This is a genomic window from Vibrio sp. Vb0304 (assembly GCF_033338995.1).
Classification (GTDB): Bacteria; Pseudomonadota; Gammaproteobacteria; order Enterobacterales; family Vibrionaceae; genus Vibrio; species Vibrio alginolyticus.
Genome location: NZ_JAWOTT010000001.1, coordinates 588,007 through 645,677 on the forward strand (window position 1 = coordinate 588,007; position 57,671 = coordinate 645,677).

Annotated in this window: 51 protein-coding genes, 1 tRNA gene and 2 pseudogenes (2 of these 54 only partly in view); 26 read left to right on the forward strand and 28 right to left on the reverse strand. The window is 43.9% G+C overall.

What is annotated here, in order from left to right; genetic code table 11:
• Positions 1-1,921, forward strand: the 3' portion of a protein-coding gene (locus tag R7P35_RS02555; RefSeq protein WP_149191581.1) for a methyl-accepting chemotaxis protein. Its footprint begins 80 nt before the window's first position; 1,921 of the gene's 2,001 nt are visible here — the last part of the coding sequence; the start codon falls outside the window, past its left edge; the stop codon is at positions 1,919-1,921.
• Between the two features lie 300 nt (positions 1,922-2,221).
• Complete coding sequence (locus tag R7P35_RS02560; RefSeq protein ID WP_005388254.1) at positions 2,222-2,701, forward strand: Dps family protein; 480 nt, start codon at positions 2,222-2,224, stop codon at positions 2,699-2,701.
• A gap of 91 nt (positions 2,702-2,792) precedes the next feature.
• Here the strand turns inward: R7P35_RS02560 and R7P35_RS02565 are convergent, their stop codons facing one another.
• The gene (locus R7P35_RS02565) at positions 2,793-3,407 is read right to left on the reverse strand and encodes an HAD family hydrolase (protein WP_054866642.1); all 615 of its coding nucleotides are present in this window, start codon (positions 3,405-3,407) and stop codon (positions 2,793-2,795) included.
• Positions 3,408-3,531: 124 nt separating this feature from the next.
• Between R7P35_RS02565 and R7P35_RS02570 the strand changes: the two genes are divergently transcribed.
• A complete protein-coding gene (locus tag R7P35_RS02570; RefSeq protein WP_205461359.1) occupies positions 3,532-4,527 on the forward strand; it encodes a S66 peptidase family protein in 996 nt (331 codons plus the stop codon).
• Positions 4,528-4,554: 27 nt separating this feature from the next.
• Here R7P35_RS02570 and R7P35_RS02575 read toward each other — a convergent pair whose 3' ends face one another.
• The 4 genes from R7P35_RS02575 to R7P35_RS02590 all read right to left on the reverse strand — a co-directional run bounded on the left by R7P35_RS02575 (position 4,555) and on the right by R7P35_RS02590 (position 8,075).
• Entirely contained in the window at positions 4,555-5,631 is a 1,077-nt protein-coding gene (locus tag R7P35_RS02575; RefSeq protein WP_205461361.1) for a PQQ-dependent sugar dehydrogenase, read from the reverse strand.
• A 149-nt stretch (positions 5,632-5,780) separates the two neighbouring features.
• Positions 5,781-6,929, reverse strand: a complete 1,149-nt coding sequence (gene yiaY, locus R7P35_RS02580; protein WP_042521463.1) for an L-threonine dehydrogenase — start codon at positions 6,927-6,929, stop codon at positions 5,781-5,783.
• 333 nt (positions 6,930-7,262) lie between these two features.
• The gene (elbB, locus tag R7P35_RS02585; protein ID WP_205461363.1) at positions 7,263-7,913 is read right to left on the reverse strand and encodes an isoprenoid biosynthesis glyoxalase ElbB; all 651 of its coding nucleotides are present in this window, start codon (positions 7,911-7,913) and stop codon (positions 7,263-7,265) included.
• 12 nt (positions 7,914-7,925) lie between these two features.
• On the reverse strand, positions 7,926-8,075 hold the full coding sequence (locus R7P35_RS02590; RefSeq protein ID WP_165439042.1) for a hypothetical protein: 150 nt from the start codon (positions 8,073-8,075) through the stop codon (positions 7,926-7,928).
• 120 nt (positions 8,076-8,195) lie between these two features.
• Here R7P35_RS02590 and yddG point away from each other — a divergent pair, with 120 nt between their 5' ends.
• Entirely contained in the window at positions 8,196-9,098 is a 903-nt protein-coding gene (gene yddG, locus R7P35_RS02595) for an aromatic amino acid DMT transporter YddG (protein ID WP_065275390.1), read from the forward strand.
• Between the two features lie 151 nt (positions 9,099-9,249).
• Here yddG and R7P35_RS02600 read toward each other — a convergent pair whose 3' ends face one another.
• A complete protein-coding gene (locus R7P35_RS02600) occupies positions 9,250-10,143 on the reverse strand; it encodes a cation diffusion facilitator family transporter (protein WP_205461365.1) in 894 nt (297 codons plus the stop codon).
• A gap of 175 nt (positions 10,144-10,318) precedes the next feature.
• A complete protein-coding gene (locus tag R7P35_RS02605) occupies positions 10,319-11,197 on the reverse strand; it encodes a LysR family transcriptional regulator (RefSeq protein WP_053307827.1) in 879 nt (292 codons plus the stop codon).
• A gap of 171 nt (positions 11,198-11,368) precedes the next feature.
• On the opposite strand from R7P35_RS02605, the gene R7P35_RS02610 reads away from it, so the two are divergent.
• A complete protein-coding gene (locus R7P35_RS02610) occupies positions 11,369-11,944 on the forward strand; it encodes a class I SAM-dependent DNA methyltransferase (RefSeq protein ID WP_017821100.1) in 576 nt (191 codons plus the stop codon).
• A 148-nt stretch (positions 11,945-12,092) separates the two neighbouring features.
• Here R7P35_RS02610 and R7P35_RS02615 read toward each other — a convergent pair whose 3' ends face one another.
• On the reverse strand, positions 12,093-14,066 hold the full coding sequence (locus R7P35_RS02615) for an acetoacetate--CoA ligase (RefSeq protein WP_025768449.1): 1,974 nt from the start codon (positions 14,064-14,066) through the stop codon (positions 12,093-12,095).
• 222 nt (positions 14,067-14,288) lie between these two features.
• Here R7P35_RS02615 and phhA point away from each other — a divergent pair, with 222 nt between their 5' ends.
• Entirely contained in the window at positions 14,289-15,083 is a 795-nt protein-coding gene (gene phhA, locus R7P35_RS02620; protein WP_005375564.1) for a phenylalanine 4-monooxygenase, read from the forward strand.
• Entirely contained in the window at positions 15,073-15,411 is a 339-nt protein-coding gene (locus R7P35_RS02625) for a 4a-hydroxytetrahydrobiopterin dehydratase (RefSeq protein WP_005375563.1), read from the forward strand. The genes phhA and R7P35_RS02625 overlap by 11 nt, the downstream gene beginning before the upstream one ends.
• Positions 15,412-15,482: 71 nt before the next feature.
• Here the strand turns inward: R7P35_RS02625 and R7P35_RS02630 are convergent, their stop codons facing one another.
• Positions 15,483-17,252: a choice-of-anchor I family protein gene (locus R7P35_RS02630; RefSeq protein WP_025768448.1), complete on the reverse strand. Its 1,770-nt coding sequence runs from the start codon at positions 17,250-17,252 to the stop codon at positions 15,483-15,485.
• Positions 17,253-17,451: 199 nt separating this feature from the next.
• Between R7P35_RS02630 and R7P35_RS02635 the strand changes: the two genes are divergently transcribed.
• Positions 17,452-17,796, forward strand: coding sequence for a HopJ type III effector protein (locus R7P35_RS02635; RefSeq protein ID WP_005375560.1), 345 nt, complete (start codon positions 17,452-17,454; stop codon positions 17,794-17,796).
• A gap of 38 nt (positions 17,797-17,834) precedes the next feature.
• On the opposite strand, the gene R7P35_RS02640 is transcribed toward R7P35_RS02635, so the two are convergent.
• A complete protein-coding gene (locus R7P35_RS02640; RefSeq protein ID WP_080276966.1) occupies positions 17,835-18,143 on the reverse strand; it encodes a cysteine-rich CWC family protein in 309 nt (102 codons plus the stop codon).
• Positions 18,144-18,287: 144 nt separating this feature from the next.
• Between R7P35_RS02640 and R7P35_RS02645 the strand changes: the two genes are divergently transcribed.
• Together R7P35_RS02645 and R7P35_RS02650 are read left to right on the forward strand one after the other, a co-directional pair.
• On the forward strand, positions 18,288-18,503 hold the full coding sequence (locus R7P35_RS02645) for a DUF3820 family protein (RefSeq protein WP_005375557.1): 216 nt from the start codon (positions 18,288-18,290) through the stop codon (positions 18,501-18,503).
• 40 nt (positions 18,504-18,543) lie between these two features.
• A complete protein-coding gene (locus R7P35_RS02650; RefSeq protein WP_033906842.1) occupies positions 18,544-18,789 on the forward strand; it encodes a hypothetical protein in 246 nt (81 codons plus the stop codon).
• A gap of 251 nt (positions 18,790-19,040) precedes the next feature.
• On the opposite strand, the gene yidZ is transcribed toward R7P35_RS02650, so the two are convergent.
• Positions 19,041-19,997: an HTH-type transcriptional regulator YidZ gene (gene yidZ / locus R7P35_RS02655; RefSeq protein WP_033907131.1), complete on the reverse strand. Its 957-nt coding sequence runs from the start codon at positions 19,995-19,997 to the stop codon at positions 19,041-19,043.
• Positions 19,972-21,177, reverse strand: a complete 1,206-nt coding sequence (locus tag R7P35_RS02660) for an MFS transporter (protein WP_318091655.1) — start codon at positions 21,175-21,177, stop codon at positions 19,972-19,974. The genes yidZ and R7P35_RS02660 overlap by 26 nt, the downstream gene beginning before the upstream one ends.
• Before the next feature lie 576 nt (positions 21,178-21,753).
• Between R7P35_RS02660 and R7P35_RS02665 the strand changes: the two genes are divergently transcribed.
• Positions 21,754-23,004, forward strand: coding sequence for a DEAD/DEAH box helicase (locus R7P35_RS02665; RefSeq protein WP_053307822.1), 1,251 nt, complete (start codon positions 21,754-21,756; stop codon positions 23,002-23,004).
• A 151-nt stretch (positions 23,005-23,155) separates the two neighbouring features.
• On the opposite strand, the gene R7P35_RS02670 is transcribed toward R7P35_RS02665, so the two are convergent.
• Positions 23,156-23,572, reverse strand: coding sequence for a VF530 family DNA-binding protein (locus tag R7P35_RS02670; protein WP_005375544.1), 417 nt, complete (start codon positions 23,570-23,572; stop codon positions 23,156-23,158).
• A 418-nt stretch (positions 23,573-23,990) separates the two neighbouring features.
• On the opposite strand from R7P35_RS02670, the gene R7P35_RS02675 reads away from it, so the two are divergent.
• Positions 23,991-25,448, forward strand: a complete 1,458-nt coding sequence (locus R7P35_RS02675) for a DUF3360 domain-containing protein (protein WP_085569280.1) — start codon at positions 23,991-23,993, stop codon at positions 25,446-25,448.
• A 131-nt stretch (positions 25,449-25,579) separates the two neighbouring features.
• Here R7P35_RS02675 and trpB read toward each other — a convergent pair whose 3' ends face one another.
• The 4 genes and pseudogenes from trpB to R7P35_RS02695 form a co-directional block, all read right to left on the reverse strand.
• Positions 25,580-26,803, reverse strand: a complete 1,224-nt coding sequence (gene trpB / locus R7P35_RS02680) for a tryptophan synthase subunit beta (protein WP_258457153.1) — start codon at positions 26,801-26,803, stop codon at positions 25,580-25,582.
• 400 nt (positions 26,804-27,203) lie between these two features.
• Positions 27,204-27,510: pseudogene (locus R7P35_RS02685) on the reverse strand (S1 RNA-binding domain-containing protein); the annotation flags it as partial.
• 359 nt (positions 27,511-27,869) lie between these two features.
• Entirely contained in the window at positions 27,870-28,082 is a 213-nt protein-coding gene (locus tag R7P35_RS02690) for a cold-shock protein (RefSeq protein ID WP_005375644.1), read from the reverse strand.
• A gap of 306 nt (positions 28,083-28,388) precedes the next feature.
• The gene (locus R7P35_RS02695; RefSeq protein ID WP_005375646.1) at positions 28,389-28,637 is read right to left on the reverse strand and encodes a hypothetical protein; all 249 of its coding nucleotides are present in this window, start codon (positions 28,635-28,637) and stop codon (positions 28,389-28,391) included.
• Between the two features lie 287 nt (positions 28,638-28,924).
• On the opposite strand from R7P35_RS02695, the gene pcp reads away from it, so the two are divergent.
• From pcp to R7P35_RS02715, 4 genes are all read left to right on the forward strand, one after another.
• Complete coding sequence (gene pcp / locus R7P35_RS02700) at positions 28,925-29,563, forward strand: pyroglutamyl-peptidase I (RefSeq protein WP_206952773.1); 639 nt, start codon at positions 28,925-28,927, stop codon at positions 29,561-29,563.
• Positions 29,564-29,760: 197 nt separating this feature from the next.
• On the forward strand, positions 29,761-30,024 hold the full coding sequence (locus R7P35_RS02705) for a hypothetical protein (protein WP_005375648.1): 264 nt from the start codon (positions 29,761-29,763) through the stop codon (positions 30,022-30,024).
• 63 nt (positions 30,025-30,087) lie between these two features.
• Entirely contained in the window at positions 30,088-31,074 is a 987-nt protein-coding gene (locus R7P35_RS02710) for a CobW family GTP-binding protein (RefSeq protein ID WP_017821090.1), read from the forward strand.
• A gap of 170 nt (positions 31,075-31,244) precedes the next feature.
• Positions 31,245-32,537, forward strand: coding sequence for a DEAD/DEAH box helicase (locus R7P35_RS02715; RefSeq protein WP_025768979.1), 1,293 nt, complete (start codon positions 31,245-31,247; stop codon positions 32,535-32,537).
• Positions 32,538-32,601: 64 nt separating this feature from the next.
• Here the strand turns inward: R7P35_RS02715 and R7P35_RS02720 are convergent, their stop codons facing one another.
• The 3 genes from R7P35_RS02720 to R7P35_RS02730 all read right to left on the reverse strand — a co-directional run bounded on the left by R7P35_RS02720 (position 32,602) and on the right by R7P35_RS02730 (position 37,516).
• Positions 32,602-35,628 carry a polymer-forming cytoskeletal protein gene (locus R7P35_RS02720; RefSeq protein WP_318091658.1) on the reverse strand — a complete coding sequence of 1,009 codons (3,027 nt, stop codon included), beginning with the start codon at positions 35,626-35,628 and terminating at the stop codon, positions 32,602-32,604.
• 307 nt (positions 35,629-35,935) lie between these two features.
• A complete protein-coding gene (locus R7P35_RS02725) occupies positions 35,936-36,775 on the reverse strand; it encodes an arginase (RefSeq protein ID WP_033907142.1) in 840 nt (279 codons plus the stop codon).
• A 6-nt stretch (positions 36,776-36,781) separates the two neighbouring features.
• Positions 36,782-37,516, reverse strand: coding sequence for an IclR family transcriptional regulator (locus R7P35_RS02730; protein ID WP_005386192.1), 735 nt, complete (start codon positions 37,514-37,516; stop codon positions 36,782-36,784).
• 348 nt (positions 37,517-37,864) lie between these two features.
• Between R7P35_RS02730 and R7P35_RS02735 the strand changes: the two genes are divergently transcribed.
• Positions 37,865-39,337, forward strand: a complete 1,473-nt coding sequence (locus tag R7P35_RS02735; RefSeq protein ID WP_005375659.1) for an EAL domain-containing protein — start codon at positions 37,865-37,867, stop codon at positions 39,335-39,337.
• Here R7P35_RS02735 and modF read toward each other — a convergent pair.
• Entirely contained in the window at positions 39,325-40,779 is a 1,455-nt protein-coding gene (gene modF / locus R7P35_RS02740) for a molybdate ABC transporter ATP-binding protein ModF (RefSeq protein WP_053350645.1), read from the reverse strand. The two genes, R7P35_RS02735 and modF, sit on opposite strands and share 13 nt — an antisense overlap.
• Before the next feature lie 285 nt (positions 40,780-41,064).
• Between modF and R7P35_RS02745 the strand changes: the two genes are divergently transcribed.
• A complete protein-coding gene (locus tag R7P35_RS02745) occupies positions 41,065-42,615 on the forward strand; it encodes a PAS domain-containing methyl-accepting chemotaxis protein (RefSeq protein WP_198556859.1) in 1,551 nt (516 codons plus the stop codon).
• Positions 42,616-42,775: 160 nt separating this feature from the next.
• Here R7P35_RS02745 and R7P35_RS02750 read toward each other — a convergent pair.
• A tRNA-Ser gene (locus tag R7P35_RS02750) sits at positions 42,776-42,866 on the reverse strand.
• 329 nt (positions 42,867-43,195) lie between these two features.
• Between R7P35_RS02750 and R7P35_RS02755 the strand changes: the two genes are divergently transcribed.
• Complete coding sequence (locus R7P35_RS02755) at positions 43,196-43,876, forward strand: MaoC family dehydratase (protein ID WP_005375670.1); 681 nt, start codon at positions 43,196-43,198, stop codon at positions 43,874-43,876.
• A gap of 63 nt (positions 43,877-43,939) precedes the next feature.
• Here the strand turns inward: R7P35_RS02755 and R7P35_RS02760 are convergent, their stop codons facing one another.
• Positions 43,940-44,764, reverse strand: coding sequence for a phosphate ABC transporter substrate-binding protein (locus R7P35_RS02760; protein WP_017635752.1), 825 nt, complete (start codon positions 44,762-44,764; stop codon positions 43,940-43,942).
• 266 nt (positions 44,765-45,030) lie between these two features.
• Here R7P35_RS02760 and R7P35_RS02765 point away from each other — a divergent pair, with 266 nt between their 5' ends.
• Positions 45,031-45,384, forward strand: a complete 354-nt coding sequence (locus R7P35_RS02765; protein WP_017821084.1) for a DUF3024 domain-containing protein — start codon at positions 45,031-45,033, stop codon at positions 45,382-45,384.
• Positions 45,385-45,417: 33 nt separating this feature from the next.
• Here R7P35_RS02765 and R7P35_RS02770 read toward each other — a convergent pair whose 3' ends face one another.
• Both R7P35_RS02770 and rnb read right to left on the reverse strand, forming a co-directional pair.
• The gene (locus tag R7P35_RS02770) at positions 45,418-46,227 is read right to left on the reverse strand and encodes a helix-turn-helix transcriptional regulator (RefSeq protein ID WP_017635750.1); all 810 of its coding nucleotides are present in this window, start codon (positions 46,225-46,227) and stop codon (positions 45,418-45,420) included.
• A 71-nt stretch (positions 46,228-46,298) separates the two neighbouring features.
• Positions 46,299-48,302, reverse strand: a complete 2,004-nt coding sequence (gene rnb / locus R7P35_RS02775; protein WP_171344110.1) for an exoribonuclease II — start codon at positions 48,300-48,302, stop codon at positions 46,299-46,301.
• Positions 48,303-48,715: 413 nt separating this feature from the next.
• On the opposite strand from rnb, the gene R7P35_RS02780 reads away from it, so the two are divergent.
• Positions 48,716-50,647: a DEAD/DEAH box helicase gene (locus R7P35_RS02780; RefSeq protein ID WP_005375680.1), complete on the forward strand. Its 1,932-nt coding sequence runs from the start codon at positions 48,716-48,718 to the stop codon at positions 50,645-50,647.
• A gap of 72 nt (positions 50,648-50,719) precedes the next feature.
• Here the strand turns inward: R7P35_RS02780 and R7P35_RS26565 are convergent.
• Both R7P35_RS26565 and R7P35_RS26570 read right to left on the reverse strand, forming a co-directional pair.
• Positions 50,720-50,963 (reverse strand): annotated as a pseudogene (locus R7P35_RS26565) (EAL domain-containing protein); the annotation flags it as partial.
• Positions 50,964-51,034: 71 nt separating this feature from the next.
• A complete protein-coding gene (locus R7P35_RS26570; RefSeq protein ID WP_224721257.1) occupies positions 51,035-51,265 on the reverse strand; it encodes a hypothetical protein in 231 nt (76 codons plus the stop codon).
• 468 nt (positions 51,266-51,733) lie between these two features.
• Between R7P35_RS26570 and R7P35_RS02790 the strand changes: the two genes are divergently transcribed.
• A complete protein-coding gene (locus tag R7P35_RS02790; RefSeq protein WP_005375697.1) occupies positions 51,734-52,927 on the forward strand; it encodes an acetate/propionate family kinase in 1,194 nt (397 codons plus the stop codon).
• Between the two features lie 68 nt (positions 52,928-52,995).
• Here the strand turns inward: R7P35_RS02790 and R7P35_RS02795 are convergent, their stop codons facing one another.
• Positions 52,996-53,925 carry a LysR family transcriptional regulator gene (locus R7P35_RS02795; protein WP_047104466.1) on the reverse strand — a complete coding sequence of 310 codons (930 nt, stop codon included), beginning with the start codon at positions 53,923-53,925 and terminating at the stop codon, positions 52,996-52,998.
• Positions 53,926-54,053: 128 nt separating this feature from the next.
• On the opposite strand from R7P35_RS02795, the gene R7P35_RS02800 reads away from it, so the two are divergent.
• From R7P35_RS02800 to R7P35_RS02815, 4 genes are all read left to right on the forward strand, one after another.
• The gene (locus tag R7P35_RS02800) at positions 54,054-54,968 is read left to right on the forward strand and encodes an alpha/beta hydrolase (protein ID WP_017821078.1); all 915 of its coding nucleotides are present in this window, start codon (positions 54,054-54,056) and stop codon (positions 54,966-54,968) included.
• A 72-nt stretch (positions 54,969-55,040) separates the two neighbouring features.
• The gene (locus R7P35_RS02805; RefSeq protein ID WP_005375705.1) at positions 55,041-55,979 is read left to right on the forward strand and encodes an alpha/beta hydrolase; all 939 of its coding nucleotides are present in this window, start codon (positions 55,041-55,043) and stop codon (positions 55,977-55,979) included.
• 205 nt (positions 55,980-56,184) lie between these two features.
• A complete protein-coding gene (locus R7P35_RS02810; protein ID WP_005375707.1) occupies positions 56,185-56,487 on the forward strand; it encodes a hypothetical protein in 303 nt (100 codons plus the stop codon).
• 401 nt (positions 56,488-56,888) lie between these two features.
• Positions 56,889-57,671: the 5' portion of an alpha/beta hydrolase family protein gene (locus R7P35_RS02815; protein WP_062730946.1), read on the forward strand. It continues 237 nt past the right edge of the window; the window shows 783 of its 1,020 coding nt (coding positions 1-783); the start codon lies at positions 56,889-56,891; the stop codon falls past the right edge of the window.

A 57,671-nucleotide genomic window follows, 5' to 3' on the forward strand; every position in this document is an offset into this window, starting at 1 on the left:
GTATCGCAACGTCACCACCGTAGAGCAATACGCATCTTCGTTACTTAAATCCGATTTACCGACCGTCGACACCAGTCGCGGTATCCAACAGTCCGTTCAAGCGTCGCTGTCTTCTATTCGAGCCTACATGTTGCTAGGTGGCGATGAAGAGGCGAGCGCACGTTTGAGTGAGGACGTTCGCAATATCATGGCATCTACAGACGAGTCGCTTCCAACGTTGCAGGCTTTGATCTCTGAACAGGATTTTCAAGCGATTCAAAGTCAGTGGGATGCGGTAAAAGTCTCTTTGAACAAGCTGATTGAACTTAGCCACAGTGATGAGAACTTACCCGCGCACAACCTCTTTATTAACGAAGCGGCACCCATTGCAGAAGTGGCACTTGATCAGCTTCAAAGCTTAATCAACGAAGAGTCAGGAAACCCATTTGGTGGAGACAGAAAACGTCTGTTTAAAGTCTACGCCGACAGCTATACCTCGCTCGCCAATGCTCTGTCCGCCTTGCGAGATTTCCTGTTGTACGGGCAGCAAGATCACCTAGACAAATACCACGACTTGATTAAGTACCACAATCAGTCCGTGGCGGAAATCGACAGTAAACTCGACAGACTGACTGATAACGACCAATCATTGTGGTCACTGTTTAAGGAAATGCAGCAACTGTACTTTCCTTTAGCAGAGCAGGTAATTGCATTGCGTCAATCGCCAGAGTGGAATGAATCAAACTTGTTAATGGCGAATGAACTGTTGCCAACAGCGGATGCACTAGACCAAAGCTTAGAGACGATCGTATTGTCTCAGCAAAGTCGTGCTGATCAAAGCGGACAGGGTATTAATCAGTCGATCAAGAACGTACTGACCACTATGTTGATTGCAGCGGCATTAGTTTTGTTTGCCGCAGTAGCGATTTCAAAATACATGGGCAATACCATTGGTCGCCGAGTGAAAAACTTATCGGAGCGAGCCAAGACGATCGCTTCAGGAGATGTTTCTCAGCCTCCATTAACTGTTGTTGGGAAAGATGAATTGGCAGACCTTACCGATTCGATTAACCGCATGAACCAATCGTTAGCGAGCATCGTGGCAGGGGTGAGTGAAAAAGCGCACCAAGTGGATACCAGCATGGGAGCTTTGTTGGAATCGGCGCAAGTCACTTCATCGAATGTTGAACAGCAACAGACCAGCATTGTTGAAATGGGAAGCCAATTGGATGAAATCGCTTTAGCCGCGCGTAACACCCTAGATCAAGCCAACCAATCAGTGCAGAAGCTTTCTGATTCAAAAGGCGAGATTGAACAAGGTCGTGATGCTTTAGAGCAAAACAAAGTCACTATGGAAAGTTTGCACGGCAGCATTGAAACCGCGAGTACGCAGGTGACGCAGTTAAGCAAAGAGAGCGAAGCCATTGGCCGAGTTACAGAGGTGATTGAAGGCTTAGCAGAACAAACTAACTTACTGGCATTGAATGCCGCGATAGAAGCAGCGCGTGCGGGTGACCAAGGACGAGGCTTTGCGGTTGTGGCGGATGAAGTACGTATGTTAGCGACTCGCACTACTCAATCGACGACAGAAATCAACGGTATCATCAATGCGATTCAACGCTCGACCAATTCGGTGGTAGAGGAGATTGAACACAGTCAATCACTTGCGGAGCAGGGCGCTGAGCACATTGAAAAAGCGGTAACTCGTTTGCTCGTCACGACCGAGCAAATAGGTTCCTTGAATGAACAAATGGCAGAGCTTGCGGCAGCGGCAGAGCAGCAATCTCATGCGACCAATTCGATCACTGGATTGATGTCCGGTATTACTCAATCAGTGGATGAGGTTTCGAATAACAGCCAACGCGCATCAGAGACATCATTGCAAGTAAAAGAGCAAGTTACCGAACTGAATCAACAGATGGCAACTTTCAAAACGGCGTAGATAAGGTTTAGGTCTGTTCATCTACTTTTGAACGTTAACCAAATAGTAAAAAAGCCCCAATTCTTTTGACACAAAAAGGGTTGGGGCTTTTTGTTGGATGATACGCCGATATTCGTCTGCTTGCTCATTGGATTTGGCTATTTAAATCATAGTTAAAACCAAATTCTCTTCACCGAGCCGGAGTCGTAATATGACTCCATCGGCAGCAAATACTGCAAAAGAATTTTTAAACTTTATACCAATCCCGGTAAGAGAATCGTTCGTTACTACGATTGGTATCATCCTTCTAGGAGCAAGATTATGAACAAACAAGTAAGCCTAATTGGTCTAGACAGCGAACAATCAGCACAACTAGCTCAACAGCTAAATCAACTGCTAGCGCATTACCAAGTGTTGTACATGAACTCTCGCGGTTACCACTGGAACATTAAAGGTGCGCAATTCTTCGAACTGCACGTAAAATTTGAAGAGATCTACACTGATCTACAAACAAAAATCGATGAGCTTGCAGAGCGTATTCTAACTTTGGGGCATACGCCAGCGCACGCATTCAGCAACTACTTGGAAGCAAGTGAAATTAAAGAACATCAAAACGCGACTTCTGGTGAGGAGTGTGTACAAGGTCTGGTTCAAGGCTTTAGCGTTCTACTTCTAAAACAGCGTGAGATTCTACAAAACGCGGGTGAAGCAGATGACGAAGGTACAGCGGCATTGATGGGTGACTACATCCGTGAGCAAGAAAAATTAATGTGGATGCTTAACGCTTATCTACAAGGCTAAGCAGCGCATCACCCAAGCAATCCTTGGGAACGCATGAAACAATCGGGAATAAGTCATAAGGGGCACGTTGGTGCCCCTTTTTTTGTGTGCTTTATTTGCGTGGTAAGGATTGGAAATGGCTCAGTAAATCGCTGAGTTCATTAAGCGCCAACGAGGCTGAGTCATTGAAGGTTTCTTGATTCCCATGGCGCACAAGGCAAGAGGGCATCTGTGCGTTATACGCTGCCTGTAAGTCGTAAAGGTAATCGCCGACATAAAGCACTTCATCCGGCATCAGACGCCACTCTTTTGCCAACACCTGTAGAGACAAAGGGTCTGGCTTGGGCGGGAAGCATTCACGAGTGATGACTCGTTCCACTGAGATTTGGTTGTGTTCTAGTTTGCGCTGCGTGGCGATTTGACAGTTGCGCGTCACGATAGCGGTTTTGATTTCATTTTGATGTAAGTGGGCGAGCAATTCATGGCAGCCAATCATTGGAGCAGACTGCTCAGCATCAGAAATCTCGTAATCAAATATCACGTTATGAGCGTGCTCTCGATGATGAGGGTGCTCAAGTGCGTCGACAAAATCCAATAGATCTTCACTCTGCGGACAACCTAGCTGTTGTCGCAATTCGCCGAAGTTCATATCAGAACTCACCAAGGTGTTGTCTAAATCAAACACCACGGCTTTAATTTTATCGAGCTGTAAAGGGAATGGAATCATAATGACCTCGTACAACTTAACCGAACTATCGTTTTAAAAAACAAAAGGTTATTGTTAAGTTTAGATTCTCCTGCTTAGATTGTACGAAAATAAATCAACCATGTATCACAAAACAAGGACGCGCATGATCATTCCTAAACCATTACAAAAAGGCGACACCATCGGCTTTTTCTCGCCATCCTCTCCAGCCACGGTGTTCGCACCTGCGCGTTTTGAACGTGCCAAAGCGTATGTGGAATCCCATGGTTACCAGCTAAAAGCAGGTAGCTTAACGGGCAAAACTGACCAATATCGCTCGGGTTCGATTCAAGAGCGAGTAGAAGAATTGAATGCGCTGATTCGTGACCCTGAAGTGCGCTGTATTATGTCGACCATAGGTGGTTCCAACAGTAACTCATTGCTGCCTTACATTGATTTCGAGGCATTGAAGAAAGATCCCAAGATCATTGTTGGCTATTCGGATGTGACAGCTTTGCTTATGGGCATTTACGCACAAACCGGCATCGTCACTTTCTATGGTCCTGCTTTGGTGGCGTCACTGGGTGAATTCCCGCCATTGGTGGACGAGACCTTCGCTTCGTTCGAATCGATAGTGAATACATTAGTCGGCTTGGATCATCAATACACAATGCCACTAGGGTGGACAGATGAATGGATAGAGTGGGGCGGGCAAGACCGCGCGAAACAGACCTTGCAAAACCAGTGGCACTTCAAAGGTGAAGGCAAGATCACAGGGCGTTTGATTGGTGGCAACCTCAATACCATGGCGGGTATTTGGGCAAGTAAGTTTATGCCGAGTATCGAACAAGGCGATATTTTGCTAGTGGAAGATTGTTTGCAGGGCATTGAAACGGTCGAACGTTCTTTTGCGCTGCTCAAGCTCTCTGGTGTGTTTGATAAAGTTGGTGCGGTTGTGCTCGGCAAGCATGAAAAGTTCAATGATAAAGGCACAGGACGAGCACCTATAGACGTGTTACTAGAAGTACTTAACGGTCAACCACTGCCAATTTTGTATGACTTTGACAGCTGTCATACCCACCCAATGCTTACCGTTCCATTGGGCTCGACCATGACGCTCGATTTTGACAATGAAACGGTAGCAGTGAGTTTAAAGAGCTAGCTTTTTTGACTAGCTCTTAAGAGAAAACTATTTCTCCTCAAGACGAAAGATTTTGCCGCTGTCGGTAGAAAAATAGATATAGCCATCGGGGCTGATGGTTATATCTCTTACTCGTTCACCAAGATTCTCCATCAATCTTTTTGATTCGGTGAGCTTGCCATTCTCAATAGAGACCACGTTGATGTGTGCCAGTTTCAATGCACCAGCGAGGATCTTTCCGTCCAACTCTGGGTATTTATCGCCACGGTACAAAATCATGTTACTTGGTGCGATAGAAGGGATGTATACCAGTCTTGGATCTTCCATTCCCGGTAACGACTTAGCTTCACCGACGTCCAACGGTCCCCAATATTCTTTACCATGAGAGACTTTAGCCCAGCCGTAGTTCGCGCCTTTCTTGATTAGATTAATTTCATCGCCGCCGCGTGGTCCATGTTCAATAGACCACAGCTGTTTTGTTGCTTCGTCGTAAAACATACCTTGCGGGTTGCGGTGCCCGTAACTCCATATCTCAGGAAGAGCTTGGGAAGGTTTGAATGGGTTGTCTTGCGGAACCGAACCATCAAGGTTAAGGCGCAGAATACTGCCAGCATGGGTTTGAGTGTCTTGCCCATTATCACGTTCGCCACGGTCACCGATTGAGAAATAAACTTTGTCGTCAACAAATGAAAGTCGACTGCCGTAGTGACGCCCTGTGTCGGTGATGGCATCAGCAACAAAGAGATCGTTCCAACCCACAAGTTGATTGTTTTGCAATTGCGCCGTCGCTAACGCCACCGTATTGCCTTTACTCGTGCGCTTGCTGTAGGTAAAGAAGAGTTGCGGGTTTTGCTTATCGGCATTCGGTGCGAGCGCAACATCCAATAAGCCGGCTTGTCCACTGGTGTTCACATTGGGGACGTTAAACAGCTTTTGAGGTTTGCCTGTGGTGATATCCAGCAACGAAACCGTACCGTTTTTTTCATTGACGATAACGCGTTGGTTATCTAAGAACTCGATCCCCCAAGGGATCTGAAATCCATTCGCCACTTCGTTGGCGCGGTATTCGGCAGTGTTGGCAGAAAAGGATAAACAAGCGAGTAGGGTAGCAGCAATCGTTCTCATGGTTCCTTCCAATATGAATCGTGTTAATACTTAAAAGCTAACACTAAAAGACTATGTTTGGCAGAGATTCACTTGTATATGAATGTAAAAAATCCCCGATACGAAATCGGGGATTGAATTAAGGCTAGAGAATTGTTTAGTTAGCGAGATTACATCGCTTCTTCGAAGATCTTAGAGATTTCTTCGTGAGTTGCTTGTTTAGGGTTAGTGAAACCACAAGCGTCTTTCAGTGCGTTGTCTGCTAGTGTTGGGATGTCTTCTAGTTTCGCACCAAGCTCTTTAATACCTGCTGGGATACCCACATCTTTCGCTAGAGTAACGATAGCGTCGATTGCTGCCGCTGCACCTGCTTCAGCAGACATGCCTTCTACGTTTACGCCCATTGCTTTTGCTACGTCACGTAGACGCTCAGGACATACTTGCGCGTTGTAGCGCTGTACGTGAGGTAGAAGAATCGCGTTACAAACACCGTGTGGAAGGTCGTAGAAACCACCTAGCTGGTGTGCCATTGCGTGTACGTAACCTAGAGACGCGTTGTTGAATGCCATACCCGCCATGAACTGCGCGTATGCCATTTGTTCACGAGCTTCTAGATCTTCACCGTTTTTCACTGCTGTGCGTAGATAAGCCTGGATAAGCTCAATCGCTTTGATTGCTACCGCATCAGTGATTGGTGTTGCTGCGATAGATACGTAAGCTTCAATCGCGTGAGTTAGGGCATCCATACCTGTTGCCGCAGTTAGCGAAGCAGGTTTAGCTAGCATTAGCTCTGGATCGTTTACCGAGATAAGCGGTGTTGTGTGCTTATCAACGATAGCCATCTTGATGTGACGCTCTTCGTCAGTGATGATGCAGAAACGCGTCATTTCAGATGCAGTACCTGCCGTCGTGTTGATTGCGATAAGTGGCATCATTGGTTTTGCAGACTGGTCTACGCCTTCGTAATCTGCGATTTTGCCGCCGTTAGAAGCAACAAGCGCGATACCTTTCGCACAGTCGTGTGGTGAACCACCACCTAGAGAGACAACGAAGTCACATTCGTTATCAGTAAGAAGTGCTAAGCCGTCGTTAACGTTGCTGATAGTTGGATTTGGTTGAGTACCATCAAACACAACGGTTGCTACATCGCGCTCAGTGAGAAGGTCTTGAACTTGTTTGACTACACCGATTTGGTTAAGGATCTTATCCGTAACGATCAAACCTTTTTTAAAGCCTTGAGATTGGATGCTGTCTGCTGCGTCTTTCAAACAACCAGCGCCCATTAGGTTTACCGTAGGGATAAAAAATGCACTTGTCATATTGGATAGCTCCGTCGTTATTTTTAATAATCTTTCTTAATTTGCCATTTACTGTCGCACATTCGTTTCCAGATTGAAGTTGATCTGAAGCAAGTTTACCTACTTAGAGGTACTTGCAATAGAAAAACTGTGACAGTGATCTTGTTGCACTGCGTATAAGTGCAACACTGATATAAAGTAGAACAAATATGAAACTATGGACGTAAACGATTGGCAGAAATTGACTTCTGACGCGGATATATCTCTAAATTCGACTAAAGTATAAAAAATCCCCATTAATAACTTAATTATCAATGGGGATAGGGAAGTGTTTTATAAGCTAACTACTAATAATTAAGCTATTTTAATCAGTTTTGATACTAACTTTTCGATACCTGAAGCCGCTTGAGAGATATTCTCTGCCAACATGTAAGCAGGGGTTGAAAGTACGAGGTGTTTTTCATCAAAAACGATGTCTTCGACAGGGCACGTGGTGTGTTCACCGCTCATTTGATTAAATGCTATTGAGACTGCCTCATCGTTGCCTACCGTTCCTTTCACGCCTTGCTCATAAATCATCGGAATAATGACAGGAGAAATACACAGATAGCCAGCTGGTTTTTTCGCATTAGCAAACGCGCGACAAGCTTGAGCTACGTGTGTGTTAATGGAGCACTCCGCACCTGAAACGGCGAAGTCGGTTAAGTTTTTCGCAGCACCAAATCCACCTGGAAGCAGTAGGGCATCGTATTCATCAACGTTAAGTTTGGCAACATCGTCAATGTTTCCGCGTGCGATACGAGCTGATTCGATCAGTACGTTACGGGCTTCATCCATTTCGTCACCAGTTAGGTGATTGATGACGTGGAGTTGGTCAATGTTAGGTGCAAAGCAGTGCCAAGTTGCCCCTGCTTTCTCGATGGCGTAGAGCGCCAACACTGCTTCGTGGATCTCAGAACCGTCGTAAACGCCTGAACCACTTAAAATGACTGCGACTTTTTTCATGTTTGGATTCCTTTACTCTGAACGTTCCTTAGATTGCTCTTCGCTATCTAGACCATGCGTTTCCGAGTGTGTTTTAACGTTTTCACTCTCGTCGTCATCTTCATCATAGTAGCGCACAACAAAGGGTGTAAGCATAACACTAGAGGGCAGAAAATGTTTCATATCAACTCCAACGGCTTAATAGAATGATTTTTATACTGATTTTTATAAAACAGTACGTTGAACCTGATCATTTTTGAGTTAAGCTGACGTTTCCTTTGGCATTCGTGAGTGGTAGGTCACATGAAATCAGTGCAATTTCGTTTCACACTTTATGGTTGTATCGCGATTCTCTCTTGGAGTTGTCTGCTTGGCATCGCGAGGTTGGTTACGGAGAGTTTAGGTCCTGTAGGCGGGGCAGCCATGTTGTACTCTCTTAGCTCTGTTTTCCTTCTTATCGTGGTCGGTATTCCAAAGTTGTCTTACTTTTCTCCCAAGTATCTTGTGCTTGGTGGTGCGATGTTCGTTTGTTATGAAATATTTCTCGCTTTATCTTTGGGATATTCCAACTCGCGCGCGCAGGCAATTGAGGTGTCGATTGTCAACTACCTTTGGCCCGCACTGACGGTTTTATTTGCGGTCCTTGGCAGCAATAAAAAAACAAACTGGTTGCTTTATCCAGCAGTTACGCTGGCGTTTGTTGGGGTTGCTTGGACTGTGAGCGGTGAGAATGGCTTATCCATAACTCAGATCATGTCCAATGTTAGTAGTAACCCTCTGGTATATTTTATGGCTTTTGCTGGGGCGGTTATATGGGCTTTTTATTGCAACTTAACCCAAAAGCAGCAATCTAAACATAATGCGATTACCCTGTTTTTCATTGCAACAGCTGTTTCGCTTTGGATCAAATATGCGTTTACCGATGAGCCACCAATGACATTCAGTTGGGAAGCGATGGGGTACTTAGTGGCTTCTGCGGCTTTAATGGCTGGTGGTTATGGTTTATGGAACATCGCGATCGTTGGCGGCAATATGGTTTTTCTCGCCACCTTGTCTTACTTCACGCCCATTTTTTCCGCTTTATTTTCTTCTATTATTCTTGGCGTAACTCTGAGCCATAGCTTTTGGCAGGGCGTTGTGATGGTAACGGTGGGCTCGCTGATGTGTTGGTTAGTCACCAAAGAGAAGCGCGAAGCGGCTGGGTAAGTTACCAACGAGATCAGAGAATTTAAGTGAGCAACGAACAGATCTCCCTTGCGAGCTGTATTCGAATACGAAGCAACTAAATCGAAAAAATTAAAAAAGCTCCCGAGATTGGGAGCTTTTTATTGAGTTTTAACGGCTCTTTGGTGGCGCTCTAATAAGCGACGTTCAAGTGTAGTTGAAGCTTGAATCTGTGCTTCGACAGTCGCTTGATAAGCTGCTTACGAGTGTGCTCTAGTGTATCAAGCTCCAATGTGTCGTCATCAATATGTACGTCCACATTTACTCGTAGCTCTTGGCCCACCTTCGTTACGCCAGCCAGTTTCAATTGATGCTCAGTCACTTTTTCAATCTCAAGAACATCTTTGCCAACGCTCTGACACAGCTCTTTGCTTGGTGTCATCATTAGTAGTTCACGTAAGGCACCTACTAGCATACCGAACGGTACTTTGAGGAAGTAAAAGCCCATTAAAACCATCATCATGGGATCGGCATATACCGCATACTCAGAGAATGGCGTTAGTGAAACAGCCCAAGCCGAGATAAATCCTACGGTCACCGCCACACTTAGCAGAGTATCCATTTGCCACTGTTTTTTCTCCGCTTCAATTAAGCCTGATGAGAAGCGGCGGCTGCGTTTCGCCATAAACCACCAAGCGTAACCACAGCCGATAACATTCACGATGCCGAATAAGGTCGCAATAGAAGCATCGACCTCACGACCTCCAGACATCAATGCTGATATCGCAGAGTAGAGAGAGAAGCTTACAACCACTAAAATGACGGCTGCTTTTATAGCAATAACGATTGGTTCTAAGACCGCTTTTCCAAATGGGAATACAGATTTTGAAGGCTTGTTAATATAATAAGAAGCGGCCAGTGACAATAAAGTTAACAGTAAACTGACCAAAGAGTAAACACCGTCAAACATGATGACAATTGAGCCTACAAGCAAGCCAAGTACCATACCACCAGCAGCGAACCCAGATGCCAAAAGGGCTGAAATGGTTAGAATACGGTTTTCGTTTTTGCTTGTCCTGTCACACATAAAAGATGCCTTTGAATTTTAATACCTTACTATTCTTCGCTCATAAGGTAATTTAGGCAACCACAAAGTGACCAGTAACTAATCTAAAAAAATGCGTTTTTATTTATGTTTTTATAAAACAATGACTTACTGTGATTTTAGGTGTCAGTAAAATTGACGCTCACTGATAAAATGTTTAGAAGTCAAATAAATACTCGCTCAATTTATCAGCTAACCACGTCATTGCAGGATGCTCAGCATGGCCGTTAGGTGAAAACATACAGTAGTCTTCTTGCGTCAATCCGTATGTGTGTTTGATAACGGCGAGCTTCTGCTGACGAAGGTAATGGCGGATTAATGGTTCAGGAAGCACTCCCCAAGCGTCTTCTTCTAAGATGGTGTTCAGCATGTAGTCAAAACTCGAAAAACCAATATATCGAGTCGAGAAAGGTTGCAGTTCAGGGTTGTCTTTCTCATTTAGGTACACCATTAGTGCTTGCATTTGACTACGTAGATCTTCGTCTGAGACACGGCGCATCTTACTTAGGCGGTGTTCTACACTGCATACTGACATCATACGTATCTTGCCTAACGGGTTATATACGATACGAGGATCGTCTACTCGCTCATAATCAACGCCGAAAGCAAAATCTACTTGGTGGGTACTGACCAAGTTGGCTAAGTCGCCACTGGATGCCAAGATTAAGTTGAAGGTTGTTGAAGGAAAGCGGTTATTCAATGTATGAGATAATTCTTGCCAGAGATCATCAGGTAAGGAGTCGTCACGTGCTACCCAAACTTCCGCGTTAAACCCTTCCGAGATTTGAGCGCAGGTCTTTCTGACCCGTTGTGCGATGATAAGTAGGTGTTCGCAATCTTTGTAAATGGCTTTCCCAGCTTCAGAGAGGGTGAGCTGGTTGCCAGTTCGGTTAAACAATTCAACGTCGAGATCTTTCTCTAATGCCTTAATCGACATACTGAGTTTGGTGCGATTGCAGTCGAGTTGCCTTGCCGCTTCAGAAACAGAACCACACTCAGCGATGGTGCAGAAGGCTTCTACTTGAGTTAAGTTCATGATTTGACACAACCAATAAATGAATTCAAATAATTTGGGTATTATGCAGATGCGCTCCCAAAGCCATGAAAGATTATCGAAAAAAACGCGAATCCGCTAGATAAGTCTATGGTCTTTTAACGGTTTTGCGGTAATCTATGTGGGTTACAAAAAGTGAACATGGAGGCCACGATGGCACAAGATTGGGACGGCTTAGCAAAAAACTGGGAATCAAATCCAGCAACAGAGCAATTTGCGCAGTCGGTGTTTGAGCAGTTACAACAGCTAACTCAGCTTGATGGCATTAAAGTACTAGATTTTGGATGCGGAACAGGGCAGTTAAGTCAACGATTGTCACCGATGGTTAAAGACATCGTAGCATTAGACGCATCGGAAGCCATGATTGAGGAACTCGATAAAAAAGAGCTCGTCAACGTAGAACCTGTGGTAGATGCATTATCTCGCGGCTTGGTCGCTCAGCATCCGGCCTTTCGTGGACAGTTCGACTTGGTGGTTGCATCATCAGTTTTAGCGTTTGTGGAAGACTTAGACGCGTCATTAACGATCTCGCATTCTCTACTTAACCACGGCGGCTATTTTGTTCATTTTGATTGGATTGCAGAATGTGAACAAGACGGTTTTACCCTTGCGAAGTCTGAGCGTGCACTGAAAGAAGCGGGTTTTACTGAAGTTGAATCGCAACACGTTTTTGACATTACATCTGATGGTAAAACAATGTCGGTATTAATGGGGCTTGGTCGTCGCTAATACCGCTGAATAAAGAACAAAAAATGACAAAAGCGAGCTAACAAGCTCGCTTTTTTCTTATCTGCTGAGGATATATGTAACTTCACTTGCTCTAAACAAGCGTCGTGGTGCAGGCAAGGACATACTCGAACAACTTAGTCTTCGGAGGTTATTTTGAGACGACTATCCTGCGTATCTCCTCCAGCACTTCAGGGTTGGCTATTGCGCCTAAATTTTCGACGCTTCGGTTGTTAACGACTTGCTTAACGGCTAACTCGACCAGCTTTCCTGAGCGTGTCTTAGGTATATCGCTTATTGCGTAAATTGCACTAGGTACATGCCTTGGAGAACATGCAGACTTTAGCTGTGCTTTGATGGAAGCGATCATCTCGTCATTGAGCTCTACCCCTTTGACTAATTGGACAAACAGCCATATTTGTTCGTTGCGATCGACTTCTTTTCCTACTGCGATCGAATCTAGAATACCGTCTATACAGTTCACTTGCTGATAGATTTCGGCCGTGCCGATTCTTACGCCACCAGGATTCAACGTGGTATCACTTCGACCATAAAATACGTATCCCCCAACGCGGGTCTGTTCAACATCATCGCCGTGGTGCCAAATATTGTCGAATTTATCCCAATAAGCACGATGATATCTCTCACCGGTGTCGTTCCAAAAGCCAGCAGGGAAGTTGGGTAATGAATTGGCGCAAACCAACTCACCGCGCTCTCCCATTACGCTATTACCTTGTGGGTTAAAGACTCGGACATCGACCCCTAACCCTGCTGATTGGCACTCTCCCCGATAAACGGGAGAAATAGGGTTGCCTAATACAAAGCAGCCACAAATGTCTGTTCCGCCAGAAATCGAGGCGAGGTGTACATCTTCTTTAATGTGCTGATAGACATAATCAAACTGTTCTGGATACAGAACAGAGCCAGTCGAACAAATGGTTTTCAGACTTGAAAATGCATCACTTTTCTGCGGAGAAAAAGATGCTTTTTCCAGCGCCTCTAGGTATTTTGCTGAGGTTCCAAATAGCGTCACTTCGGCTTGTTCTGCGAGGTCCCAGAGCACATTATGAGTGGGGTAAACAGGGCTACCATCAAAAATCACCAAACATGCACCGCTCGCGAGTGAAGAAACGTGCCAGTTCCACATCATCCAGCCGCAGGTTGTGTAGTAAAACACTCGGTCGTTCGGTTGAATATCGCAATGCAGTTGATGCTCTTTCAAGTGATTAAGCACCGTTCCGCCGACGGAATGGACGATGCATTTCGGTTTGCCTGTTGTGCCTGAAGAATAGAGCACAAATAGCGGATCGTTAAAATTCACACGAGTAAAAGTCAGCGCTTCGGGTGTGTATTGATTCAGGACGTTTTGCCAATCTTGGGTGCAGACATCGCATTCAAAAATGTGTGGTTTAAGGTAGCTAATTTGGCAAACTTGTTTAAGACCATCAAGATGATCCGCAATATGCTGGTTTTTCTCAGACATATCGAAAGTTTTGCCATTGAATGTATAGCCATCACAAGTAAACAGGATTTTGGGTTTCACTTGACCAAAGCGTTCCAAAACGCTTTCGACGCCAAAATCAGGTGAGGTGGAAGTCCAGGTCGCCCCCAAACTACTGGTTGCTAGCATGACTACCACCGTTTGAGGTAGGTGAGGTAAATACCCAGCGACGACATCACCTTGCTTAATTCCACATTCTTTCAACCATTGCTGCACACTCGAAACTTCTTCGCACAATTGTTTCCAGGTGTAGGTCTGTTTTTCTTCACGTTCATTTTCAAACCAAATCGCGAGATCATCGGGTTGGTGACACGCGTAGGTTAACAAATTTTCGGCGTAGTTAATTTGCGCGTTTGGGAACCATTTTATATCCCTATTTTCAACAGGTTGCTGCCAGCGACTTTCTGCTCGCTCTTTTATGGTCTCTCCCTGAGTGCCAATGACGTCGCAGAATAGCCAAACTTCCTGCCAAAATTTTTCTACATGATCGAGTGACCATTGATGCAGATCAGCGAAGCTTTCAAGGGTATTTCCTTGTCGATTAATGTGTTCAATAAACTGTGTAATGTTGGCTTCTTCGATACGACTTTCGCTCGGTTGCCATACTTTGCTGCTCTCGCGCATAGGTCCCTCTATAACAAAGTGATAACAGGTTTTAGTTTGAGAGGAATACACGATAAAGTCAAACAAGCCAGATATTATATCGTGTCATAAAAATCATGCAGTTACGATGCATTGTAAACAATATGTTACATCGGGATGATGCTGAGAAAGTCGCGTAGGGATTGGAAGCTCTTAAGACTACAGATAGGCTTAATGTAAAGGATTTGTTAATGGAGGTGAGCCATGACCCAGTATCGTTCTAAACCCGTAAACCAGGAAGGCAGGGTTGAATGGAGCCGTGAAGAAGACGCCATTTGGCGAGATTTGGTAACACGACAAATGGGTGTGATCCAAAACAGAGCTTGTGAGGCTTATTTACACGGTTTGACGCTGCTTGATTTACCTCAAGACCGCGTTCCTCAGTTACCAGAAATTAATCGTGTCTTGATGGAGACAACAGGTTGGCAAGTGGAGCCCGTTCCCGCGCTTATTGATTTCGACCGATTTTTTAATCTACTCGGTAATAAGCGCTTTCCAGTCGCCACATTCTTGCGTACAAGAGATGAGTTCGATTACTTACAGGAGCCAGATTTCTTCCACGAAATATTTGGTCATTGCGCGATGTTAACCAACCCAGACTTTGCTGCATTTACCGAGCATTATGGTCAACTAGGGCAAGCCGCTACCCCAAAACAAAGAGCCTATCTCGCTCGCCTCTACTGGTTTACCGTAGAGTTTGGCTTGGTGAAAGAAGGGGACAAAACCAAAATTTACGGTGGTGGTATTCTTTCATCTCCTGGCGAAACCCTCTACGCATTAGAGAGTGATGCAGCAATTCGCGACCCATTTGAATTACAAACAGTGCTGAGAACGCCTTATCGTATCGACATCATGCAACCGAAGTACTACGTGATTGACGACTTTTCTCAACTTTTTAAAATCAGTCAGTTAAATTTATTGAAACAAGCCGATCTAGCGATTGAAGCTGGACTGCTTCCTCCACTTTTTGAACCAAAGGAACCTGCTCATGTTGAATGAACAAAAATGCGAAGCTTGTAGTATCGATGCCATTGCACTAAGCAAAGAAGAGCAACAGTCTCTGCTTCTGCAATTGTCTGATTGGCAGATCATTGAAAGAGAAGATATACCTCAACTAGAAAAGGTGTATAAATTTAAGAACTTCAAACAAGCATGGGCTTTCAGTAACAAAATCGCGGAACTGGCAGAAGATGAGTTCCACCATCCTTCTATTTTGTTGGAATGGGGTAAGGTTACCGTAACGTGGTGGAGTCACTCTATCAAAGGTCTGCATAAAAACGATTTTATCTGCGCATCAAAGTGTGACGCGCTAGCATCGGCAGAGTAGGACATTACCTCATACAAAAAAACGCCCGGCTTACGTCGGGCGTTTTGGTTCTAAATGACTTTTACATTACTTTATAGATTGATTCGGAAGACGGATGTCGTGCCCGATACCTCATTGCCAACGGCGATAAAATGACCACCATTACGGGTAAAGTAATTAATGGATTCTGGACCTAAATCGCCTGCTTTTGGATTGTATGTGTCGTTCATGCATTCGCCATCTTCGACTTCTGTACATACTGGCTGATTGTAATCACGGCGGTTTACGTAATGCATAAACTGCGCTTGTTTCGGGTCTGTGATGTCATAAATCATGATACCGCCTTGACGCTCCAAGCCGATAAACGCGTAATGACGACCGTTAATTTGTGCTACTTCAATCGCCTCTGGCTCAATACCTTTATCATCACTTCGGTCATCGCCACTATTATTGTTATCGTTGGTGCTGTTGAAGTTCTTGCCTTCATTCAGCAGCGCGATAGTCGCGAAATCGTCACCACTATCGAAGACCAACTTGCCGTTTTCATCCCAAATCGAGAATGAACGCGCGCCAAATGATTGAACATTCTCTTGTGCAGAAAGCGTTTGTTCCGGCTTAATCACTTTTAAACGCGCGAGTTGTTTGTTGTCTTTTAGTGCCTCTGCCAATGGGTGTTCTGCTGCTACTTTCAGCTTCTTACCGCGCACTTCATCAATATGGCTTAAACAGCTCCCTTGCTCAGATGTGTATTCATCTGTACCAAGGTAATCGTCTTCATCCCACATAAAGCCAGCTTTGTCGCACAGTTCTTGAGTGGTTTTGAATCCGTACTCACGCCCGTCGCCTTCATTTGCAGATACGATGTAAGTACTCCCATTCACTGAGTAGCTGTCGATAGTGTCAGGCATAAATAAGCCAACCAGTTGTGGGTAGCTTTTCAAGTTCCCAATGATTTTGTCTTTGTTGGATGCATCGAGTTTAGCGCCCGACCAAGACTTCTCACCTAAGCCAACAATTTTTTCTACCGATTTGCTCTCTGGATTGACGATTGCCATGGCGTTATTTTCTTGTAGCGCGACATAGATTTTACCGTTATCTGCAAAAGTGAGGTATTCAGGCTCTAGATCTTGTGCGATGGTGGCGTTTGGCCCCGAAATACGCACATTCATTGGGAGCTCTGCTTTTCGTGAACCATCAAATTCGTTAAAGCCAATTTGTGTTACTTCTGCTTGAGTAACACCAAGGCTCAGATCGATCAAAGTGATACTACCTTCAGGGTCAATGCTGTAATCGCTGTTTGGTTCTCCTTCATTAGCGGTTGCGATGTATCGGCCATCTTTTGAGAAGCCAACCATGTCTGGCAATGCGCCTGTTGGGAAAGTCGTGACTAATGACAAATCGCCGGAGCGGTACAAGCCAACAATACCATTCGCTTGTTTATTACTGTTTTCAATCGCAACAGCTACCAAACCATTGAATACAGCGACACTGTTTGCTGCGCCAATTTCAATGCCCGCTGCTTCGCCAGCGCTGTTGAGATCAATGAATGCGCTTTGCGTTGGTACGCCGTTGTCATCCATAGAAAGTACATCGATACGTTTTGCTTGAGCATTCACCACATAGAGCTTATCTGTACAGGCGTCATAACTCACGATTTCAGCTGCCGATGTATCGAATGGAGCATCAGCAACGGATGTCCCGATAAACGTTAACCCTTGAATTGAAGTTTCCCCAGTAACGGGCGCAGTGGTAGGTTTGCATTGTGTAGCGAATGAAGCCACGGTATCTTCGGGTTGTGATGAACACGCGATGGCAAGTGATGACAATGCGAGTGCACCGATTGCCTTTAAAGGGGTGATCATGATATCTCCTTATCAATCCGATAGGTTGTCAATCAGCATGGGTTTTATGCTGCTGTCCATTTCCGCAACTGGAATGATAGAGCGCTGAATGACGTGTGATTTGGTAAGGCTCTGAATATATGTATGATTGATGACTCTTATATTGGCTTTTTATGAAACTAATGTGTCATCAATATGATGAGGTAGGGATAGAGGAATAATGGAATTAAAATCGTTTTTAGATTTATTGGCAGCGTCACCAGAGCAGGTCGAATTTGAAGCAACGATGGCGGTGATCGAAGATAACTATACGTTTGAGCCAACCGCTTTTGTAAATGGTGAGACACAAAACAATGCAGGCGAGAACAACGGTTCGTGTAAGATCTTCGCTTTCGGTTTGCTAAACAACCTAGACAAAGAAGCGACGCTAGCCTGCTTTGGCCGTTTTTATCGTGAAGATGTATTGCAGCATCCAGAGAACAGCGATCACCAGAATATTCGTAATTTTATGGTGACAGGGTGGGAAGGCATTAAGTTTGAAGCGTCCGCTTTAACCGCTAAATAAACACCAGTCAGAAAACGATGATCAGTAAGCCAGTCGTATTACGCGACTGGCTTTTTTTCTAGACATTTTCGGCACAAACACAGCTGGTTGGCGCTTGGCTTGGGTAAATCACGGGTTTCAATAGTAAAGCACCAGCATGTCTCTTTGCCTGCGGCGATATCACAATGGGCTTGAGTCCCGCATTCAGGACAACTGTGTGTTGAATCTTCTCCTGCGATTTGTTCGATAATCGCATCTCGTTGGAGATCGGTTTTGTCTTTCCATTGGATGATTTCATCCATCGTTCGGTGACAACCAGAGCATATTCCGGCGTTATTTTTACATGCTGCTCGACAAGGTGACTTCATTGCTTTCTCGTTCTCATTTTTTATGCCGCGTACTCTAGCATAAAGCGAGTCAAGGCCGCCAAAAATAAACGTGACTGCGATTTGCTGGTGAGGAGGGAGAACCAGTGTTACCCTTGGGCGAGTTACCTTAACTCTCTGTCACTTATGTTAGAAAAAGAAAACCTCATTAAACTCGCTAGAATGCAAATGCCATTTGGGAAATATGCAGGGCGAGTGTTAATCGACCTGCCTGAAGAATACTTACTGTGGTTTGATAAAAAGGGCTGGCCAAGCGGCGAGCTAGGGGATTTGCTCAAGCTATGTTTAGCGCTCAAAATTGAAGGCTTAGATAGTGTCGTGAAGCCTTTGAAGCGTATGTAACTAGCCACAGAAACTCCCACTCTTAATGAAAAGACTTATTATGAATTTTGATATCGATGCACTGAAACATCACCAATTGGTCGAAGATGGTAAACTAGAGGGATGCTACATTCATCAGCCAGCTCAAGGTAGCCAACACAATGACAAAGCTGTTTTGGCAGAGCGCCAAGCGTTGGAAAAGTTGGGATATAAGGTAATACAGCTTAAAGCTAAAGGCGGGACAACAACGTTTGCCGAGGCGATGCAAAAGCTTGCGAAGGAAACTGGTCACCTGCCTAAGGAGTAAGTGAGTGTAACCTGCCACAGCCTTACAAGTTCTCCCACCAGACTATTTTTTCATTCAAAAGAGCCAGACCGTTAGGCTGACTCTTTTTTGTCCCCAAATGAGCTGAAATCAATTTCGAAGTGGATAATAGAGTCCAAGATTTTCAAGTATTTAATCTAATAGAAGGCAAGATCACACTCCTACGCTTATTGACAACATAAAGGGGGAGAATGTCTATTCCTTTACTTTAAATGTACTTAAACATTAACTGTTCAACTTGTGCCATACAGGCTCTTTATCGTCTCCCTCAACCACACGATTTTAGGGTTCTGGTTATTGCGCTTGTGCCAAATCATAGTAAATGGAATCAGTAGCTTGTGCTGATAATCTTCAGCAACGGGGATAGGCAACGCTATTAAGTTGGGGTGAAGCTGTTCGCAGTATCGCTGACAATATTTTGGTGCTGTGGTTAACATTTGATGGTCGGGCTTTTCTGCAACAAATAAAGCTTGCTCGAAACTCGCCATCGTTAGGCTAACGTTTCGAGTGTGTCCCTGCTCAGCCAAGATCTCATCTAACACCCAACTGTCATTTTTCTCCCATGCTACATTGATATGGGCATAGCTTAAGAAAGTATCCAAATTCCACTCTTGCTTGAGCGCAGGATGATCTTTGCGGACATACACCATAGGTAAATCTGAGAACAACACTTCGAAGTTAATGAAATACGGTAGCAGTTCTAACGACTCTTTGGAGCGAGGATGGCTTTCGCGGCCAGTAAAACCAATATCCACTTCACCGCTAGTGATGGCATCTAATGAGTCCTCATCCCAGTTATGGTACTTTACCGTTGAGTCTGGGTAAAAGTCATGGATTCGTTTGGTCAGTTCGTCGACCATGATGAGTGACAATGGCGACTCTACTCCAAGATGAAATTTAACTCCGCTTGGAACATCATCACCTCTGAGTGAAACAATCTGGTTACCGATCTGCATCCAGTCTGACAAAAGCACTTGCACGTTTGTCGCGAGATTTGTTGGTTTTAGGCCTTGCGGCGTATTCACAAAAAGCGGGTCATCAAACCAAGCGCGTAGTTTGCCTAGAGACTTACTCACGGTTGAGGGAGTTACATTAAGTTTTTTCGCCGTTTTAGTAACACTCTGCTCTTGCAGTAGCAATTGCAGAGTGAGCAGTAAATTAAGATCAAGTCGGGCAAGAGATTTCTTCATGAGGCTCACTAACGTTATGATTTGGAAATAATAATATTACGGAGAGTCCAATAACGCCACTAGCAACCAACGCTATCATTAACATCATCACGGCCGACACACCTAGCGTCGCCATCAACCAAATGTAAAGTGCAGACCAAGAAACCTGACCTATGCCAAGCATAGAGCTTGCAAGTCCAGCTTTGCGTGAGAACTGGCTTAACGCTTGGCTCATCGCCACACCAAACCCCATTGGAAAACTCATGCTGAGCAGAGTGAATCCTACCATATAAAGTGTCGGACTATCGCTATTCAAGTGAGCCGCGAGAATAACGATAGCCGACAGAAAATTGGTCATTTGTGCAGCGAACATCAATGTGGTTTGTTTGAAGCAAGAAAGAGCAAATGGAACTGAAAACGATGTCGTCATACCTACCATCGCGAGTAGTGCCATCGTTGTTGAATATTCGCCTCGAGTAAAACCAATTGAATCCATTATTATCATTGGTGACGTATTTACATAAGAGAGAATAGCTGTGACGCCTAAAGATGTATAAATAACGCGCGATATGAAAAAGCGGTTAGATAGTGATTCGTTCGAAGCTTCACTCACCTTTAAAGTTGTGCGCTTGGTTTTAGGCAAGGTTTCTTTCAAGACAAAGCAAGCAATTAAACCTATCACAACACCCATTATCGCCATGGCAGTGAATAACACGGGCCACGGAAACTTGATCATAATCAGATTGCCGATCACGGGGGCAAGTACTGGAATAGAGCAGATAATTCCATTAAGCATCGATAGAACCTTAGCTCGCTCTGGGTCCCCTAGAGTGTCACGCAAAATGGCAAAGGCCACTACATAGCAACATGCGGCACCTACGCCTTGGAAAAAGCGCATTATTAGGAAGCTATTACTGGTCTCAGCAGAGCCCGCGAACATTGATGCAAGGGTAAAAATCACTGCACCGCAAATGGCAACAGGTTTGCGTCCTAAACAATCAGCAGTTCGCCCAACAAAAACCATAGTCGATGCTAGACCAGCGAGGTAAATAGAAAAAGCAATATGAAGTTGTGATTCGCTGGCAGACAGGTCATGGGCGATTTGTAGTAAAGCAACCAAGTAGAAATCTATTGCCGTAGGATAAAGCAACACAAAGGCGAAGCTACATATCAGATATCGGGATAAATTAATTTTTTCCATTACTACCTCGTGAAGGAATTGGGCTTACGAGGATGATATGCAACATTACTCATCTTGGCGCGTTACCTTTCTGACAACAGGTATTTCCATATACGACATCAGTAACGATTGTGGCTATAGCAGTCAAATTTGCCCTAAGAAGAACCGTGGTATTGGGAGAAAGTAATCTATACAACCGAGTCCACTACATTAGTTAAATAGACAACGATGGACATTAGTGACCTGGAGTTTTCTCAAGCTATATTAAGCTCTCAAAACCACAGGGCTTAAATAGTGTGGTTAAGCCTTTGATTCGGATGTGGCCTGCCTTTGTAATCTCTTTCCCCAAAATACAATGTGTTTTGTTTTACAGGAGTCAGAATGCCTGGCTCCTTTTCCCTTTGCTTATCGCGAACGCTACCATCTTGGTCGTAGAGTATTGGTTACCGAAACCATTAACTCATGTTAGTGAAAGGAAATTCCTGAACCCTATAGTGCTTCTTTCACCAATCTTCTGTTTGGGCCATTATCTCTAACATCCAGACGCGAAATAGCATAAGATACACGGCCTTTACTAGCACTGAGCCACTCATCGTAATGACAGATAAAACACAGCAAGCGACATTTGCCGATCTTGGCCTGATTCCAACCTTAGTCGAGCGACTAGAAGCGTTAGAATACAGCCAACCGACACCCATTCAATCCCGTGCTATTCCTGATATCCTTGAAGGGAAAGATATTATTGGTGGTGCCAATACGGGTTCTGGTAAAACCGCTGCTTTTTCGCTGCCAATCCTGCAAAAAATTGTTCAGCAAGACGGATCAAACAATCGCCGTGGTAACTTCGTTTCTCACCTGATTTTAGTTCCAACTCGTGAGTTGGCATCACAGGTGGCATACAACGTCAAATCTTACTCGTACCATCTCAGAGATAAGATCAAAACGGTTGCCGTATTTGGTGGTGTATCGGTGAACCCACAAATGCTAGCGCTTCGCGGTGGCTGTGACATTATCGTAGCTACGCCGGGTCGATTACTTGATCTGGTATCCAGTAACGCGATTAAGTTGAGCCAAGTAGAAACGCTCGTCCTTGACGAAGCCGACCGAATGTTGAGCCTCGGATTTACCGAAGAACTGAATAAGATTCTTGCGTTACTACCAGAGAAGAAACAGACGCTGTTATTTTCTGCTACTTTCCCTGATAAAGTCACGACGCTGGCTCAGCAGTTGCTCCGCGACCCTGTTGAAGTTCAGTTGCAGAGCGCAGAAGCCAGCACTTTGGTGCAGCGCGTGTTTAGTGTAAATAAAGGTGAGAAGACGGCGGTACTCGCGCACTTAATCAAACAGCATCAGTGGCGACAGACTTTGATTTTTGTGAACGCTAAGAATGCCTGTAACCATTTAGCTCAAAAGTTGTCAAAACGCGGTATTACCGCTGAAGTTTTCCATGGTGATAAAGGGCAGGGCGCTCGTACTCGTGTCCTTGACGGTTTTAAGTCTGGCGAGATTCAAGTTCTTATTGCCACTGATATCGCAGCACGCGGCCTTGATATTGAAAAACTTCCAGTGGTGATTAACTTCGATCTTCCGCGTAGCCCTGCTGATTATATGCATCGAATCGGTCGTAGTGGTCGTGCTGGTGAAGTAGGTTTAGGATTATCTCTTATCGATTACGACGACTACCACCATTTCAAAGTGATAGAAAAGAAAAATAAGTTCCAACTTGAACGCGAGCAGGTAGTCGGTTTTGAAGTGGAAGACGATCAGAGTGAAGCCTACTTTTTACCAATGAAGCCGCGAGCGAAGCCGGCAGGTACGGGTAAAAAGAAGAAAAAGCGTAATCAATAGAAAACGTAAACTACATGTGAGTTTACTTACGGGAGTTGTTAGAGAAAAGGAATGCTCACTAGCTTGAGTCTTCGCTTCTAGCCATTCCTTTAAAGAACAATAGAGCCCTGCTGGAGCTACCAGTAGGGCTCTATTGCTTTTCAAGATAGTGTTATTGGCGACGAGCAGGGCGTCCGCGAGGTGAACGCTTTTTAAATGCAGACGCTGCTTTGGCTTGTGACTTAAGAATAGAGTCAACGGTTAGCGGCATTGGCTCTTTAGGTTCAAGGCCATGAGGGAAGGTACGAGCTCTTGGTGGTAAGTTGTATTCTTCTTCGCTCGCGCGTGGCATGCGCTTAAAGCGATAAAGGTAAAAGTTTTCTAATTTTTCTCTCGCCCATTCGGTTTTCTTTAAATACTTCACGCTACTTGCAATCGAAGGCTTAGTGTTAAAGCAATTAAAACGCATTGCTGTATCTAGAATGTCCCAGCCGTAAAAATCCACTAACTCTTGCAACATAGTCTCTAGCTTTAATCCGTGCAGTGGATTGTTCTGTTGCAGCTCGATTCTCTCTTCGTCAGTCATCATTTTTAAGGGCCTTACTCATTAAAGGGCGGAGTTTAACAAAGTATACAATGTAGAGATATCTATAGTTACTTTGCGATGGATGCGAGCACAGTGCTCTCTACCTTGAAAGTATAAATCGGAATTGGCCGCTCTACTTGGCTCTCTGCTCAAAAATGACTCTTAAAAGTTCAAGCGTCCCAGCTCGATGTTAAATTATTGTGTAATAAGTGAGATTTTTGTTGTTCTTTTACTAATGTCTAATATTCCTACCCATAGCAACACATGCTTAATAAGCTCAAAATCAAAATTGGTTCATGCCGCTTTCTTAGTATGGCCTAGAAGTTTGATGTGGGTGTTGTCTCGTATTGGTCGAAGGCCTGTCTACCAAGCGAAACTCTAGTTGACGTAGTTCAACGTTGAAACATAAAAGGATGACTCAATGTCTGACAAAAGTAAGACTTTTTACAGGGATGTGCGCAAAAAACCGCATGAATTTGAAAGCCGAGAAGACTTTCTAAATCATGATTTAACCGTCATGAGTTTCCGTCGCTGGGGAATTCATTTGCCCTCACGTGATTACAGTATTGAAATCGAAGACTGGGTACCTGCATTAGCAGCAACCATTGGTAAAGTGGTTATGGTCACTGCCATGGTTTCCGCTTTTGCTGCTCAGTTTGGTTTATCTCCGGAATTCATTGCAGAAAACGTGCGTTACGAATTACTTATCGCTGGAGCCCTGTTCGTCATCCTGTTTTCTGCCATCCTAAACCCGAATGCAAACTTAGCGGGAACCCATGGCCCAATGATACCGCTGATTCCTATGATCGCAGCTGCAGGAGGGCACCCTCTCGCGCTAGGTTTGATGGTATGTGTTTTTGGTTTAATTCTCGCTTTAACCAAAGGTGGCTCTAAACTCATGACTCTGACTGGTATCGGGGTTCGAGGAGGGTTGTTGATCTACCTTGGTGCTGTTGGGTTGCTCGGGCAAATTAATAAGACGGAAGCGTGGGCTGCAAGTACGGACCAAGGTTACATTTCGTTTGTGGTCATAGGCCTAACCGTTATGGTTTACGCTTACTTAGCCAAGATCAATAAACGTTGGCTCGCTATCCCATTGTGCTCTGCACTCGCGGGTATTGTTGCTTATTTGATGGGCGCTGAGTTTGCCTTTACCACAGAACCGGGCCTGCCTAATTTCAGTCCATTCTACTGGTGGGGTGAAGATACAGGCTGGCAGCTAGGCTGGCCAACCCTAGAGCACTTTATTGCCGTGACTCCATTTGCTCTACTGGCAGTCGCTATGTGGTCCCCTGATTATCTCGGCCATCGTGTGTTTCAAGAACTTAACTACCCAAAAGAAGCGAAAGGTGTACTCATGGATGTCGACGACACGATGGTCGGAGCATCTGTTCGTCAGGGGGTTGGTTCACTCTTAGGGGGCGGAAACCTAGCTTCTTCTTGGGGAACGTACATGATTCCTGCCGCAATTGCCAAGCGTCCTATTCCAGGTGGCGCTCTGTTGACGGGTTTCATGTGTATTGCGGCGGCGGTAATTGGCTACCCAATGGATCTAGCAATGTGGGAACCTGTTCTGCGCGTTGCTTTGATTGTGGGTGTATTCTTACCACTCCTTGAAGCGGGTATGCAGATGATCCATAAGCATAAAGATTCACTCAGTGCAGGTATCTGTATTTTTGCCTGTGCATTCGTTAATCCAGTCTTCGGTTGGGCAATCACTATGCTGCTGGATAATCTCGGGCTTATCGGCGACCATGAGCGTGCTAACGAACTATCGCGCAAAGATAAATATCTGATTCCTGGCACTGCGTTTATCGTTTGTGCAGGCTCCCTTGCTGTTGTTGGTCAGCTTCCAGGCATTCCAGCTCTTATCGGTTAATCGAATTATGCTCTAAAGGTATAGTGAGAGCAGTGAGTAAAGGGACTTGCTTCTTAAAATAGTAGACAAAAACAAAAAGCTACCTAGTACCAGGTAGCTTTTTGCATGTAGGGTTAGGCTACGGAGTTAGGCTATATGAGTGATTCAATGCCGTATTTTGCGCCGTAGTGTTCAACGACAAAATCAATGTCTTTGTCACCACGGCCTGATAAGTTGATCAAAATCGAGCCGGTTTCTCCTTGCTGCGCGAGTTTAATTGCGTAAGCGACAGCGTGTGAGGATTCAATAGCAGGGATTATTCCCTCTTCACGAGACAGCTCAAAGAAGGCATCAATCGCTTCGTCATCACTGATTGAGCCGTAATTGACACGGCCAATGTCTTTTAAGTAACTATGCTGAGGCCCAACCGATGGGTAATCCAAGCCACTTGCTACAGAGTACACTTCCTGAGGTTCGCCTTGCGCATCTTTAAGCATGTAAGACTTAAATCCGTGCATGATACCTGGCTCACCGAGTGTGAGTGTTGCAGCATGCTCGCCAACCTTTTGCAAAGAGCGGCCCGCAGGTTCAACGCCGTGAATGGCGACTTGTTCATCCTCTAAGAAAGCAGTAAATAGCCCCATCGCGTTAGAACCACCTCCAACGCATGCGACGAGATTATTGGGTAACTTGCCGGTCATTTCTTTGAATTGAACTCGTGCTTCGTTACCGATAATTGATTGGAAATCTCTCACCATTTTAGGGAATGGGTGAGGGCCAACGACAGAGCCTATCGCATAAAGTAGTGTATCAGGATCTTTCAGATAAGCTTCGAATGCAGAATCTACCGCTTCTTTGAGGGTTTTGCGCCCATGAGTGGCAGGAATGACATTAGCACCAAGGATTCTCATGCGGACGACATTCGGATGTTCTTTGGCGATATCAACTTCACCCATGTAAATATCGCATTTCAAGCCAACCAATGCCGCGGCTGTAGCAAGCGCAACACCGTGTTGCCCTGCGCCAGTTTCAGCAATCAGTTTCTTCTTACCCATCTTTTTAGCGAGAATGGCTTCCCCTAAGCAGTGGTTAATTTTATGTGCGCCTGTATGGTTTAAGTCTTCGCGCTTTAGGTAGATGTCTGCTCCGTATTTTTTAGACAAGTTTTCCGCATGGAAGATTGGGCTAGGTCGTCCAACAAAGTGCTTATACAGGCGAGCGAGTTCCGCTTTAAATTCAGGATCTTTGCTGCATTCCTCATAAGCTGCGTTGATGTCATGCATGATTTGTTCAAGCTCAGGTGGAACAAAGCTACCACCGTATTCACCAAAGTATCCTTCTTCGTTGGGCATAGTGAGATCAAACGAGTTTTTCATTATTTACATCCTAGTTAACGAAAGTATTGATACTTTTATACCCAAAATTTAGAAGTGGTTGTGTGATCAGTTGCTTAAATCAGAGTTCGCGATCTAGTGCACTAGTTAAAAAGTACAGCTTGTGTAGGGGATAATAGTTGTGATGTAGAATCAGGTGGTTTGAATAGGTGCAAAAAAGCCTCGAGAGATCCTAGGCTGTCATAAGAACCTCTCGAGGCAAACAGAGTGCTGGAAATACACTCTGCGATGGTGTCTGGAAACAAAAATTAGATTCGTTTCCTTTGTCAGATATTAGGGTTTTAGAATGAGTCGATGTCAGCGAAATGTCACAAGTTAATTGCGGTATTAAAAGCTTATTTTTTATTTTTGATTAATGGATTAGAAAGTAACCTAAAACAGGCTAGCCTACCGCGTGTTCCGCATCTTTTAAGTTGAACATGATCTTTCTTTGTTTCGAATCGACGTCTTTAACCAACGCGTGCACTTTGGTCCCTAAAGTAAACGTGGCGCTCTGGCTGGAAATTTTTTGTTTGACTGCATCAAATTCGAACTCACCATTTTGGAAAGTTGATAAAGGAATGAGACCTTCGGTTCGGTTCCTCTAACTCAACAAATACCCCGAAGTGTGTGACTCCACACGCTGTCCCTATGAAGTGTTGTCCGATAAATGGCTTCATGTAATGACATTTCAGTGCAAACTCAATCTCTCAGCTAGGGATTATGTGCTCGTAGTTATTAGAATTTATTGATTGAGCAGATATATTTAATTTCATTTTTTCTCTTATATTCGCCAATCGCTTTTATTTTATAAACTTTATTTTTATGAGCAAAGCATGAGGCGAAGTGATTCAGATATGAATGAGATTAATTTAGTTCCAAACTGGAATTGCAAGGTAGACTGTGTGATTACCTAAAGATGTATACCAAAGTGACTTTATTGAAAGTGATTAATGATGGTGTGGGAGAGGTAAGTGATTTGGCTATATAAACTCAGATAGAGAATAGTAAGGGCAGTAATAAGTGGAAGGGGATTGTGGCACCAACAACATTGATGCCACACAAAGAATTACAGTGCAGTTACTTCAGCTGCTTGTAAACCTTTGTTACCTTGTTCAACAACGAACGATACTTTTTGGCCCTCAGTAAGAGTTTTGAAGCCTTCAGAAACAATAGAACGGAAGTGAACGAATACGTCATCACCGCCATTGTCTTGAGAAATAAAACCAAAACCTTTAGTTTCGTTGAACCATTTTACTGAACCAGTTAATTTATTAGACATAGATACCTCTATATTTGATTGTTTTAAATATTGAATTTTTAGCTAATATCAAGTGCTACTATATGATTTTAGAGATAACTATTTTGTCGCAGGAACGTAAACGAGGAATTCGATGTGGAACTGAGAGAAACTTTGATCTTTAATTACATTAATAGCTCTTTCCGTAAGAGCTGATGTGCAGTATACCGACAAAATTAATAAAGGCTAGCCTTTTCTTTTTTATTTTTTGAGTACACCAAGCGCATTGCTTTCAAAGCATACGCTTGGTGTATAAGACGGCGTGATGTTATAGGTGGCGTCGAGCGCTTAGTGTTTTCTGGTTGGGCCGTTACGAACGATGTCTTTACCATTGTCATATACGTGCTGCGAAACCCAGCGGCCAAGGAGCAATTGGTGCTTTTCTCCTAATACGGCAACAAATGGACGGCCATCGGTATTAGAGGTGGCTAGCGCAACGCCAGTGACACCTTCAAGGCCTAGAGCGCCGCTTTCTACTAAATGCAGAAATGCCTCCAACTCTTCAATCGTTTCGATTACATGGTTATCAATATTCATTGTATTCAATCTCTTCGAATTGCATTGCGGTCGCGTACTCTACCTAAGTTAAGCGTGGAAACCAAGCTTCTACGTGCGTCATGTAATGAGAGAACCTTGCCCTGCCACTAATCATCGATAGTTAGTCTCGATAGTCCGGAACTTGTCTAGATTCAATAAAGTGAAAACCCTCGCTGGTTAGACATGAGTCACATAATGTTGTCTGGTTTATCTCATCAATACTTTTGCTATTGGATGGGGTGAAGGGGAGTGCAATAATTTGTAAAACTCTTTTCCTAAAGGCTGTTATGAAGAAAGTCCTGATTACCGGTTTTGAACCTTTTGGTGGTGACGCCATTAACCCCGCCTTAGAAGCGGTCAAGCAATTAGAGGCTGTGGCCATAAAAGGCGGTGTGATAGTTACTTGCCCAATCCCCGTAGTTCGATATGACTCGGTGAAAGTCGTTATTGAAGCAATAGAAGCGCACCAGCCAGACTGTGTGATTACTGTAGGGCAAGCGGCCGGGCGTAGCGCGATAACCCCAGAGCGTGTCGCAATTAATGTTGATGATTTTCGTATTCCAGATAACGCTGGTCATCAACCGATTGATGAACCCGTGGTGGCTGATGGGCCTGATGCTTACTTCTCGACACTACCGATAAAGCGTGTTGTGCAAGCATTGCAAACGCAGGGTATACCTAGCCAGATTTCCAACAGTGCTGGAACATTTGTATGTAACCATCTCTTTTATGGGATCCAACATTACTTGAAAGACAATCCGATTCGTCACGGGTTTGTTCATATTCCATTATTGCCAGAACAAGCAGCAGATGGCAGTCAGCCTTCTATGTCTTTGGACATGATAGTCGAAGGACTAAAGCTGGTGGCGCAAGTTTGTATTGCCAATGATAGCGATATCCTGGTAAGCGGTGGAACGATTTGCTAGTAAGTGTTTTAAAATCCAGTAAGTGTCTGAAAGATAATAATAAGCTCGTCGTTTGATGTTGTAGTAAATGTTAGCTTTGTCAAATTTCACAAGTAGCGAAAGGAGTAGCATTGAATAGTCAGGTTGGATGTTGTTCAAACTGGCATTCCTCTAGTACAGGAGGTGTTAGGGGCTAACTTTACGAAAGGCGAGTTATTATGAAAAGCAACAAAAGTAAGTCAATCGCACTTATCTCTGTCGTTGTTTTCGCGTTGGCTATTGCTGCGCTTAAATTCGAAAACACGCTCGGAGTTCTTCCCATCGTAGTCGCTATTATCGCGTTTTTTACTTGCGTTATTTATACCAGTAGATACCTGTCTGATATGAAGCGTTCAGAGTTGATAAGTCAACCCAAACAAGCTCGAAAAATGTGTTCCAACGCATCACGTAATGAGCTTGATGCGTGCGATAAAAAGCGTTGAAGCGAGTCACATTCTCCGTATACTTTGCTGGAGCATTAATGCACTAACGTGTCGGAGATAAGCATGTCAAATCGAGTACCAACCAACATACTGACCGGATTTTTGGGTGTCGGTAAAACGACCACGATTTTAAATCTACTGAAGAACAAACCGGAAAAAGAAAACTGGGCGGTTTTGGTCAATGAATTTGGTGAGATTGGCATCGACGGTGCATTGATGACCGACCAAGGCGCGCTGATTAAAGAAGTGCCGGGTGGTTGTATGTGCTGCACTGCGGGTGTGCCGATGTCGGTAGGTATCACCGCATTATTGCGTCAAAAACCGGACCGTTTATTGATTGAGCCGACAGGCCTTGGTCATCCAAAACAGGTTATCGCGACGCTTACCTCACAGCAGTATGAACCTTACGTTGATCTTAAAGCGACGATTGCCTTGGTTGATCCGCGTAACTTAAGTGATGAAAAGTATCTTTCTAACCAAAACTTCGTGGACCAGTTAGACAGTGCAGATGTGGTTATTGGTAGTAAGGTTGACCTATGTTCCAGCCACGACCTTGATGTGTTTAATGACTGGGTGACGGACCAATCCCCTTCAAAAGTATTCAGTAAGCTTATTCATGACGGTGAGTTGCCGATAGAAGTCTTGGATATTGAGCGGGTTTACGGCAGCGCTTCTTCCCATATCGAGTCACATCATCATGACCACGCTCATCAAGAGCCTCAATTCCAATTGGCGCCTGGTGAAGCCTTTGTGCGCAAAGAGAACAAAGGGCAGGGTTATTTTAGTTGTGGGTGGTTGTTTGGGGCAGAGTATAAGTTTGATTTTGAAAAGCTTTTCTCTATGCTTTCGGACTTGACCGCAGAGCGTGTTAAAGCAGTGGTCAATACGGATCAAGGTTGTTACGCGTTTAATGTTGCCAACCGAGTCGTGTCGGTGAATGAAATCAGCTTAGAAGGCTTTGAATCACGATTAGAAGTGATAGATTCTCAGCTGTTGCCATGGGATGAGCTTGAGCGAATTCTCCTTCAGTTATCTGGCATCAAACATTAAATCGCGCAAAGGTTAAACGAAAACGGTGAACCACTAATATATCTGTGCTCACCGTTTTTTCTTTTGTAGGATTTCAATGAGAAAAGTGAGATAAATCACTCAAATTCGGGTATAGTGCACGGCTAAATTTTTAAAGCTATTTTTAGTGGTTTGTTTAAGGAATACGCTCAATGTCATTTTCATCTCAAGGTTTTGCGCCAGAAGTGGTTAAAGCACTGGCAGAATGCGGTTATGAAAAGTTAACGCCAATTCAACAGAAGGCGATTCCAATGGCTCGCAAAGGCCATGATATTTTCGCTACAGCACAAACAGGTACTGGTAAAACGGCTGCGTTTTCTCTGCCTATGATTCAGCAGTTGCTAGACAGTAACCGTAGCGCTTCTCGTAAGACTGCTCGCGCACTTATCTTGGCTCCAACTCGTGAGCTTGCTGAACAAATTGCTGACAACATCAAAGCTTACACGAAGTACACGAACCTGTCGGTGGCTGCGATTTTCGGTGGCCGTAAAATGTCTTCTCAAGTAACGGCATTAGAAAACGGTGTAGATATCCTAGTGGCTACACCTGGTCGATTGGAAGAGCACATTGAACAAGGTAATGTCTCGGTCGCACACTTAGAGTTTTTAGTGTTTGATGAAGCAGACCGTATCTTGGACATGGGCTTTATTCACGCAGTACGTAAGATCATGCTAGATGTGGATACTGATCCGCAAATTATGATGTTTTCTGCAACGACTTCGAGCCAACTAAATCTGTTAGCAAAAGATATCCTGCGTAAGCCTAAGCGTATTGAAGTTGAGCGAGCGAATACGACAGCACAGACAGTTGCTCACGTGTTATATCCAGTTGATCAAGAGCGAAAAACGGAACTGCTTTCGGAGCTGATTGGTCGTAAGAACTGGAAACAAGTGTTGGTATTTGTGAACTACAAAGAGACCGCAAACGACGTTGTAAAAGAGTTGAAACTTGATGGTATCAAAGCGGTGGTTTGTCATGGTGACCGTGCTCAAAGTGCTCGTCGTCGTGCGTTAGAAGAGTTCAAGTCCGGTAAAGCACGTGTCATGGTGGCTACCGATGTCGCTGCTCGAGGTCTAGATATTGAAGATTTACCTCACGTTGTGAACTATGACATGCCTTTCCTAGCGGAAGATTACGTTCACCGAATTGGTCGTACAGGCCGTGCAGGTAAACAAGGTCATGCCGTTTCATTTGTAAATCGAGATGAAGAACTCACGGTTGTTCAGGTTGAAAATCTAATCCAGCAGCGAATTCGCCGTATTGAGCTTGCAGGCTATGAACCAAAACAGCGTGAATCTTACATTGAAAAGCTGCACTCAAAACCAGCATTCAAGAATCGTCAAGGTCGTCGTAATAATCCGAACCAGTCGGCAACAGACCAAGGGTCGGCAGAGCGTCGTCTTGCTATGGTGAAGCGCCTGAAAGCGCGTCGTGGCGCAAAGTAAATTACACAGTCTGTGTGAAAAGAGCCCCTCAATTGAGGGGCTTTTTTTGTTTTGTCGTTTCGCGTTAATTTAGGCCAAGCATATTTGGCTCACCACGATAAATAATGCGATCGTTTCCTCGGTGAATACCAAACGTAACTGTAACAGGTGGATTTTCCTCTTCACTTGTCGTGTTATCCCAATCGTATTTCAGCCAAGAGATGCGATTACCTGAGCCGTCTAAATCCAGATGGAATTGTATTTGCTCGCGTGCTGAGTCAATTTGTCTTGCAACGATATCGGTCATCCTGCCAACATGCATTGTCCCAACTCCAGAAAGCATGGCGTTGTTTGCAGGCGCATTCGACCAAATTGGCGTGCTGAAGTAATATTCACCATTCGCCGTTGTTGAGCTGTCATCGAAGTTAGTCATAAATCGACCGTTTTGCCAAGTTTCTACAGCAAGTGGCACTTTGATCACCATGCCTTGGTTGCCACCTACATCTTGAAAGTTCAAACGACCGAATCGAATGTCTGGTTGTTTTGTGAGTACTTCGCTATCGTCGAAGAAGTTTACCTCATCAACGGCTTTAGTCGTGACTATACCTATTTTGCTGCTGTCACTGTTAGTCCCTTTATTAAATGGGCCATCAGGATATTGCTTATCTGTCGTGTTCTTTTTCCAGCATGGGCTATTGTTACAAGTCGCATTGGTCGAGGGCTTCTCTATAACAAACGTTCCAACACTCGCGCTACCCAGTAGTTTCCAGTCTACCTTCTTAGGCTTAGGCGGCAAAAACCGATCGGAGTATGAGCTTAGCTCGCCTAAATCGAAATGTTGTTGAAGGTTAGACGAAAAGTGGACGTAATTCTTCACGTTTTCCTTATTCGCATTGAGTGCGACAACATCGTAAGTGACTTTCTCAAAAGGTTGATTCATGTAAGCAAAAGTTTGGCCATGTGGGTAGTGCCATTCTTGGTCTTGCACTTGAAAATATTTTGGGTAAAAACGACCAACGTAACGATAGCCTTCGTTCACAGTCATACCTAGATATTTACTTTCTAGGTTTGCTTTTACTCTCAAGCTCCCGACTTCTTCCCAATATAATCCATTAAAGACGAATTGATCATTCTTGGCTGAATTATGCGCCTGAGCCAGTGAGTCACTACTTTTTAGCAATTTTGAGGTTTGGTTCGCTGTCTCTGATGGCGTATGTTGCTCACTCGACAAGACAACCGATGCTGCTGGAGCGTCATCAAGCGTAAAATTACGGGTGATAGAAGCATCACAATAGCGTGCTGATTCAACAGACCCACTTACAGAGCCGTCAGGTTGCCAAATGATTGGTTTCACCGTTAGAGAGAAAAGTTCTCCGGCAGCAAGAAACCCTTCTCCTTGTTCAGAGGTGCCAGAAGGCAAAGCACGTTGGTTGTCACAAATAGCGAGTGTCCATGGTCGCGAGTGCACATTAAATGTCCCTTTCACTTCCACTTTGCCTTCTTCTGGACATTCTTCAAATCCCTCACATTCAAAATGATCGGACAATGTCACTTCAAATATGCCGGACTCGTTCGTGATAAGACCATGTTCAGACAAGCCGTCTTTAAATTCCGCTGAATAGCTAAAGTTTCCTTCACTTCCTCCTAATGGTTGAACCAATGGATGAAAAATCTTAGGCGTACCATTGTAGTTGCTTGCCACTACAGGTTCGCCGGTAGAGGCACAAGCAAGCAATCGCGTATGCACGTTTTCTGGTTTACCTGCAATAACGCGTATTTCATTTAAAGTTGCGCTTTTCGTCTTTGAGTAGGCCTCAAACATAAATGGCGTAAACATAAAGCGAACAGTTTGATGCTTGCTCGTGTCTTTCGCCATAGTGAAAGTTAGTGTGTAGTTGGTATCTAACGAGATCGTATCAATATTATTCGGAACCACTCGAACAACAAGTTCACCATTCTCGTCAGATATAAATTGGTTGGCTCCTAATGTCTGCTGACCTTTAACCACCTCTAAAGTGAACAAGTCAGGGTGTGATAGGACAGCACTGACTTCTGCGCTTACAACTTCTCCATTATTGGTTGTTGTTGCTGTAAATTGCGGAAGATCGTCGCCGCACATCAGTGCCATGTCGTCCGATGGTGTGACGCTGAGGTTTAAGTCGTTCTCCGATGGAGGCTGCATGCTGCAATTCGGAACATCTTGAGGGGTGATTGGACAGATTTGGGAAGAGTAGTGACAATCAGCCTGGTCCAATCCACAGTATTGCGTGTATGTGTTGTCTTGTGCTTTCGTTTGTGCACTTCCTGGCGCTTGTTGGATTTCACCACAAACTTGACTAGGCTGATTTGGAGCGTTGTTGAAGTTCAATGTGTGGAAGTATTTAATTGCTGCGGTGGAACTATAGAATGAGCCACTTAATGTAGCTGACGATCCTACAGATTCAGCTGTACCATAGATCGACATATCTTTTATAATCAGAGATTTGTGCGCAGAAACATCACCGACGACAAAATGGTCTTGTAAAGGATGGTTTGTTTTTAGGTGTAGTGTTTCGCCTTGTGATTCGACCTTACCACAGATGTTTGTATTAAATACATTGGTCGTGCTGTGTGTCGAAATATCACCAATAATGGTGTTGTACGTTCCATCAATGTGAAGTGTCGAACCTGTTAGCTTAATATTCCCGTCTATGAGAATGTTATGAAGCTTTGTTGGGTAAGCCGATAGAAGATCACCATAGATGACAGTGTGTTTGTTTTGGTAATCGTCGAGGTTTGATGCTTTCTCATTGTTAACTGTTAATCCGGTAGCGAGGGCGTGTAGAGAGATACGTTTATTGGGTTCACCAATCGTATTATTCCCCTCTAACACAATGCCATAATCTGCTTTTAACGTTATCTCTTTTTCCGGTAATGAGGAGACAATTTTATCACCAGCGGGTAGGACTAGTTTCCCTGTACAGCGATAAGTCGTGCCATCGCTTTCGATACTAAAACTCTTGTGTGAACAAAGTTGACCTAACTCAGATAGATCTTTTACGTCATAAGTGGTGGCGTGTGAGGTTAGCGGTAAAAAAAGAACCGCAGTGAAAATACTGCAAAGACGCATCATCAAATGTCCTAATGAGTGGAACAAGATGGCATCAAGCGAGCGTGAGCAAATGCTCACTGAAATTGGAATAGCTGCGGTACTTTTTTGTTTTGAAGCCGCTTAGTTATTGAACTTTGGTTAATTTTTATTTCGTATGTCATACCAAAGTTTAGCGGCCTTATTACAACGTAAGTGTCAGGTTAGTTCAAGAGGTAAGTGTGATGTGTGTCGCTTTATATGTGTAACTATTTGTTAGTTAAGGATAATGAGTAAGCATGTTGGTTCAGAATCAGGAAGGACGCGATCCTGATTCTGAATGTTTATAACGCTAGGCAGCGTGAACGATGAGTGGGGCCATCTGATATAACTCTTCTAGTATGGCTTTCGTTTGTCTCGAATACACCAGACAATCTCGATCGCCAACGAGCTGAATTGCTCGCACTTTACCTGCAACCAAACATTGCCTAATCGTGCGTAGAACCATTTGGATATCAATTTCTGACGCGCCATCAAGGCTGTTTTTGGTTTTTAGAGATCCAAGGTCGATGCTAATGATTATTTGGTCGCAGTGGTCTAGGTAATTGCCGATCTGTTGCTTAACGTTATTGCGATGACGAAAAGAAAACTCTTTCTCGGTCACCCAATCACAACCTTGATCTTCCGCGTATTCCCACGTTTCCTGCTTCGTCTCTTGCTCACTGACGCCAGCAAAAAACAATCGTACGTTTTGATAGCGAGAAAGAGCAAAATGGAATGCAGAGCCTAAGCGTGGCTCAAGTGTCGGCTTCAAGTTCATGTTATGCCCGATATTTACGACACCCACTTCGTCTCGATAGGATACGACCACAGGTAACATGGACAAGATTGCCTCGGTACAGTTAGTGACTAAAACAGGAATTGAGTGGCGAGAAAGCGAAAGGCTTAATGCTTCCTGAAACTCGCCATTTTCCAGCTTGTCGTGGTTGAAGTGACCAAAGTTTTCAGCGGTTTCATGATCATGCTGTTGGTATAGCCAATCGCTAGCATTTTCCAAACTTTGATCAGCTAATTCAAACGCGCCCTTAGACATGGGTGGCAAATACTCACACACTGTCATAAAAGAAAAAGGGTAATGCTGCGGCTGTTTCACGGTGTGGTGGAGTTTATAGCGTTTGAAAAAGCTTAACATGATGAATTACCTTTCTGGTGGTAGTGCCCTTGCCGCTTGCAGTACATGTAAAATAATGCGCTGCTTATCCTTTTCGACTCGGTGGGCCGGAGCCATCACCGAGACTGCGCCAATCAGTTTGCTTCCTTTCATTACCGGTGCGCTAATACCTGACACACCAGGGTCAATCTCAGAAGTACTGACGGCATATCCGTGTTTACGGATGGTTGTGAGCTCTTTTTCCCACTCGTCACGTCGGTGATCTTGATTAAAATATCTCAAGATTTTCTCGCATCGACTTTGAGGCATAAAAGCAAGCATCACTTTAGATGAGGCACCGCGCAGCAGAGGTTGACTTTGACCCTGGACGAAGCTGCAACGCAGCGCCTGCATACTTTCTTTCTGTCTGACACAAAGCGCACGATAACCCGCTGGTACCATATAAGCGGCCATTTCCCCGGTTTGTTGTACCAACCTAGCCAGTATGGTTTCGACCATGTCGAGCCCATGTTGCGCGGTCTCATAGCTGTGCATGAGTAATAATGCCGCCGGACCAACGACAAATGTCTTGTCGTGAACGCTTTCTTCGATCAAGTTCCACTCTTTAAGCAGTTTTAAGTGTCGGTAAAGGCTGCTTAAAGGAACGTTCAATTGCTCGCTTAGCGTTTTCGCAGAAACTGGGAACGGACTAACTGCAACTTGCATTAACAACTGCAGTGATTTTTCGTTTACCTGGTTAGCATTAGCTTTGTTTGTCGTCATGAGAGTGTTGTAACGTGTTGTAGGAGTTACGACAAATATAATTCTTAATCACTGAGAAAAGAAAAATAATTTTAATGGGTAATTCTTACATGATGAGAAACAGACAGGTAAAGACTTTCGCAAGTACCGATAGACATAACATGGTGTCGAATTAAAGTCTCAGGTTTGAGGCGCTTGATACTAAATTGGAACAGGAGTGAATAAGACATTGTTTAGTTTGCGGTATTACTCAGCGTTTCGCATACTGAGTTAATCCAAACAAATAATGTTAAAAAACGTGAGTTGCTAGCGGGTATCGGAATCGAGGTACCATCTCAGTAAATCGGTTTTATAAAAGGTTACTTTTATATGCTGAATAAGGCGATTTTTAAAAAAGCCATCATTTTTCTTCTGCCTATTCCCTTGGTTATTGGAGAGGTTTTGTATTTAGCTCGTGAAAGCGTGCAAAACAATCTCAATCATTTATTAGAAAAAAATGTGCAAATTGCAGATGAAATTTTATTCCAAATAGAGACAGAAAACCGCACGGCGTTGCTACACCCTGAACGATGTGAAGAGCTCCAGCAAAGCTTAATGTTTGAACGAGATATTGAAGAAATGCTCATTGTGAAAGAGGGAGTCATTACTTGTTCTTCGAAATTGGGAAGTATCTCTAAACCGTTAGCTGAGCACATCACCTTTCCTAAGGGACAAACGCTAGCGTTTGGTAGTGTTGATAGCTTGTACGATCAGTTCTTGCTTGTGGTAACGGAGGGAGAGCGGGGTTATCAAGCCGTAACGATTATCGATCATGACTACTTTAATGCAACAATAGGGTTTAACAACGATTTACGCCTAAAACGCTCTGCGCTGTTTATCCATGATCAAGTTTCACCTGAAGGAGCATTAAGAGCGGGAAGTAATCCTATCGGTATCAAATCGTCGCAAATGTTTGAGTATGAAGCTTTGAGCGAAGCCAGCGATCTTTTCGTCAAACAGAGAACACTTTCCTATTTTTTGTACTCAATTCCAATTATTTTCGTTATCTACCTTTGCTTGTATGCGTTGAATAAGTTTATTGATCCCCATCGCAATTTGATACTGGATCTTAAAAGAGCGATAAAAAGAGGAGAGTTGACCCTGTATTACCAACCGCAAGTTAACGTTGATACCGGCCAGTTATTCGGGTTTGAAGCGCTAGTGCGATGGGAGCATCAAAGTAAGGGGTTCATTTCTCCGGATGAGTTTGTCCCTGCGGCAGAGCAAAGTGGATTGGTTTTTTTACTTACTGATTTCGTTCTGGATAAAGCGGCAGAGGACTTCAGTAAATTAGGCTTTGATCAGCCTGTCCACCTTGGTATTAACGTGCCGCCTGGTTATTTAGTCGGACCAAACGCGATCAGAAAAATTCAATTGCTCGACAGACAGTTGAGCCGAAACAAAGTCTCATTAGGGGTAGAGATAACGGAGCGTCAGCTCATTGATTCAGAGGCGAGAAAATGCATTGCAGCGCTGCGAGTGCATGGTATTGATGTGCTGATCGATGATTTTGGAACTGGCCAAACCTCGTTAGCATTTCTACAGCACATGCGCATAGATTACTTAAAAATCGATAAGTGCTTTGTCGAAACTATTGGTATTCCTAGCCTTAGTGCTTCTGTCTTAAAAGCGATGGTTCACTTCGCGGAAGAATTACAAGTACAATTGATCGCTGAAGGCGTGGAAACCATAGCGCAAGCTGAACACTTAAAGAAGATGGGAGTGAGATATCATCAGGGATACCTGTACTCCAAACCATTACCTTATGAGCAGCTTGCGCAGCGAAGTCATTATGATTGGTAGACGTTAGCTCTATAACACTGAGCATTTTCATCAAACACAAACTCTAACTCATTTTTGATGCTATCTAAGCGGTCTTCTTGGTAGTGAGACACATACAATAGTTGGCTTAAATTCTCTCTAGCGATGAGCTCAAGTGTGTTCTTAACTAACCGTCTACCCAAAAAATCTAACCCTTGATACGGCTCGTCCAAAATCAATAATGTGGGTTGTTTCACGATGGCTCTTGCAATCAGTAATAGTCGCTGCTGACCGTACTCTAATTGCTTGAATGAGGTTTTTTTGTACTGGCTCATATGTAAGATATCGAGCCACTCGTTTGCAATATTCATCTCTTTGCGAGTTGGCTGGTTATACAACCCAATCGAATCGTAAAATCCTGACAAAATGACTTCTAATGCGCTGCAATTGACTCGATATTGGAGGTGTAGCGCTGAAGACACCATACCGATATGCTGCTTAATTTCCCAGATTGTCTCGCCAGTACCACGCTTTTTACCAAAAATATCAATGTCATTGCTGTAGCATTGCGGATGATCGCCAAAGATCAATCCAAGTAAGGTACTCTTTCCACAACCATTTGGACCTTTGACCTGCCAATGTTGGCCCTTGTCTATGCGCCAGTTCAAGCCAGTAAAAATCTTCTTATCGGTATATTCAACAGCCCCATTCTTTAGTTCAAATATTGGGTTGTTGAATGGTGTCGAGTGCTGATGCTGACGTATCAAGCTCATCATTTCTTCACTCTGTTGTTCTGACTGAGATTTAATTTGTCCAATGATTGGATGATTATCCCAACTGGACTTATCCATTGTACTATCAAGCTTTCCTGCACTGAAAAGCGCGATGCTATTGATCCACTCAGGCATGTCAGATTCGCGAGAGAAGGTTATGAGTAGTTGCACATTTTGAGAAAGCGAGTGTAAATAGCGAGCGAGAGCAGCTCGGTGCGCAATATCTAAGCCAGTAAATGGATTATCGAGTAATACTAAGTCAGGTTGTGTGGCTAAAGCTCGGGCGAGCATTACTCTTCTGGTTTCTCCGGTAGAGAGAACACGGAAGCCACTATCTCTAAGATGACTTAGGTCGAGATCATTAACTAGCTGTTCAGTTAAGTTAGTGTCTTGGCTCTGTTCTAGGATTAATGAATAAACAGTGCTTCCTTGGTCGATACGATCAAGAAAATCCGTATCATCTTTTTCTAATTCTCTTTCCAGTAATCGCTGTTGCTCTGATAACGACACTTGCGCAACGGATAGCCCATTTAGCTCAATTTCCCCACTATTTGGTGACATTTCATCACAAATAAGGTCTCCAAGCAGAGAGCCAATATCTCCATCCGCGCTGAATATCCCCCAAGACTGCTGAGTGTTAATTTTCCAATCGTCAATAAACAAGTGTGTCGTGTTTCTCTTAGCTGCAAGCTGACGAAAGTGAATAGTCATTGTGTTTGTCTTCCTTGTTTTCGTTTTAGTGGATTACTTATAACAATTTACGAACTCAGTACGGAAGCGCTTTTGTGTATTAATTTTGAACAGTGCTCAGTCTTGTGCATATCAACGAAGCCTTGTGTTAGAGGATAAAAATGCGACTAGAGTCATTAAGTAACAAGTAAGCTTGTCAATAATTTTGTTTTATTTTTGAATCAATCTATCATTATGCATGTAAATGTTATGCTGATAAATTCATATTTGCCGTTTGTTAATTAATCAATGTAAGGACACATGTTTATGAGTGAAACGGAATACGATTACCCTTCGAGTTACAGCCTAGTTTCCATTACCGATACCTCCAGTTACATCAAATATGCCAGTGAAAACTTTAATGAAGTAGCGGGGTTTGATGAAGGGGAGCTTATCGGTAAACCCCACAATGTTGTGCGTCATCCTGATATGCCAAAACAGGCTTTTAAAGATTTATGGACTCACCTGAAAACTGGCAAACACTGGATGGGAATGGTCAAAAATCGACGTAAAAACGGCGGCTATTATTGGGTTGACGCGTTTGCTTCTCCTATAAAATCTAATGGTGAAGTTGTGGAATACCAATCAGTGAGATTTAAACCTGAGCGTATACACATCCAGCGAGCGGAAAAAGCGTATTCGAAGCTTCGAAATAATCGTAAGCCGTGGAAAATGTATCTTCCTCGTACACGTTTGTGGATGAGATCGGCCTTCTTCCTTTTAATTTCAAACCTTCTTGGCTTACTCATTCTACAAATGAATCAATCACCAGTGATAGCGTTTGGCGTTGTTGCGTTACTTTCCGTTTTCTCTATTTATGTATTAACCAGACCAGTTGAGAAGCTCGCTAAACAGGCTAGGCAAGACTTCAACAATCCACTCATGGAATATATTTATTGCGGAAGAATCAACGATCTGGCTGAGATTGAGCTGGGTATGAAGATGCGTAAGCAATTTGCCAATGCGCTACTGGGGCGCGTTGGCGTGTCTGTAAAAGACTCTTGCGAAGAAACGCGCGCAAGTGCTAACAGTGCTGCGACAAATAGCCAGCAAGTGACGGAGAACTTAAGCGCACAGAAAGTGGAGATTGACTCGGTCGCAACAGCGGTCAACGAGATGCAAGCCTCTTCATCTGAGATATCAAATAATGCTCAAGCGACCGCCGAGGCTACGTTAGAAGCGCAAAATACGATGATAGACAGCCGTAGCGTTATCGATAATGTTAACCAATCGGTTTTAGAGTTGGTTGATGAGCTCGGCGAAATATCTAAAGTGGTCATACGTTTGAACCAACAAACCGAGCAAATTGGAACCGTTGTTGAAGTCATCAACGGTATTGCCGAACAAACTAATTTATTAGCGTTGAACGCTGCAATTGAAGCCGCGAGGGCAGGCGAACAAGGCAGAGGGTTTGCCGTTGTAGCAGATGAAGTGAGAACCTTAGCTAAAAGAACTCAGGAATCGACAACAGAGATTAAATCGGCCATTGAAGGGATTCAAAATGGGAGCAAATCAGCGGTTTCTGCGTTAGAGAAAGGTAACGAAATGTCGACCGGAACGGTAACATTGTTAGGTACTGCTTTGGATAGCATTCAACAACTGGAATCCCTTGTTCAAGACGTTGTCGAACGAAACCAACAAATTGCGGTCGCGATAGAAGAGCAGGTTTATGTAACGGATGAAATAAATGAAAACATCCAGTCGCTTAATTTAAAGTACAGTGAATCGTATGAACTGATGACTGAAACGAATCATATGAACACCAAAGTGCAAAATTGCACCAATGACCTGTCTGAAATGATTAAGAAGTTTGCTTAAACTTTAGAAAATCGAAGTTAAAAGCCCGCTAAACATTAGCGGGCTTTTAACTGGAATATAGTGAAGTGCCGGATTCGTTTACGAGCGAGGATTTCTAAATCTCGTTTTTTAAGAGCTAAAACGACGAAAGCTCGCAATAAATGCGAGCTCTCTAAATAAGTGGCGGAGAGATAGGGATTTGAACCCTAGATACGCTATTAACGTATGCCGGTTTTCAAGACCGGTGCTTTCAACCACTCAGCCATCTCTCCGTTTTGGGCGGTATAATAAGGAGCATAGTCCGACTTGTAAAGTGCTGAATTATAATAGAAGTACTGTTTGCTTGTTTTATGATCACTGATGTGATGTTGGACAGTTTGAAAACGGAGTGAAAAAGGGACAAAAAGTACCAATTTATAGAGTTTTTACTTTATATTGGCGCACGTCAATAAAATGGTGTTTTATTGTTATCTTGCTGATATATAAGACATAACATGCTTTTAGGGTACATGTGTTCGCCCGAAAGTATTTGCAAGACTTTGTGAACTAATTCAAAATTAACTGGTATAGCCAGTTGTGCTTAGAATTCTTAAGGGTGTTTATGAAGGTCACAAATCTATTTAAAGACAAAGTTGATGCGATTTCTGCTCATCAATCCGAGTTTATGAATTGGATGTCTCCAACGTTACGCGATTATTGGAGTGACTTTTTGGGGAAAGCTCAAAATAGCTTTCTTTTCTCAAAAGTTCGTGATCACCAGCAGCCAGCCGTCAACGAAGAAGTTGCACCTCAACCTGCACCGATCGTAATGGCACCTGAGGCTCAAAAGCTTTATGACGAGTTAAGTGAAAAAATTGGCGAAGTTATTCACACTGGTGATTGGGTTCATGTGTCTCAAGAACGTATTAACCAATTTGGTGCGGTAACGGAAGACATGCAATGGATTCATACCGATCCAGAGCGTGCTTCAACTGAATCTCCATTTAAGACAACTATCGCTCATGGCTTTTTAACATTAGCATTGCTGCCTAAACTGACGGATTCAGTCGATCCAGACAAGCCAATGTTCCCAACAGCTAAAATGGTAGTTAACTTGGGTTTAAACCAAGTCCGTTTCCCTTACCCTGTCAAAGCAGGCAATAATGTTCGTGCAGTCAGCACGTTAACAAAAGTAACGCCAATCAAAAAAGGTTTGGAGATTGAGCGCGAAATTAAAGTGGAAATTGAAGGTATTCGTCGACCTGGTGCGGTTGTGGTCTCTGTAATTCAACTGCATTTCTAATTCCGAAACCGGATAGAACACGACATAGTAAAAGAGAGCATCAGGGTGCTCTCTTTTTCATTTTTACTGATTAAAGTTTTTTACTGGCGTATAACCGTAATCTGCAATCGCTTTTTGTCCCTGCTCTGAACGAAGGAAAGCGATAAAACCTTTACCTGCATCGCTAATCTTATCTACTTTGTATAGCACTAGGAATGGTCGCGCCAACTTGTACTTATGATTGCTAATGTTTGTCGAGGTTGGGTCAATACCATCTAACTGAATCGCCTTGATCGAGCGATCTACTGACCCTACAGAGATAAAACCAATGGCGCGAGTGTTATGGTTAACAATGGTTTTTACCATGCTGTTGCTGTTTACAACCAAGTTGTTTGGGCTGATATCCGAGACAAGGCGATCATTAACGATTTTGGTCAGTCCCAGCAAGCTTTCGAAGCTGTAACGTGAACCTGAAGACGCTTCTCTAGTAACCACCGCGATAGGCTGATCTGCGCCCCCGACCTCTTTCCAATTCTTAATCTTACCTTTGTAAATATCAAACAGCTGTTGCTGAGAAAGGTTTTCTACAGAGTTGGTACGGTTTACAACAACAGCGAGGCCATCATAAGCGATAGGGTATACATTGAGATCTTCACCTTTTTCGCTTTCAGTCAGATAGCGAGAGCTCATGCCTATTTCGGCTACTCCTTTATTGACCATGGTGATACCAGCACTCGAACCAATGCCCTGAACAGCAACGTAATCGTCTGGGTGTGTTTTGTTGTATTCCTCAGCAAGTACATCCATCACACGAGCAACCGACGTTGAACCCGAGATGTTGATTTCTTTTGCAATGGTAGGGAGGGAGACTGCTATGGCCAATAACGTCGCCACAGTAAAACGTAACATATTAAACTCCATATACGGGATAAAGCAGAGTTTATGATATTGCGTTCAGGTTACACTTTTGTGAACTGTTAGCGCTAAACAGGGGAATTGTTTCTAGTCAAGAGGTGATGGAGCTAGCGTTTCCAAGTGGACTGAGATGATAATCTGGGCAAATGATAATATAGCTATCTTATACTTGAGTTAGGTAGATAACTACCATCGGTGATGATGTAAAGGTTATATACTAGGATCGACAGCTCTAACTATCATCCATCGGGAGAACGTTGATGTCAGTGTCCCAAATGGCGACAAGTCGTTTATACAAATCAGTTCAATCGCTCTGCTCTGCGCGTAATGCTAACTTGCCTGTCGAACAGGGCAAGTGCCTCTATGAGCTAGTAGAAAATGGCGTTGAGCTTCATCGGGCGCATTTTCTCCTCGACTCCCAGCATAGCGAGTATACTTCTCCCGTCGCGAAGATCATGTTTGATGAGGAAAACCAACTTTGGTATTTCTATGTTCCCACATATCACAACGAGCTGTTAAGGTGGGTGCCTTATAAGCCACTTCCATTTAGCCGAATGCTTGAGGACTTACTCAACGAGTTGGAGCGCGATCCTCAAGCGTGTTTTTGGGAATAGGGCGAGCCCAACGGATGCGAATGCCGACATGATTTATACTTTAGGCCTAACAACTTGGTTTCTAAAGTCTTTGGGGGTCATGTTGTAAACGGATTTAAATGCTGTACTGAAATGCGCTGCACTTTTAAAGCCAGACTCAAACGCTATTTCTGTTATTGATTTTTCTGACTTGCGCAGTTGGGTTGCTGCGAAGTTTATCCGTTTCACCTTTAATATCTGAGAAAACGAAAGATCATCTGCGGCGAGGCGACGTTTTAAGGTTGCGATGGACATGCTCATATGAGCCGCTAAGCCTTCTAGCGTGATGTCTTTTTCAATATTACCCTCAATGTACTTAATGGCTTTTTGAGAGTCGCTCAGGCTACTTGCATCATCTATGATAGATAGGATGTTTGGCTCTACCTCAACCATCAACGACAGCAATGCCATTGCGATATGGCTTTGTGTGTAGTCTGGAGCATTGCGACTCGCTAACTTAACCAACATGTCCTTCAATTGTGCTACTTCGCTACTGGATTGCGTTGAAAAAGGATAGAAGCGCCTTTCTTCCGTTTTGGAACGTAGCATCGGGTGCGCTTTCTTAAAGTCACAGAATATATTTGGATTGAAGACTAAAGCCAGTGCTTTAAAGCCTCCGTCACTAGAGACGGCTTCTGCACTGCTCAGATCTGCGGAGTTATAGAGTGTGAAATCTCCGGCTTTAAGTTCAAATTGCTCGCCATTAGGTTGATGAACTAATAGGGCACCTTCTTCAACAATATATAACCCATTATGTGTTGCAGTGTAACGCTCACTTTTGCGCGCAGTGAAGTGATTAAAGCGAATGATCTCAATGTTCGGCATACTCTTTCTTATCGTTTTACATAACAAATAAAAAAGGCGCTCAATAGAGCGCCTTTTAACTTCATTCGGTATTACTCACTTACAGTCTGTTCTGTTTGTGCTGCTGGTTGTTCAGCGAATACCTGGGTTGGCTTTGCAACTAAACTGCGGTTTTCTTGGTTTACGTCCGTAAGGACAATTTCCAATGTATCCCCAAGTTTGTATACGATCTCTTTATCGATAGAGATGGTACCGTTGTCGCCATTGCACTCAATTCTTTCTTTATTATCAAGAATTAGTGCACCAGGAATAAAGGCTGCTGCGCCATTTTCGAGAAGTCGGACACGTGCGCCTGCACGATTAATATCGAAAATCTCACCTGTGAAACAAGTTTTCTTACTCGGCTCATCAGCAAGCGTGCGTGCATATAGCCAATCTGAGACATTTCGCTCAGCGATTTTATGATGTTTACGATGTAGAGCTAGCTCTTCGCCTACTTGGTCATCTGGTTTTTGTACGGGTTCTTTACCAAGGATGACGGCCTTCAACATACGGTGGTTGATCATATCACCGTATTTACGAATTGGTGATGTCCAAGTTGCATAGATGTCTAAACCCATTGCGTAATGAGGCAGAGGCTGATTACCCACCTCACTGTATGCTTGGAACTTACGAATGCGGTTATCTAGATAAGACGTTTCTTGAGCTGCCAACCAGCGGCGCAACGCAGCAAAGCCTTCTAGCGTAGCAATAGACTCCGCTGTGAACTCCAACTGGCCTTCTGGATTGACAAGTTGAACCACTTCTTCAATCTTCTCGTTCTTGATACCTGCATGCGTATTGAAGACACCTGTTTCAAATTTATCGCGTAATGTACGACCTGCACAGATGTTTGCGGTAATCATGGATTCTTCAACAAGACGGTTTGCACTGCGGCGCATGTCTGCGTGGATAGCGATTACATCGTTATCTTCACTGAGCTCAAAACGGTAGTCAGGACGATCAGGGAAGACCACTGCGTTTTTCTCACGCCATTCAGCGCGAGCAAGAGAGAACTCATAAAGATCACGAACGATGGTCGCGATCTCTTCAGATGGCGTCCATGCTTCAGAGCTGCCGTTTTCTAACCAATCAGACACGTGATCGTATGCTAGGCGTGCATGTGATTTGATGTTTGCCGCGAAGAATTTAATATCGTCGCCAATCACACCATCTTTACTTACCGTTACGGTACAGCAAATAGCAGGGCGGGTTTCACCTTCAATCAGAGAACATAGGTTGTCCGCTAAATCGCGAGGTAGCATCGGGATGTTGCGTCCTGGAAGATAGATAGTATAGCCACGCTCACGCGCTACTTTATCCATTTCATCTTCAGGTGTGATGTAAGCGGTTGGGTCCGCAATAGCGATGGTGAGTTCGAAATCGCCAGATACGGTTTTCTTCGCGTACAGCGCATCGTCCATATCTTTAGTCGATTCACCGTCGATAGTGACGAATGGAACATGAGTCATGTCTACGCGTTCTAGCTCCGCGTCGTCTTTCAGTTCCCAGTTATCGATGCCTGCTGGCTCAGAGTTTGGTAGATCGTTTTGAGCAAGCGTTACCCACCAAGGCGCAATTTTATCATTCGCGTCAGTGATTTTTTCAGAAATTTCTACGAAGAAAGAGTTATCGCCTTTTAGAGGGTGGCGAATAAGATGTGCGACAACCCAATCACCTTCGGCGAACTCGTCAGGTTTTAGACCTTTCTTTAGTTTCGCTTTAAGAGATAGCTTTTTAAGCTGTGGGTGATCAGGTGCTACGTTGAGCTTGCCTTTGAACATTTTTACTCGACCAATAAAGCGAGTCACTGCTTGTTCTAGCAGCTCTTGTGGCTCTGCAACTTCGCGTTCATTTTCGGTGCGGATAATGGCGATGACTTTGTCACCGTGCATGCACTTTTTCATGTACGCAGGCGGGATGAAGAAGCTCGTCTTACTGTCCACTTCCAAAAAGCCAAAGCCTTTATCTGTGGCTTTTATTGAGCCTTCTTTTTTAGGCAGGTTTTCTTGGATTTGCTGCTTAAGCTGAGCGAGTAGTGGGTTATCTTGAAACATCTTTTCTTAAATTACCTATGGAGTTGGGCACACTATAATCATTGCGAGCTATTATTACTACCTGTGGAGCGTAATTTCGCCGTGAATTTTGCCAATTTAACCACGAGAAATTGGCTTAAATATTGATGAAATTCTCATCTGTGAGTTACGCGAATCTACGGGGAATGGTAGGGTTGGTGGAAAAATATGCTAAAAATACCATTGTTGAGAATAAATTGTGATGTAATTCAATTTTTTCTGGATTTTTTTATGCTTTTAAGGAATAATCCGCCTCCCTTAGTCGTCCCTAATGGCTTATCGCGGTTGTGTACTGTGCTGTGTTCCCGTCTGAATGGAATCAGTATCTGGATGGATCAGTATCGAATTGGAAGAGCATATGGGACTGTTTTTTTGTTTAATTAAGTAGGATCCCAATGCAAGATTCTGTTATTCAATTCAGTGATTTATCTCTGAATGATTCTATCCTTTCTGCTCTAGACGGAATGGGTTTCGTGTCACCAACTCCAATTCAGGCTGCGGCAATCCCACACCTATTGGAAGGTGCTGACGCGCTGGGTAAAGCTCAAACAGGTACAGGTAAAACAGCAGCGTTCTCTCTGCCTCTTCTCAACAAACTCGATCTAAACCAACGCAAACCGCAAGCGATTGTACTTGCTCCGACTCGTGAGCTGGCAATTCAGGTTGCAGCGGAAATGAAAAACCTTGGTAAAAACATCAAAGGTTTGAAAGTTCTAGAGATTTACGGTGGCGCATCTATTGTCGACCAAATGCGTGCTCTTAAAAGTGGCGCTCATGTAGTTGTCGGTACTCCAGGCCGTGTTCAAGATCTTATCAATCGCGAACGTCTACACCTAGACGAAGTTAGTACTTTCGTTCTTGATGAAGCAGACGAAATGCTAAACATGGGTTTCGTAGATGACGTAACTGCGATCATGGAGCACGCTCCAGAGTCAGCACAACGCGTTCTGTTTTCTGCAACTATGCCTCCAATGCTGAAGAAGATCGTTGAACGTTTCCTTCGTGACCCTGTAACGGTTGACGTTGCTGGTAAAAACCACACTGTAGACAAAGTTCAACAACAGTTCTGGGTAGTGAAAGGTGTAGAGAAAGATGAAGCAATGTCTCGTCTTCTTGAAACTGAAGAAACTGACGCGTCAATCGTATTCGTACGTACTCGTCAAGATACTGAGCGTCTGGCTGACTGGCTATCTGCACGTGGCTTCAAAGCAGCTGCACTGCACGGTGACATTCCTCAGTCTCTACGTGAACGTACTGTTGATCACATCAAACAAGGTGTTATTGACATCCTAGTTGCAACTGATGTTGTAGCTCGTGGTCTTGACGTTCCACGTATTACGCACGTATTTAACTACGACATCCCATTTGATGTTGAGTCATACATCCACCGTATCGGTCGTACTGGCCGTGCTGGACGTAAAGGTAAAGCGATCCTTCTAGTTCGCACTAACCAAATTCGTATGCTTCGCACTATCGAGCGTGTAACTAAGTCATCTATGGAAGAAATCCAACTTCCTCTACGTGACCAAGTTGCTGAAGCTCGTCTAGCTAAGCTAGGCGCTGAGCTTGAAGCAGAGAAAGAGCACAAAGCACTAGACAAATTTGCTGAGTTGGTAGAGAAACTACAAACTTCTCTAGACATCGACCCTGCAACACTTGCTGCTATGCTTCTTAAGCGTCAGCAAGGCAAACGTCCTCTGTTCTATATTGGCGAAGACCCAATGGTTGAAGCAATTGAGCGTGACAAGCAACGTCGTAAAGAGCGCCGTGAAGGTGGTCGCGACGGCGGTCGTAACTTCAACAACCAAGACTGGGATACTTACCAGCTTCAAGTTGGTCGTGAGCAAGGCGTTCAAGTTAAAGACATCGTTGGCGCTCTAGCAAACGAACTAGGTCTAGGTAAAGGTTCTATCGGTGCGATCAAACTAGCTCAAGGTCACACATTCGTACAGCTACCTAAAGCAATGACTTCAGACGCGGCGAACAAGCTAAGCAAACTACGTATCCGTCAACAAGATGTTGGTGCTGTAGTATGTGACTTCGATGATTTCCGCGAGTCTCGTGGTGGTCGCCGTGACGGTGGTCGTCGCGATGGTGGTCGTCGTGATGGCGGTGGTTACCGTGGCAACCGCGAAGGCGGCAATCGTGGTGGTGATCGTCGTGAAGGCGGTCGTCGCGAAGGTGGTTTCCGTGGTAACCGTGACGGCAACCGCGATGGTAATCGTGAAGGTGGCGAACGTCGTTTCGATCGCAACCGTGGTGGTGATCACCGTGGTGCACATCGTGGTGAACGTGGTCACGGTCGTGGCCGTCGTACAGACGCATAATCACGAGTGATTAAAGCGACGGTTTAAGTTGCTACAAAAAGAATTGAAAGCCGAGCAAAGCGCTCGGCTTTTTTATGCGCGTCTAATACGGTTTTGCTTTTCATCGTGTTTGTTTACCCAACTTATTACTTCGTCTAAGGGCAGGGCAGAACAAGTAACCCTGAATGATGTCACAGCCTCGACTTCTCAAAAAATGCAGTGTGTCCATGTCTTGAACGCCTTCTGCTACGACCGAATACCCTAATCCATGTGCTAGCGCAATCGTGTTCTCAACGATAGAGCGGGAGCCTTCAGTGCGGCTTGCTGTGAAAAGAAATTAACCAGCTTACCTTGAAACGTATTATCAATCTTTCGACGTTTTTGAGGTTATCTCATAATTTGAATCAGTCATTGGCCTTCAGGTTGTGTCATGTCTTCGATAGACTCAAAGTAGTATTTACGATAAGGGAGCCCAGTAAGAGCGTCATGGACGGCATTGCGCTTCTCTCTTTCAGCAACAGTATGAAGCTTTAATATCGAATCGTTGCTCCACTTAATCACCAGCACGACAAAGATACTGCCGCCAAAAAGTATAAGAGAAACCCCCGTTTCTAAGAGAGAAGTAATAGGTTTTTGCATGATAGCGTGCAAAAAAACGGCATAAGCAAAAATGAAACAGCTGATTAACAATAATAGGAAAGTCCACCCGGTTACGTCAGTTTTCGAGCAGATGTTTTTTGTCATCTGCCATCCCCAGCAGAGCAAAATCAAACCTAAGATCACTAATAGAAATGCAATAGTGGGCACATTATTACCCCGATTTATTGATTGGTTTGTTATTTTTGTTCACCCAATAAACAACGTAGCTTATATATCTGACTTTGTACAAATTGACCTATTCATAAATTATGTTTAACAAGTGATATTTTTTAGTCTTCAAATAAAATCAAAACTTGCTACAGATCAACAAAATTTGTTCAATCAAATCGCTTTTACTAAAAGATTGTTGAAAGATTAAAAAATTATTGAATAATAGAGGGACAAACAAGAAGTACGCAGCGCACAAGCGCTATTACAACCTCTGCTCTACAACAGGATAACTATTTCATGTCTAATTCGTTTGTACTGGTGATCAACTCTGGTAGCTCTTCATTAAAATTTGCTGTTATTGATTCTGAAACCGGTGAAGCTTTGGTATCAGGTATTGGTGAGTGTTTTGGCCTACCTGAAGCTGAAATCAGTTGGAAATATCAGGGAGAAAAAACCGTTGAAGCAATTCCAGCTGGTGGCAACCATCATCAGTACGCTGTTGAGCGAGTGGTAAAACTACTCGATACTCTAGGTTTGAGCTCAAAATTTGTCGCTGTAGGCCATCGCATTGTCGCAGGCGGTGAAACCTTTAAAGGAACTGTGAAAGTTGATGAAACAGTTATTCAAGAAGTAGAGCGCCTTGCTGAACTTGCACCACTTCATAACAAAGCGAACGCTGAAGGCATGAGAGCGGCAATGGCGGCGTTCCCTTCACTGCCTCAATTTGCTGTATTTGACACTGCTTTCCACCAAACAATGCCAGCCAAAGCCTTTATGTACGCACTTCCTTACGAGCTTTACGAAGAGCATAAAGTGCGTCGTTACGGTGCTCACGGTACAAGCCACTACTACGTAAGCCGTGAAGCAGCGAAAATGCTAGATAAGCCGGTTGAAGAAAGCAGCTTTATCACTGTGCACTTAGGTAACGGTGCATCAGTGAGTGCGGTTAAAAATGGCGAATGTGTTGATACAAGTATGGGTTTGACGCCGTTAGCTGGCCTAATGATGGGCACTCGCTGTGGTGACCTTGATCCAAGTGTTATCGAGTTCCTTTTCCGTAAAGGCTGGGAAAAAGACGAAGTGTTCGAGATGATGAACAAGAAGTCAGGTTTCTTAGGTGTATCTGGTGTGACAAGTGATGCTCGTGGCGTACTAGAAGCAATGGAAGCGGGGAATTCACGTGCGAAGTTGGCATTTGAGATCTTCACTTACCGCGTTGCGAAATACATTACTTCCTACCTAGCGGCTCTGGATTCATTAGACGGCATCATCTTCACTGGTGGTATTGGTGAAAACTCACTACCAATTCGTCGTGAAATCTTGAAAAACCTAAAACTGTTAGGTTTTGTTGAAGATGAGAAAGGTAACGAAGATGCAAGATTTGGTAACGCAGGTGTTATTGCAACATCTGAGTTATTAGGTGCCAAAGCTCTTGTTATTCCTACTAACGAGGAATTTGTGATAGCTAAACAATCGGTTGAGCTATTGTAATATATAACGAAAACAGAAAGTTAAAAGCGAGCCTCGTGCTCGCTTTTTTACTTAAAGCAATTTGGTAATTACTCTTTGAGTTTCAGAGCTTCGCGCTTTTCGATTAAAAAATCCATCAAGACGCGGATTTTTTTCGGCATATGCTCTCGTGAAGGTATATATAAATAAAACCCAGGAAACTCTTTGCACCAAGGTGTCAGAACTCGGGTCAATCTTCCCTCATTTATGTGCTTTTCCACCCATAAATCAATATGCTTCACTAAACCCACACCCTGTATTGCAGCTTGTAACATACTATAGTCATCATTAAAAATAGCATTGCCTTTAGGCTCGAAAACGAGGGTGCGCTTTGCAACATCTGGAGAGGTTAGCGACCAATGATCAATTGTTCCGCTAGAGGTAAAACGATAAGCAAGGCAATTGTGACCTTCTAAATCCTCAGGAGTTTGAGGTAGTCCATTTTGCCTAAAGTATTCAGGAGAGCCCACTATTGCCGTTGTTAACGGCGGAGTAATAGGGACCGCAACCATATGTTCATCTAAGCTTAATCCTAAGCGAATGCCAGCGTCAACGCCTTCTGCGACGATGTTAGAAAACCCATCATCCATGATTAGCTCTAGGCGTATTTTAGGATAACGAGAGAGGAACTCACCTAGATAGGGCTCAATAAGCAGCCGAGCAGCGGTTCTTGATACACTGATACGGATTAATCCCGAAGGCTCAAGATGAGAGTCGTTCAATTCGTTAACGACCTGCTCAATGTTCATCAATGAAGGTTGCAAAATATCAAGCAGACGTTGGCCTTCTTGAGTCAACGACATACTTCTGGTGGTTCGATTAATTAACCGAACTTGTAGCTGTTGTTCTAACGCTTTTAGGTGTTGTGATAAGGCAGCACGGGTTACCCCCATTTCTAAGGCTGCTTTAGTGAAACTGCGATGGCGAGCAATATGTGCAAACCACGTCAGTGATGAAATTAAAGAAGGTTCTATTCTCATTTGTTAAGTATAACTAAACAGTCATGTAGATAAAACGATATTTATCCGAAACAGTGTGTTGACTAATATTACATCGAAGCTTAGGTCAGCCTGAGATGAACAGTTAACCTCTAATGGAGAATGTCGCTATGTCTAAAGTCACTTTCAAAAATCTCAATGGTCAAGGTATTGAGATTTCAGCGGTTATCAACTTCCCTACAGATTTTGATGCAAGTAAACAATATGCGGCGGTTGTTGTTTCACACCCAGGTGGTGGCGTAAAAGAGCAAACCGCAGGCCTATATGCGAGTAAACTTGCAAAAAGCGGCATAATTGCCATTGCGTTTGACCGTTCGTATCAAGGTGAAAGTACAGGTGAGCCTCGCCAAATGGAAAACCCTTACACGAGTACTGAAGACGTGAGCGCAGTCGTCGACTATCTGACAACGTTAGAGTACGTCGATAACGATAAAATTGGCGCAATGGGGATTTGTGCTGGTGCGGGCTATAGTGCAAATGCAGCGATCAATGATCGTCGAATCAAAGCACTGGGTATGGTTAGTGCCGTAAACATTGGCCAAATGTTCCGTAATGGTTGGGATAATTCGGTTAACGATGCTGACGCTGTTGGTTACTTAGAATTTGGTTCGAATGCTCGCACAACCGACACGAATGGTACAGAATTCGCGACTATTCCTCTAGCTCCGATGCGTGAAGAAGATGCCTCAAATGCAGAGCTACGCGAAGCTTGGGAGTATTACCACACACCACGTTGTGAACATCCAAATGCGCCGGGTTTTGCTCTAACTCGTAACTTAAACCAGATCATTACTTACGATGCGTACCACAAAGCGGAAGCATTCCTAACTCAGCCAATTCTTGCTGTCGTTGGTAGTGACGCAGGCAGCAAATGGATGAGTGATGACCTGATAGAACGTGCAGCGAGTTCAGATAAAACCTTGTATGCCATTGATGGTGCAAACCATATGTCGCTTTATGATGTTGCCGAATACGTCGATGACGCAGTATCCCAACTCGCATCTTTCTTCCAACGCACTCTTTAATATTCCCGATGAAAGGCTCAATTGCTTCGAGCCTTTCTGCTCTCAAGGCTTTTTACTCTTAAGGTATTGATTATGAATATGCAAAAAATCACTTTTAGAAATGCTGATATGGCTTGGGATATGTCTGCATTAATTTTATTTCCAGAAGGCTTCAATGAATCGAAACGCTACCCAACAATGATAAGCGTTCATCCTTTTGGTAGTTGTAAAGAACAAACATCCAGCGCTGTCTATGGTAAAGCCCTTGCTGAGTTAGGTTACGTCGTGATCGCATTTGACGCGAGCTTCCAAGGAGAATCGGGAGGATTGCCTCGCTACGTAGAAGACCCAAGTCAACGTGTTGAAGATATCAGTCGCGTTATCGACTATGCAGTAACTTTACCATATGTCGATGAGAATAGAATTGGTGGACTCGGTATCTGCGGCGGTGGTGGTTACATGATCAATTCAGCCCTAACCGAAAAGCGCTTGAAAGCTGTCGTAGGTATTACGCCTGTTAACTTAGGCCGCTTGTTCCGTGAAGGCTTTAGTATGTACGACCCTATCGCCAATCTTGAAGCTATGGCTGCACAGAGAACAGCCGAAGCTCGCGGCTCAGAGCTGAAAATCGATGAACTTCTTCCTCCAAATATTGAATTTGCAAAAGAAAATGGATTAACAGAACGAGACGTGTTCGAAGCTACTGAATACTACAAAACATCACGTGGACAAACCGAAGGTGGTGCAACTCGTATGCTGTTTTCACATGCACAGAAAACACTGAGCTGGGATGCCTTTGCATTTGCCGAAACGTTATTGACTCAGCCTGTTATGGCCGTGGTAGGGCAAAAAGTCGGGGCGTTTGGTGCTTATCGTGATGGGCAGGAAATTTATGGCCGCTCTGTTCAATCAAAAGACCGACAGCTGGTTAATTTGGAAAATTGGTCTCACTATGAACTGTATGACCATCCAGAAGCAGTCGGCATTGCAATGGACAAGGTTTCTGCATTCCTTGAAACACACTTAAAATAATCTAATAAGTTAGAAGCGTTTTGTAGAGTTGCAAAGCGCTTATTTTTAACAGCGTAAGATGTAGTTCGAAGCGAGTAGGTCGGTAAATCTTCGTGCGAATAACCTCATCTACAGGCTATTGACTAAATACCACTGCCAAATACTGTTTAAGACAATGTAGACTGAGACCTAATTAAAGGCGTTAGATAGGAAGGCAGTTTAATTCATGCGCAAATCAGATAAGAAGGTCGAGAATCTAATTAGAGAAGTGTTGACCGAAGTTTGTGAAGATACGCTAAAAGGCTACGATGGCTTTCTTTGGGTGACTCATACCGTCAAATTCTCTTCTTTTCCACAAAGTTTAGAAATAGTCTGTGTATTCGAAACGAAGCAAGATCGAGCTAACTTTTTTGAAGGAGAGGGCCGCCAGCATGTTTCCACAACTATTCAAAAGGCATTTAATAAGGTAGGAGTGCAACTAAAGAACGTCAGTAAGCAAATCAGTTACGATACAAAACAAAAGCATTAGCGCAGGCAGCAATGGTCCGTAATAAAATGGTGCTTGGCTACCTTGCTATAAAAATGCAAAGGGCACTGGATGGGCAATGAAGCTTCAGCTCACTTAGATATACATCGGTGTAACTATGAGTTATGGAGTTATGGATTGTGAATACGGTTGGTTTTCTAATGTTGCCTTAAGAGGCCATGATTAGTCGTTTACAATGAGTAAAGTACAAACTTCTGCATGGTGGATATCCGCAGAAAATTATTGAAAAGAAAGGCTCTAGCTGGAGCGGTCTATCATTTTCTTTGGGTTACCTCGACTATGAATAGCTTAATTGCTATGTTTCGCAAAATATATGGAGAATCTCCTGCGCGTTATTTTTCTAGATGCCGTGTAGAATAATGTGTTGACCGGCTGAGGGAAAAATGAAAACCAAAATAATAATGTCGTTTCTACTCGCTACATTGTGTGTCAGTGCCAGCGCCAGTACGAATGAGCCGAAATACCATTCTGCGCTAACAATCAAAACGGGATTCAGTGAAGACAGAGATAAGCCAGTAGAAGTCTATTATTGGTATCCCACAACGAACGAAAAAAACAATTTCACGTTTGGTAGGGGGAACATTTTTAAATCAGTCGAAACGCAGTTAGATGCCCCTTTAGCAAGTGGAAAATTTCCCGTTGTGCTTTTGTCGCAGGGCGGAACACGGTCAGCGTTTTCCCACAGTGGTTGGATAGCCTCGAGCCTGGCGCAACAAGGTTATGTCGTTGTGGTACCAAAGCCTCCTGCACCGAACGAAATCAATGCAGAAATGGCTGTCGATGAAATCACATTCAGAACCAGTGATTTGGTGCTTGGGCTGAACGAATTAAGTTCGGTCGGGATACTGTCCGGAGGCGTAGATACTGATGCAGTGCAGGGGGTCGGCTTTTTTCTGGGCGGCACATCTATGCTGATGCTCTCCGGAGCGCAAATAAGCCCGGAGAAATATCGAACATCGTGTCACAACGCCACCAATGTAGACTGTCATTGGTTACGTGAAAATAACGTTGATATTACCAGCATCCCGGATCAAAAATTTCCCCGATTTCAGTCTGAAAACAAACTGAAATCGGTCGTCGTTATCAACCCTGAGCTAACGAAAACTTTTGTCCCTGAAACTCTGGCCTTGATGAACAATGCTATCACCGTGGTGGCGCTCTCTGAT

Coding starts and splice junctions, on each gene's coding strand:
- elbB (WP_205461363.1), bottom strand. CDS start 7,913: ATGAAAAAAGTCGCAGTCATTTTAAGTGGTTCAGGCGTTTACGACGGT.
- R7P35_RS02605 (WP_053307827.1), bottom strand. CDS start 11,197: ATGAACTTAACTCAAGTAGAAGCCTTCTGCACCATCGCTGAGTGTGGT.
- R7P35_RS02625 (WP_005375563.1), top strand. CDS start 15,073: ATGTTGAATGAACAAAAATGCGAAGCTTGTAGTATCGATGCCATTGCA.
- R7P35_RS02690 (WP_005375644.1), bottom strand. CDS start 28,082: ATGTCTAATAAATTAACTGGTTCAGTAAAATGGTTCAACGAAACTAAA.
- R7P35_RS02800 (WP_017821078.1), top strand. CDS start 54,054: ATGTCTAAAGTCACTTTCAAAAATCTCAATGGTCAAGGTATTGAGATT.
- R7P35_RS02765 (WP_017821084.1), top strand. CDS start 45,031: ATGTCAGTGTCCCAAATGGCGACAAGTCGTTTATACAAATCAGTTCAA.
- R7P35_RS02660 (WP_318091655.1), bottom strand. CDS start 21,177: ATGGAAAAAATTAATTTATCCCGATATCTGATATGTAGCTTCGCCTTT.
- R7P35_RS02715 (WP_025768979.1), top strand. CDS start 31,245: ATGTCATTTTCATCTCAAGGTTTTGCGCCAGAAGTGGTTAAAGCACTG.
- R7P35_RS02635 (WP_005375560.1), top strand. CDS start 17,452: ATGGAATTAAAATCGTTTTTAGATTTATTGGCAGCGTCACCAGAGCAG.
- R7P35_RS02730 (WP_005386192.1), bottom strand. CDS start 37,516: ATGACGACAAACAAAGCTAATGCTAACCAGGTAAACGAAAAATCACTG.
- R7P35_RS02560 (WP_005388254.1), top strand. CDS start 2,222: ATGAACAAACAAGTAAGCCTAATTGGTCTAGACAGCGAACAATCAGCA.
- R7P35_RS02695 (WP_005375646.1), bottom strand. CDS start 28,637: ATGAATATTGATAACCATGTAATCGAAACGATTGAAGAGTTGGAGGCA.
- phhA (WP_005375564.1), top strand. CDS start 14,289: ATGACCCAGTATCGTTCTAAACCCGTAAACCAGGAAGGCAGGGTTGAA.
- R7P35_RS02675 (WP_085569280.1), top strand. CDS start 23,991: ATGTCTGACAAAAGTAAGACTTTTTACAGGGATGTGCGCAAAAAACCG.
- R7P35_RS02665 (WP_053307822.1), top strand. CDS start 21,754: ATGACAGATAAAACACAGCAAGCGACATTTGCCGATCTTGGCCTGATT.
- R7P35_RS02610 (WP_017821100.1), top strand. CDS start 11,369: ATGGCACAAGATTGGGACGGCTTAGCAAAAAACTGGGAATCAAATCCA.
- yiaY (WP_042521463.1), bottom strand. CDS start 6,929: ATGACAAGTGCATTTTTTATCCCTACGGTAAACCTAATGGGCGCTGGT.
- R7P35_RS02770 (WP_017635750.1), bottom strand. CDS start 46,227: ATGCCGAACATTGAGATCATTCGCTTTAATCACTTCACTGCGCGCAAA.
- R7P35_RS02615 (WP_025768449.1), bottom strand. CDS start 14,066: ATGCGCGAGAGCAGCAAAGTATGGCAACCGAGCGAAAGTCGTATCGAA.
- R7P35_RS02570 (WP_205461359.1), top strand. CDS start 3,532: ATGATCATTCCTAAACCATTACAAAAAGGCGACACCATCGGCTTTTTC.
- R7P35_RS02650 (WP_033906842.1), top strand. CDS start 18,544: ATGAATTTTGATATCGATGCACTGAAACATCACCAATTGGTCGAAGAT.
- R7P35_RS02640 (WP_080276966.1), bottom strand. CDS start 18,143: ATGAAGTCACCTTGTCGAGCAGCATGTAAAAATAACGCCGGAATATGC.
- R7P35_RS02600 (WP_205461365.1), bottom strand. CDS start 10,143: ATGTGTGACAGGACAAGCAAAAACGAAAACCGTATTCTAACCATTTCA.
- R7P35_RS02720 (WP_318091658.1), bottom strand. CDS start 35,628: ATGATGCGTCTTTGCAGTATTTTCACTGCGGTTCTTTTTTTACCGCTA.
- rnb (WP_171344110.1), bottom strand. CDS start 48,302: ATGTTTCAAGATAACCCACTACTCGCTCAGCTTAAGCAGCAAATCCAA.
- modF (WP_053350645.1), bottom strand. CDS start 40,779: ATGACTATTCACTTTCGTCAGCTTGCAGCTAAGAGAAACACGACACAC.
- R7P35_RS02725 (WP_033907142.1), bottom strand. CDS start 36,775: ATGTTAAGCTTTTTCAAACGCTATAAACTCCACCACACCGTGAAACAG.
- R7P35_RS02705 (WP_005375648.1), top strand. CDS start 29,761: ATGAAAAGCAACAAAAGTAAGTCAATCGCACTTATCTCTGTCGTTGTT.
- R7P35_RS02670 (WP_005375544.1), bottom strand. CDS start 23,572: ATGATGACTGACGAAGAGAGAATCGAGCTGCAACAGAACAATCCACTG.
- pcp (WP_206952773.1), top strand. CDS start 28,925: ATGAAGAAAGTCCTGATTACCGGTTTTGAACCTTTTGGTGGTGACGCC.
- R7P35_RS02755 (WP_005375670.1), top strand. CDS start 43,196: ATGAAGGTCACAAATCTATTTAAAGACAAAGTTGATGCGATTTCTGCT.
- yidZ (WP_033907131.1), bottom strand. CDS start 19,997: ATGAAGAAATCTCTTGCCCGACTTGATCTTAATTTACTGCTCACTCTG.
- R7P35_RS26570 (WP_224721257.1), bottom strand. CDS start 51,265: ATGCAAAAACCTATTACTTCTCTCTTAGAAACGGGGGTTTCTCTTATA.
- R7P35_RS02810 (WP_005375707.1), top strand. CDS start 56,185: ATGCGCAAATCAGATAAGAAGGTCGAGAATCTAATTAGAGAAGTGTTG.
- R7P35_RS02780 (WP_005375680.1), top strand. CDS start 48,716: ATGCAAGATTCTGTTATTCAATTCAGTGATTTATCTCTGAATGATTCT.
- R7P35_RS02575 (WP_205461361.1), bottom strand. CDS start 5,631: ATGAGAACGATTGCTGCTACCCTACTCGCTTGTTTATCCTTTTCTGCC.
- trpB (WP_258457153.1), bottom strand. CDS start 26,803: ATGAAAAACTCGTTTGATCTCACTATGCCCAACGAAGAAGGATACTTT.
- R7P35_RS02630 (WP_025768448.1), bottom strand. CDS start 17,252: ATGATCACCCCTTTAAAGGCAATCGGTGCACTCGCATTGTCATCACTT.
- R7P35_RS02795 (WP_047104466.1), bottom strand. CDS start 53,925: ATGAGAATAGAACCTTCTTTAATTTCATCACTGACGTGGTTTGCACAT.
- R7P35_RS02735 (WP_005375659.1), top strand. CDS start 37,865: ATGCTGAATAAGGCGATTTTTAAAAAAGCCATCATTTTTCTTCTGCCT.
- R7P35_RS02565 (WP_054866642.1), bottom strand. CDS start 3,407: ATGATTCCATTCCCTTTACAGCTCGATAAAATTAAAGCCGTGGTGTTT.
- R7P35_RS02805 (WP_005375705.1), top strand. CDS start 55,041: ATGAATATGCAAAAAATCACTTTTAGAAATGCTGATATGGCTTGGGAT.
- R7P35_RS02760 (WP_017635752.1), bottom strand. CDS start 44,764: ATGTTACGTTTTACTGTGGCGACGTTATTGGCCATAGCAGTCTCCCTC.
- R7P35_RS02590 (WP_165439042.1), bottom strand. CDS start 8,075: ATGAAACATTTTCTGCCCTCTAGTGTTATGCTTACACCCTTTGTTGTG.
- R7P35_RS02790 (WP_005375697.1), top strand. CDS start 51,734: ATGTCTAATTCGTTTGTACTGGTGATCAACTCTGGTAGCTCTTCATTA.
- R7P35_RS02710 (WP_017821090.1), top strand. CDS start 30,088: ATGTCAAATCGAGTACCAACCAACATACTGACCGGATTTTTGGGTGTC.
- R7P35_RS02645 (WP_005375557.1), top strand. CDS start 18,288: ATGTTAGAAAAAGAAAACCTCATTAAACTCGCTAGAATGCAAATGCCA.
- R7P35_RS02745 (WP_198556859.1), top strand. CDS start 41,065: ATGAGTGAAACGGAATACGATTACCCTTCGAGTTACAGCCTAGTTTCC.
- yddG (WP_065275390.1), top strand. CDS start 8,196: ATGAAATCAGTGCAATTTCGTTTCACACTTTATGGTTGTATCGCGATT.